A 41,829-nucleotide genomic window follows, 5' to 3' on the forward strand; every position below is an offset into this window, starting at 1 on the left:
CAGCACGCGCGACGCCAGGGCGGTTTCATCGATCAGGCGGTGCCGGTCCTCGGGGGAAAGCTGGTGGATCTCCGTCAGACCGGGTTGGGCGGGAACCAGGATCAGCCAGGGCCACACCCGGTTGTCCATCAACAGGACCCGGCACAGCGGAAGGTGGGCGACGGGGACCGTATCGGCCTCCAAACGGTCGTGCAGGTGGAACATCGTCATGGCCTCCCGTGTCTTCCCTTCGGCTGGTGCGGTTTTCTTTCGGCGTACCGGGAAGAAAGCGCCCATCCGATGCGTTCGTCCAGTGGGGATTGCCACCCGTGCAGGGCTGCGGCCATGCGCATGGTTGCGGGACTGGGAAAAATGTATAAACTGCGCGACGATCTTTATTCGGTCCGGCGATGCTCCGGTCGGGGGCGCTGGTTCTTACGGCGAACGCGGATCGCACGACGGAATAGAGACTGATCCAGAATCCAAGGTGGTTGGTACGGGTGTTCGGTCCGAAGGCGGTGTCGGGGCGGCGGGTTCCCCTGCGTGCCGATCCGGGCCGGAGCGTTCACGGAATTGAAGGATGCCCGGCCGGGGCGGACAGAGCCAGGACGGCCGGCAGACAGTTGGGACAAAGAAAGACGGTCATGCGCAAGTCGGCGATCGCGGCTCTCGTTCTTGTGATCCTGGGCAACATCGGAGTCTGGGCGCTGTGGAACCGCCCGGTCGCCGAGCGCTCCTGGGGCGGCGCCATCAGCGGCGTCGGCTATACGCCCTTCCACCCGGACAAGAGCCCGTCCAAGGGCGACAAGGCCTCGGCGGAAGACATCGAGAAGGACATGAAGGCCCTGGAGGGGTCGGTCAAGGGCGTGCGCATCTACTCCACCACCGACGGGTCGGAGCAGACGGCGCCCATCGCCCGCAAATACGGGATTCCGATCACAGCGGGCGCCTGGATCGCCGGAAAGCCCGAGATCGACGAGCCGGAGATCAACGGCCTGATCAAGCTGGCGCGCGACAACAGCAACGTCCGCCGCGTCCTGGTCGGCAACGAGGCCATCCTGCGCGCCGACATCACCGTCCCGCAGGCCATCGAGTACATCAAGCGCGTGAAGAAGAAGGTCAACGTGCCGGTCTCCACCGCGGAGCCGTGGCACGTCTGGCTGGAGCATCCGGAACTGGCCGACGCGGTGGACTTCCTGGCCGTCCACCTGCTGCCCTACTGGGAAGGCGTGCCCGCCGACCAGTCGGTCGATTACGCCATGTTCCGCTACAACGAGCTGAAGACCAAGTTCCCGAACAAGCACATCCTGATCTCGGAAATCGGCTGGCCGGCGGACGGCCCGTGGCGCCGCGGCGCCGAGGCGAGCCAGGTCAACCAGGCCAAGTTCATCCGCACCTTCCTGAACGTCGCGGCGCAGAACAAGCTCGACTACTTCATCATGGAAGCCTTCGACCAGCCCTGGAAGCGGGAGATCGAGGGCACCGCCGGCACGAGCTGGGGTCTGTGGGATGCCTGGCGCAAGCCGAAGTTCCCGATGATCGGCGAGGTGACGGAGCTGCGGAACTGGCCGCTGCTGTGCGGCATCTCCATCGCCGTGGGCTTCCTGCCGCTCGTCTTCTTCCTGTGGCGCCGCGGCGGCGACCTGAAGTTCGGCGGGCAGATCTTCTACGGCGCGATGATCCAGGCCGTGGCGTCGGTGCTGGTCTTCACCTTCACCGCGGCCAGCGTCGCCGGCCTCGCCACCACCACCGAAATCGCCTGGGGCATTCTGGTGTTCTGCCAGCTCGTCCTGCTCGCCGTCATGCTGATCGACGGGCTGGAGCTGACGGAGGTCGTGTGGCAGGACCGCTTCAAGCGCAAGTTCCAGCCCTGTTCGGCCGCGCCGCTGCCCAACGCGCCGAAGGTCTCCATCCATGTGCCCTGCTACAACGAGCCGCCGCACATGGTCATGGAGACGCTGGACGCGCTGGCCCGGCTGGACTACCCGAACTACGAGGTCCTGCTTCTCGACAACAACACCAAGGACCCGGCGGTCTGGCGCCCGGTCGAGGAGTATTGCCGCAAGCTGGGGCCGAAGTTCCGCTTCTTCCACCTGGACAACTGGCCGGGCTTCAAGGCCGGCGCCCTGAATTTCGGCCTCGCCCAGACGGCGCCGGACGCCCAGCACATCGCCGTCATCGACAGCGACTATCAGGTCCATCCCGACTGGCTGAAGGCGACCATCCCGCACTTCGACCGGCCCGAGGTCGGCTTCGTCCAGTCCCCGCAGGACTACCGGGACTGGAGCCACGACCTGTTCCAGCGGATGATCAACTGGGAATATGCCGGCTTCTTCCACATCGGCATGATCCAGCGCAACGAGCGCAACGCGATCATCCAGCACGGCACGATGACCATCATCCGCAAGTCCGCCCTGGAAGAGGTCGGGCGCTGGGGCGAGTGGTGCATCACCGAGGACGCGGACCTCGGCCTGCGCCTGTTCGAGCACAAGTACGAGGCCGTCTACATGCCGGAAAGCTACGGCAAGGGCCTCGTCCCCGACAGCTTCTCCGCCTACAAGACGCAGCGTTTCCGCTGGGCCTACGGCGCCGTGCAGATCCTCAAGCACCACTGGCGCGACCTGCTGCCGGGCGGCCCGCGCCTGACCGCCGGGCAGAAGTACCACTTCATCACCGGTTGGCTGCCCTGGTTCGCCGACGCCGCCCACATGATCTTCGGCATCGCCGGCATCATCTGGTCGCTGGGGCTGCTGGCCTTCCCGAAATACTTCGAGTTCCCGCCCAGTGTCTTCATGATCCCGACGCTCAGCGTCTTCGCCTTCAAGGTCGGCGCCTCGCTCTGGCTGTACGAGGCGCGGGTGAAGTGCGGCTTCTGGGACAAGGTGGGTGCGGCCATCGCCGGCATGGCCCTGACCCACACGGTAGGCCGCGCCATGTGGCTGGGCATGTTCACCTCCGGGCGGCCCTTCGTCCGCACGCCGAAGTGCGAGAACCAGCCGGCGCTGATGCAGGCCTTCCTGATGGCGCGGGAGGAGATCGCCCTGCTGCTCGGCCTGTGGGGGGCCGCTCTGGCCATCGTGCTGGTGTTCGGCCACGAGAACCGGGACGCCTTCATGTGGTCGGGCCTTCTGGTGGTGCAGTCGCTGCCCTACCTGTCGGCCTTCATCACGGCGTTGATCAACGCCTTCCCGAACATCGGGCTGGGCAAGCAGCGCCCGGAGCCCACGGAAGCCGCCGGGGCCGGGGCGGATTGATTGCCTGTCCGTACCGAAGGATGAACACAAGAAGCCCCGCCGCGATGGCGGGGCTTTTTTCGTTTCATACCGTCGGCACCCGTTTGGCTCGGTCAGTCCTGAGAGTTGCGCTCCGCCCTGTGCCCGGCACCCATATTCTCGGTCGGCGGATGGACGGCGTTCACCTGGATCATCAACCGCTCGACGATCTGCATCGCCAGCCGGTGCAGGTTCGGGTCCTGTCCCTTGCCGTCGCGATTCTGGTGGGCGGCGGCGGCATCCTCCAGCGCGGCCTGCGCTTCCTCGATCCGCAACACACCACGCTCCACCAAGGCAAGCATAAGGGATTCACAAATCGAGAGGGCAGCCAGACCCGCTGCATCCCGCTCCGCCGCCATACCGCCCCCCGCACTCTCCGGTTCCCATCGCGGCCCAACGCCCGCCGCGGACCGTTCAGAACCACCTACGGCCAATGCGACCAACAGTTTTGTATATGATCCCTCACCTGCCCGGTCGAGAAAATCCTACCCCCATTAACCTATGTTATAGATGGTTTTATCGTTTGGCTTAATCGTTCGAGGCCGCCCGGAATCGGGCTGGCCGAGGCACGCGCTTCGAGGCGATAACTACCGGACGATCAAAGGCTGGAACAGAAATGAACCGCGCCCAGGCCAACATGCCGTCATCTCCATTGGGGCGCAAGATCAACAGTTACATGAGCCTCACAAGCGAGGAGAGGACGTTCCTTGCCGATTTGGAGCGTAATGTTACCCGCCACGGCTCGCGGTCCGATCTTCTCCAGCAGGGCGAGCGCTACGGTTGCGTCCGTGTGATGCGCAAGGGCTGGGCGATCCGTCACAAGGCGCTTCCCGACGGTCGGCGGCAGGTGGTCAACTTCGTTCTGCCCGGCGACATCATCGGCTTCTACTGCAACCTGTTCGAGACGGCGGACCATGGCGTCACCACGCTGACCCCCGCGGAGGTCGCGAATTTCCAGCCCGAGCGCATCATCGAGCTGTTCAAGCTCTTCCCCCGTCTGGCCGCGGCCCTCGCCTGGTCCGGCGCCAAGGAGGAGGCGATCATCGCCGAGCGCCTGCTCAGCGTCGGGCGGCGCACCGCGCTGGAGCGCACGGCCCACCTGATCGTCGAGTTGCTGCGGCGTCTCAGCATCGTCGGGCTGGTCGAGGAGGGGCGCTTCACGCTGCCCGTCACCCAGGAGATCCTGGCCGATGCGCTGGGGCTCAGCATCGTGCACATCAACCGGACGCTCCGCCGGCTGCGCGACATCGGCCTGATCGATCTGGCGGGCCAGCAGATCACCGTGCACGACGTGAAGCAGCTCGCCTCCGTCGGCCAGTTCGACGAGTTGTATCTGCACCTGATCCAGGCGCCCAAGCAGTTGGAGCACGCTCTGGATGCCAAGCCCGACCGCAAGCGCGCGGGCGACTGATCCGGCACTGGGAATCCGGAACGGCGAGGTCTTCCCGATATCCCCATCCGATTAACCTATGACAGTGCGGTGACCGCAGGTTCGAGATAGAATTCAAATTGCCTACACAGATAATCGAGTGGGTGGAGTTTCGAACGGACGGCGGCCCCCCTCGGGAAACGGCTGCTTTCCAGACCTTGGCAGGCCGATGGGACATGTGCGGTCGGCATCGCCGCTCCGCTGCTCATCGGCACATTTCTGCGGCCCCCGCTGTACTTTGGATATGCCAGACGCATGACCGATGCCCCCCTCGCCGGCCGAACCGCAAACTCCGGCACACTGACCGTCGCCCTCCTGGAGGACGACATGGTGCTGTGCCTGTGCATGGAAACCCTGTTCGAGGATTGGGGCATGCTGCTGGTCAGCGGATCGACCCCGGCGGCCCTTCTGGACGCACTGAACAGCGGGACGCTGCGCCCCGACATCCTGGTCGCCGACTATCACCTCGGCCGGCATGGCAAGGCGCCGGACTTGGTGCGGAAGGTGCTGGAGGAACTTGGCGCCTCCGTTCCGGTCATCATCACCACCGGGGACGAGTCCGTCCCAACCCAGACCGACATCCGCGCCGCGGGCTGGCATTCCCTGCCCAAGCCCTACGACCCCGACTCGCTCCGCGCGATGATCCTGACCGTTCTGGGTCGGACCGCCTGATTCGCCCCCTCGGGCGTTGCACCCTCACGCGCCGGTCCGTACATCCTCCACCAGCGCTTCCAGCCGTTGCAGATCGTGGACGACCAGCGCGTCGGGCCGCCGCTCCACCAACCCATCGCGGGCGAGATCGTTCAGGACGCGGGCGACCGTCTCGCGGGCGGTGCTGACCCGGCTGGCGATGTCGGCGTGGACGGGGATCGGCGCGATCACCGCCGCGCCGCCCTCCATCCGCCCCCGCTTGGCGAGCCGCAGCAATTCGGCGTGGACCCGGTTGTTGGCGCCCAGAGTGGACAGCTCCATCACGCGGTCGGTGGCGATCCGCACGACCCGGCAAAGCCGTTTCATCACCGTCATGGCGAGCGCCGGGTGCCCCGACACCAAGTCCTGGAAAGGCTGAGGCGCCAGGAAGGCGATCAGCGTTCCGTCCTCCAGCGCAACCGCGGAGGCCGAGCGGGGCAACCCGTCGATGGCCGCCATTTCGCCCAGGAAGCCCCCCGCCTCGATGTCGTCGAAACTGATTTCGCGGCCCGCCGGGGAATGGCTCAGCACCCGCACGCGCCCTTCCACCACCAGCACGACGTCCCGCGAATCCCCCTGATGGCCGATGATCTGCTCATTCGCGTGGAAGCGGCGCCAGCGGCACCGGCGCGCCACGGCGGCGCGCTCCTCCGCGGTCAGCGGACTCAGCAGCGTGATCCCATCCAGCCGGGACGCTCCGAAGTCGGCGGGCACGGCGTCTCCTTCCCTCCTGTCGGTGGCCTGCGCCCCCAAGGCCGGCAGCATAGCGGGACCTGCGCAAAGGTGGAACCACCTCCCTCCGACGGGTATCGCTAACGTCCCGTTAACCCTGAAAGCGGCAGAACGGACGGAACGCGCACACCGGAATTGAGAGAGCCATGTCGTTCCAACTGCCCTCCGGCCCCGTTCCCCGCAGCCTGATCCCCTACGCCGGCCGCGTGGACACCCAGCGCCTGCTGTCGGTCGTCGCCATTCCCTTCGCGGCGGCCATCGCCATGGCGACCGCCGTGGCGGCGATGGGCGGCGTGACCGACCCCATCGCGGAAGCCGGCGGGCCGATGTACTTCGTCCTGAACTTCGTCAAGTTCTGCTATCTGGCGGTGTCCATGGCCCATTTGTCCGGCGCCCTGGCGGAGCGCGCCAACGGTGGCCTGCCCGCCGGCCTGTGGCTGGACGAGATGGACCGTTCGGAGCCGGAGACCCGCGAGTCCTTCTGGCACGCCTTCCCCAATCATCTGGACGGTGCCGCCATCGCCGGCTGCGTCACGATGCTGTGCTTCCTGCTGACCTGAGCGCCCGCCGTCCGGACAGCGCGCCGTCCTCAACGCGGATGCGGTGCAGGGTCAGCGGCACGTTCAGCAGCGTGGCCAGCACCGCGATCCACCATTCCCCGAAGACCAACGGCAATACGGCCAACTCGCCCGCCACCACGAGGTAATTGGGGTGTCGGACCCAGCGGAACGGCCCCCGCCGCACCAGCGGGGCGCCGGGCAGCGTGACGATTCGGGTGGTCCAGAACCGCCCCAGCGTGGCGATGACCCAGACCCGCCCGGCCTGCAACAGAACGAACAGCGCCAGCAGCCAGCCGTTGACCGGCGCGTCCGCCGGCACGACCGCGAAGAGCAGGGCCAGCCAGCCGGCGTGCAGCCCGACGAACAGCGGGTAATGGGCGGCTCCGACCTCCTGCGCACCCTCCGCCAGCAGGCGGCTCGTGTTGCGCCGGGCCAGAAGCAGTTCGCCCAGACGCTGGCCCACGACCAGCAGCAGGATGAGGTGGGGCCAGCCCAGCGGCAGCGCCTCCATTCCGCAGGCTCCTCTTCTTAAAGGTCGATCTGGGCCATCGCGGCGGTGAAGCCGGGGCCGAGCGCGCTCATCAGATGCGGGCCGCGGACCCCCGAGGCGATCCGCCGCTCCAGCACGAACATCACGCTGGCCGCCGACATGTTGCCGCAGCGGCGCAGCACCGCCCAGGCGTCGTCCAACCCCGCGGAGACCGGCGCGCAGACCTCCTCCAGCGCGTGCAGGACCTTGGCGCCGCCGGGGTGGCAGATCAGCCCGGCCAGATCGCCGCGCGCCATCCGACGCCGTTCCAGGAACGCGTTCAGCACCGGTTCCAGGCGGCTGCGGATCAGCGCCGGGATGCTCTGGCTGAAGATCACGCCGAGGCCGTCGTCCTCCACACGCCAGCCCATCACGTCCTGCGTCCCCGGCCAGGTGTGCTCCGCCCCGTCCACGAGGCGCGGCCCCTCCCCCTCTTCGTCGGCGCGCAGAACCGCCGCGGCGGCGCCGTCCGCGAACAGGGCGCTGGCGACGACGTTGGTCGGTGTCGCCTCCGCCGAGCGGAAGGCCAGCGTGCAGAGTTCCACCACCAGGAACAGCACCGTCCGCCCCGCCATGGCCTGGGCGATCTGCCCGGCGCGGGTCAGCCCCAGCACGCCGCCGGCGCAGCCCAGCCCGAACAGCGGCAACCGCACCGTGTCGGGCCGGAAGCCCATGCGCTCCAGCAGCAGCGCCTCCAGGCTGGGTGTGGCGATGCCGGTGGTGGAGGCGCAGACGATGGCGTCCACATCCCGCGGCGCCAGACCGGCGCGGGCCAGCGCCTGGGACGCCGCCTCCTCCAGCAGGGTCAGTGCGCCTTCGCGGAAGGCGGCGGTGCGCTCCGGCCAGCCGCGGGGTTCCATGTACCAGCCGATGGGCATCACGGCGTGGCGCGTCTCGATGCCGGTGTTGGCGAAGACCGGCACCAGCCGGTCGAAGTCGCGCATCCGCGGCGCGAAGACGGCCCGCGCGACGGACAGGACCTCGTCCTGGTCCAGGCGATGGGGCGGTAGGGCCGTGGCGAGCGAGAGGATGCGGGGGGTCTGGGTCATCCTCAGCGAAGTGATGCGCCCATGGGCGGTGGACCAGTCCTCCGGAGGGAGTTCCTTCGGTTGCGCCGGACCGGCGCTTTCCCGCCATCCGAAACAGGATGTGGATTGAGCCGGGGCGGTTTCCTGTATCACTATGTCTGGCGTCGGACATTCGGGGGTGGCACGGTGGATCGGAACGAACAAGGCGGCCAGAGCGCGGTGGACGAGACCGCGTCCCACCGGCCCGCCGGCATCGGCCTGATGGGACGGTTGCGCGCCTATTTCCTGGCGGGCGTGCTGGTGACCGCTCCGATCGCGGTGACGGTCTATCTGGGATGGTGGCTGCTGGCCTTCATCGACGGGCATGTGCGCCCGCTGATCCCCTCCGCCTACAACCCGGAGAACTACCTGCCCTTCTCCATCCCGGGCATCGGGGTGCTGACGCTGATCATCGTGCTGACCCTGATCGGGGCCTTCGCCGCCGGCTATGTCGGGCGGCTGGTGGTGCGCATCGGCGAAGGCGTGGTGGAGCGCATGCCGGTCGTCCGCTCCGTCTACGGGGCGGTGAAGCAGATCGTGGAGACGGTGCTCGCCAAGAAGTCCAAGGCCTTCCGCGAGGTGGTGCTTGTCGAGTTCCCCCGCCACGGCATGTGGTCGCTGGGCTTCATCACCGGCGCCGCCCACCCGGAGGTGCAGAAGATATCCGAAGACGAGATGGTGCACGTCTTCATCCCCTGCGCCCCGCCGACCGCCGGCTATCTGGCGATCCTGCCCCGGCGGGAGGTGACCGTTCTGGACATGACGGTTGAGGACGGGCTGAAGCTGGTGATGTCCGGCGGAATCGTCACCTCGCCCGACCGCAAGCCCCGCGAGGTGAAGAGCGCGGTGGTGGAGGAGCGGAAGCGGGCCTGAAGGTTCTATGACCAGCCTGCGGCGAATTGCGAATTTGACTTTCGCGGCTCTGGAGCGATATTTTGATCAGGAAGCGAGGAATATCCCCATGACCACAGATGCGATTGAAACCGGCATCGTCACGCAAAGCCGTGTTGGGCAGGGTTTGTTCGCCCGCATCCGTTTCTGGCTGATGTCCCACATAGGACCGCAGTATCGCATAACGGACAAAGGGCTGGAGATGAATTTCGCCGCTTCCATCGCGTTCACGGAAAGGCATGGCGCTCGGAACGCCAAGGCCATAGGATCGGCTGCCAGAAGCGCTCCTCTTGCCATGAAACGATAAGCGTCCTACTGGCGTCCATTCACCCTTGCTGATCGAGATATAAAAACGATGCTCTGGTTAACAGAGCCGCAGCCCACCGTGTCTTTTTCGGACATGGCCGCGCGCGTCTTTCAAGAGAGCAACCAGAATATTTACGGCGCTCTGAAAGACGTTGGGATCTACCTTCATTCGCATCCGCGCCTCGATCACGGCAATCTCCTGGACGCAGAAGACGAGTTCAGGCGCCTGGGTTCAACGCTCACGCGCGAAATGGCATTGCGGTTCGGAGCCGAAGTTTGCGTGATGTGGGCCGTGGCGGCCGCCATCATGGCCTCTTGTCCCATCGAAGCCCCCGACGTTACCAACGACGACATTGCTCCTGAGACGATACGCATCTGGGTCAATGGCTTCTTCGCCTTCGCGGTGGCAGCGGCCAACGTCTCCCTCGTTATCAAGAAGCCGATGGACGGGCCGATTCTCGATCTGTCGGAATTCTACGCCTTCACCATCGCTTCCGTGCGGCAGGAATCGGGGCTTATTGCCATGAAATTCTTCTGGCATGCCCACGTCCGTCGCCGCTTTCCGCTTCGCGGTTTCCGGCTGTCGCGCTGAGCAGCGAGGCAACCCTCAAGCCCGACCGCCATCACCCCGACCGCAACGTCTTCGCCGCGGCATCGCGCTCGAACAGATACAGCAGAGTCCGCAACGCCTGACCGCGCTCGCCGGCCAGGTCAGGATCGCGGTCCACGATCAGCTTCGCGTCGTCGCGGGCGGCGGCGAGCAGGTCGCCGTGCACCGCCAGATCGGCCATGCGGAACTCCGGCAGGCCCGATTGGCGGGTGCCCAGCACCTCGCCCGCGCCGCGCAGCCGCAAATCCTCCTCCGCGATGACGAAGCCGTCCTCGGTGTCGCGCATCGTCTTCAGACGGGCGCGCGCCGTCTCGGTCAATTGCGGATCGAACATCAGCAGGCAGGAGGACGGCTTCTCGCCGCGCCCCACCCGGCCGCGAAGCTGATGAAGCTGGGCGAGGCCGAAGCGCTCGGCGTGCTCGATCACCATGACGGTGGCCTCGGGCACGTTCACGCCGACCTCGATGACCGTGGTGGCGACCAGGACATCCAGGTTCCCGGCCTGGAAGGCGGCCATCACCGCGTCCTTGTCCGGCCCGCGCATCTTGCCGTGCACCAGCCCCACCCGGTCGCCGAAGGTCGCCCGCAGGAAGGCGTGGCGCTCCGTCGCGGCGGCGAGGTCGGTCTGTTCCGATTCGTCCACCAGCGGGCAGACCCAATAGACCCGCGCGCCCTCCTGCACCTTGCGGTGGATGCCGTGGACCACCTCCTCCAGCCGGTCGAGCGCGATGGTCACGGTCTGGATCGGCTTGCGTCCCGCCGGCTTCTCGGTCAGGCGCGACACGTCCATGTCGCCGTAGGCGGTCAGGGTCAGCGTGCGCGGGATCGGCGTCGCCGTCATGACCAGCACGTCCACCGCGCGCCCTTTGGCGGAGAGCTGGAGCCGCTGGTGGACGCCGAAGCGGTGCTGCTCGTCGATCACCGCCAGGGCGAGGTCCTTGAAGGCGACATCCTCCTGGAACAGCGCGTGGGTGCCGACCAGAAGCGGCAGTTCGCCCGAGGCCAGCCGGTCCAGCACCGCCTGCCGTGCCTTGCCCTTGTCGCGCCCGGTCAGCAGGCCGAGGTCCACCCCCGCCGCCTTGCACAGCGGGGCGAGGCTCTCGGCGTGCTGGCGGGCCAGGATCTCGGTGGGCGCCATCAGGGCGGCCTGATGACCGGCCTCCACCGCATTTAGCATCGCCATCAGCGCGACCACCGTCTTGCCGCTGCCGACGTCGCCCTGGAGCAGGCGCAGCATCCGCCGCTCCGCCGCCATGTCCTCGTAGATTTCCTCCAGCGAGGTGGCCTGGGAGCTGGTCAGGGCGAAGGGCAGCGCCGCGGCCACCTTGGCGCGCAGCCGCCCGTCCCCCTGAATGACCCGGCCCGACAGGCGGCGCTGCTGCATGCGGACCAGCGTCAGGGCGAGCTGGTTCGACAGAAGCTCGTCATAGGCCAGCCTTCGGCGGATCGGATTGGTCGGGGCGAGGTCGGCCTCGTCCTCCGGCGTGTGGGCACGGCGGATCGATTCGTGCCACGTCGGCCAGCCGTTGCGGGCGCGCCACGCGGCGTCCTGCCATTCGGGAAGCTCCGGCACGTCGTTCAGCATGGCGCGCACGGCCTTGCGCAGCGTCTTGGCCGGAAGCCCGGCGGTCATAGGATAGACCGGCTCCACCGCCTCGATCTCGTCCTTCGATTCCAGCGGAACCACGGCGTCGGGGTGGGTGATCTGCGGCGTGTCGTGGAACCATTCCACCTTGCCGGACACCACCACCGTTTTGCCGACGGGCATCTGCCGCTCCAGCCAGTCGCCCTTCACATGGAAGTAGATCAGTTCCAGCACGCCCGTCTCGTCGGTGCAGCGGACCTTGTAGGGATGGCGGGAGTTGAGCGGGGCGGCGTGCGAATCGATGCGCACCGTCATGGTGGCGATCCGACCGTTCGGCGCCTCGGCGATCTTCGGCGCGTAGCGGCGGTCGATGACACCGGACGGCAGGTGCCACAGCAAATCCACGACCTGCGGACCGGCCAGCTTTTCGACGAGCTTGCCCAGCCGGGGACCGAGGCCGGGGAGCGCCGTGACCGGACGGAACAGGGGGAAGAGAACGACGGGACGCACGGGAATGGAGTCTCGGCAGAGGGAAGCAGGGCCTGTGGCACCCATTCAAGCCCGCCGAGGGGGCTCCACGTCAAGCGTGGCGGTTCCGGAGGTGGATGCGATGGGGAAAAGAAGACGGCGGTGTGCAAGGGCTTGGGGGGAAGCCTGGGCGGGGGACGCCGAACCAAGGCAAAAACCCTTTGCACACCGCCGCAAGAAACGATCCGGGGGTATGCGGGAACATTCCGGATCGTGTGTGGCCGGCGGCGGGAACCGCCGGTGGATGACTCGCCAGTAATCAAACGTCGTCAATGACCCTATATCTAGCGCCCCCCGCCTGACCCCAGCGTTGCGGGATCATGAAATCGGCGTCATGAAGCGCCGCCCTGCCCTTCACCGCGCCGCGGCCAGCAGGGCGTCGATGTCCACATGCTCCTCCAGCCGGCTGGCGATGCGGTCCAGCGCCTGTTCGACCGTGGCGGCGTAGGATTCGCCGGACGCCTCGGCCCCCAGCCCCTTCAGGAAGGCGGCGCGGAATCCGTCCGCCCCGAACAGGCCGTGAAGATAGCAGCCCATCACCCGCCCGTCGGCGGACAGCGCCCCGTCCGTCCGTCGTCCGTCCGCCAGGGTCAGCATCGGACGGGCGCGGTCCGGCCCCTCGGTGCGGCCCATGTGCATCTCATAGCCGGCGACGGCGGCCCCGGTGACGGCATCCGTCCCGGTCGCCACCTCCAGCACCTTCGGCCCCTTGAGCACGGTTTCCACGTCCAGCAGGCCGAGCCCTTCGGCCTCGCCCGGCGGCCCCTCGATGCCGTCCGGGTCGGCGATGCGGCGGCCCAGCATCTGGTAGCCGCCGCAGATGCCCAGCACCCGTCCGCCGCGCCGCCGATGGGCGGCCAGATCGACGTCCCAGCCCTGGGCGCGCAGCACGGCCAGATCGGCGATGGTCGCCTTGGTGCCCGGCAGGATGACCAGATCGGCGTCGCACGGCAGCGGCTGGCCGCGCGGCACCATGGACAGGGCCACGTCCGGCTCCTGGGCCAGCGGGTCGAAATCGTCGAAGTTGGCGATGCGCGACAGCATCGGCACGGCGACGCGCAGCCGCCCCCCGGAGCGCGCCTTCCAGGTGTCCAGCGCCACCGCGTCCTCCGCCGGCAGCAACGACGCATCGGCCAGCCAGGGCACCACGCCGAATCCGCGCCAGCCCGTCCGCTCCGCAATGACCGAAAGGCCGCCGTCGAACAGCCGCACGTCGCCGCGGAACTTGTTGATGAGGAAACCCGCCACCAGAGCCCGTTCCTCCGGCGGCAGCAGGGCGTGGGTGCCGACGAGGCTGGCGATCACCCCGCCGCGGTCGATGTCGCCCACCAGAACCACCGGCACGCCCGCCGCGGTGGCGAAGCCCATGTTGGCGATGTCGCCGGCCCGCAGATTGACCTCCGCCGGGCTGCCCGCCCCTTCCACCACCACCACATCGGCTTCGGCCTTCAGCCGCTCGAAGCTGTCGAGCACGGTGGGGAGAAGCTGCCCCTTGCGCGACTGGTAGTCGCCGGCCCGCGCCGTTCCCGCCACGACGCCGCGCACCACGACCTGCGAACCGACGTCCGACTGCGGCTTCAGCAGCACCGGGTTCATGTGGACCGACGGCGCCACACCGCAGGCCCGCGCCTGGAGCGCCTGGGCGCGCCCGATCTCCCCGCCGTCGGCGGTGACGGCGGCGTTGTTGGACATGTTCTGCGGCTTGAAGGGCCGCACGGACAGCCCGCGCCGCACCAGCGCCCGGCAGACCCCGGCCACCAGAAGCGACTTGCCCACGTCGGAGCCGGTGCCCTGGAACATGATCGCGCGCGGCGCCTTCGCTCCGGCCATGGCTCAGAACTCGATGCCCGGCTGGGCCTTGATGCCCGCCTGGAAGGGGTGCTTGACGAGCGTCATCTCGGTCACGAGGTCGGCGGCCTCGATCAGCTCCGGCTTCGCGGTGCGGCCGGTGACCAGCACATGCAGCCCCTCCCGCCGCCCGGTCAGCACGGGAAGCACCTCCTCGACCGGCAGGTAGCCCATGCGCAGGACGATGTTCAGCTCGTCCAGCACGACGAGGCCGTATTTCGGATCGGCCATCAATTCCTGCGCCTTGGTCCAGGCGGCCTTGGCGGCGGCGATGTCGCGCTCGCGGTCCTGGGTCTCCCAGGTGAAGCCCTCGCCCATCGTGTGGAAATCCACGAGGTCGTCGAAGCGCTCCAGCGCCACCGTCTCGCCGGTGGACCAGGCACCCTTGACGAACTGGACGACGCCCACCCGCATCCCATGCCCGGCGGCGCGCAGGATCAGGCCGAAGGCGGCGGTGGACTTGCCCTTGCCGTTGCCCGTGTTGACCATCAGCAGGCCCTTCTCCTGCGTCTTGCTGGCCATCACGCGGTCGCGCAGCGCCTTGCGCCGCTTCATCTTCTCGGCGTGGCGGGCATTCTGGTCGGCATCGTTCCGGTCGGCGTCTTCGGTCATGGCTTTTCCCCTTTCAGCAGCAGCGGCAGCCCGGCGGCGACGAAAGCCACCCGGTTCGCGACGGCGGCGATATCCTGATGCAGCCGCCCGGCGTGGTCGCGGAAGCGCCGGGCCAGCGCGTTGTCCGGCACGATGCCCAGGCCGACTTCGTTGGACACCAGCACCACCCGCCCCTCCACCCCGGCCAGGGCGGCCAGCAGGTCGGCGGAGCGGGCGGCCACGTCGGCCTCCGCCATCATCAGATTGGACAGCCACAGCGTCAGGCAATCGACCAGAACGCCCGTCCCTGTCGCGGCGTGGCGGCGCAGCGCGCCGGACAGGTCCAACGGTTCCTCCACCGTGGTCCAGCCGGGGCCGCGGTCCTCCTTGTGACGGGCGACGCGGTCGGCCATCTCGGCGTCCCAGATCCGGGCCGTGGCGATGTAGACCCTTGGGCCGGGCGAAGCGGTCACCAGCCCCTCGGCGTACCGGCTCTTGCCGGAGCGGGCGCCACCCAGGACCAGGGTGATGTCGGTGCTCATGACGGTCGGGACACCCTTGCTTGCGGAACCGGATGGTTAGCGCAGATGGCGCCGTGGCGCAAACCACCTTGCCCAACGCGACCACCACGGTTGTCCTCTCCCATCCCCGTCCCTTACCATCCGCCCGCATCCTCTCTTCCCAACGACCCCGGAGCCGCCGCCCGTGACCGACAGCCCCCGGCCCCGCCCGGCCCTGGACAAGGCCATCGCGTTCCTCCGCCGCATCGCCGGAAAGCTTTTCCGGAAGGCACCGGCCTCCGCGCCGCCCCCAATCCCGGAGAAGCCTGCGCCGACAGTGGAGCCGATGGCCTCCGGAACCTTCGCCAACGGCTCCGGCTCGCTCGCCTACCGGCTGTTCGTGCCGCAACGCGCTGTGGAAGGACCCCACCCCCTCCTGGTCATGCTGCACGGCTGCACCCAGTCGCCGGAGGATTTCGCCGCCGGGACCCGCATGAACCGGCTGGCGGAGGAGGCCGGCTGCCTCGTGCTCTACCCGGAGCAAACGCCCGCGGCGAACGACAAGAAGTGCTGGAACTGGTTCAGCCCAGACCACCAGCGCCGCGACCGGGGGGAACCGTCGCTGATTGCCGGGGCCGCGCGGCGGGTCGTGGCGGAGCAGGAGGCCGACCCGCGGCGCGTCTACGTCGCCGGGATCTCGGCGGGCGGGTCCGCCGCGATGGTGATGGCGACCGCCTATCCGGACCTGTTCGCCGCGGTGGGCGTGCATTCCGGCCTGCCCTACGGCTCGGCCAGCGGCGTGCCGTCCGCCCTGATGGCGATGAAGAGCGGCTCGTCCCCCGGCCAGCGCCCGGCGGCAGGGGCGCCGGTCGTCCCGGCCATCGTCTTCCACGGCGACGCGGACAAGGTCGTGCACCCGCGCAACGGCGACCATGTGACGGCCCAGGTCCTCGCCGCCGCGGGGGAGACGGCGGTGGAAACCGAGGAGGGACAGGCGCCCGGCGGACGCGGCTACACCCGCACCGTCCACAAGGACCATGACGGGAAGACGCTGTGCGAGCAATGGACCGTCCATGGCGGCGGCCACGCCTGGTCCGGCGGAAGCCCGGAGGGCACCTACACCGACCCTCTGGGACCAGATGCCGCGCGGGAAATGCTGCGCTTCTTCCTGTCCCACCGGCACCCGGCACCGGCCGGAATCGCCTGAGGCTGCGGCGGCACTTTTGCACAGCCGATTCCGGGCCGCCGCTGCCATAATCCCCGCCTCACAACCCCGCCCGCAACCACCAACGCACCGATCCGGCCATGCGCTCCACCGCCCTCCCCTCGGCAATCCTCTGCGCCGTCGCCCTGTGCCTGTCGGCATCGCCCCCGGCGCAGGCCGCCAACGTCTCCGCCGGGCAGGCCGAGGCGAAGGAGGCCGCCAAGTCGCTGGGCAACTGCACGCCCGGCAAGGTGGAGGTGATGAGCTACGCGCCGGGCCGGTCCGGCCAGACCGTGTTCAAGGTGGCCTGCACGGAGGAGAAGGAAACCTTCGTGCTGGTGCAATGCCGGTCGAGAATCTGCACGCTGATGCGCTGATTCATCGCTTGTTAACGGGGGGTGCCTGGAATCGGACTCGAACACGGCGTGGGGTGGATTTGATCATGAGGCTCGCTCAGGCAATCACGGCGCTCGCGCTGGCGGCCCTCCCGCTGGGCGCCTGCAGCGGACCGATGATGGTGGCAAGCGTGGGCGCCGACCTGGCCTCCGTCACCAGCACCAAGAAGACGCTCGGCGACCATCTGGTTTCCGCGGCGACGGGGCGCGACTGCTCCACCATCACCTTCTCCGAAACCGGCCACTATTGTCCGGAAAAGGTCTATGTCGACCGGTCCCGCCTCTACTGCTACCGCACGCTGGCGGACGTGGACTGCCACCACATTCCCGACCCCCACAAGAACGGCCACACCGCGCTCGCCAGCCCGCCGCCGGACCTGAAGCCGGAACCACGGCAGCCGGGCTGGATCGAGCGGATGATGACGGCGGCGGAATAATCCCTGCGGAGAATCCGCCCGTCAGCGCATCTTCTTTGCCACGAAGGCCTTGGCGAGGGTCATCATCGCCTTCTCATGGGTGCCGCCGCCCTGACCGCCCGCGCCTGCGGGAACCGTCATGGTGGCGGATTTCATCGCACCGGGCGAAGCGGCGCGGGCGCGCGGCGCCGGGGCGTCCTCTCCGGGATCGCGGCCCAGGCGGCTCAGCACGTCGGCCAGCGCCTCCTTGCTCAGCGCCGAGTCCGCGGCGGCACGGGACCGCCCCGGCCCCGCCGGTGCGGCACGGCCGGAGGCCGACGGGCGGGCGCCCCGCTCCACCGCCGCCGCCGCGATCGCCTTCAGGAAGGGCTGTGCGATGCCCAGGAGAAGCTGGGGGTCCTCGACCGCCCAGGCCATCAGCAGCTTCTGCGCGGTGGCCCGGCTTCCCTTGGCCGCCACCAGCGCGTCGCGCACCTTGCCGTCCACATAGGAATTCGCCATCGCCCGCAAGCCTCCGACCGCCGCGGACCCCGATCCGCGGAACCTCGCGACTCTCGGGCGGCAAGGGTTAACAAAGGGTTGCAAAAGCGGGCCTCCAAACGCGGCAGGACGCCCCACGGGCTGGGCGGTTGCACGGCGGGGCGGGAAGGGCGATAGTGGCCCTATGCTGATCGAAACCTACGCCGACCTGATCTGCCCCTGGTGCTACATCGGAAAGCGGCGTCTCGCCCGTGCTCTGGCCGACCGGCCGAGGGTGCAGGTGGAGCTGCGCTGGCAGCCTTTCCAGCTCAACCCGGACATGGCGCCGGGCGGGATGGAGCGCAGCGCCTATCTGGCGGCCAAGTTCGGCGGAGCGGAGCGGGCGCGCCAGATCCATCTGGTGGTGCAGGAAACGGCGGAGCGCGATGGCCTGCCGCTGCGCCTGGACCGCGTCCGCCGCACGCCGAACAGCTTCGACGGGCACCGGCTGATCCGCATCGCCTCCCGCCATGGGCTGGGCGACCGTATGGCCGACGCGCTGTTCCACGCCTATTTCGTGGATGGGCTGGACATCGGCGACCGCGACACGCTGGCCGCGACCGCCGCCGGGCTGGGCTTCGACTTCGCGGAGATCAAGAGCCTGCTGTCCGGCGACGCGGAAACCACGGCGGTCTTCAACGCCGACGCCACGGCGCGGCAACTCGGCCTGCAGGCGGTGCCCTGCTACGTCTTCAACCGGCGCTACGCGCTTTCCGGCGCTCAGGAACCGGCCAGCTTCCTCCCGCTTCTCGACCTTGCGGTGGAGGAGCAGGAAGGCGTGACGGCGGCGGCCGACTGATGGCCCTGGACCGTCCGGACCTCCGCCCATGATCCGCGTAACCCCCCGCATCAGCCTGGACGAAAGCGAGCTTGAGGAGAGCTTTATCCGCGCCTCCGGCCCCGGCGGCCAGCACGTCAACAAGACGGACAGCGCGGTGCAGTTGCGGTTCGACGTGGCGGCGTCGACGAACATCCCGGATGACGTGAAGGCCCGGCTGGTCCGGCTGGCCGGTTCCCGCATGACGGCGGCGGGCGTGCTGATCCTCGTCGGCGACAGCTACCGGAGCCAGCTCCGCAACCGCGAGGACGTGCGGGAACGGCTGATCGACCTGATCCGGGACGCCTCGGTCCCGCCCAAGCCCCGCCGCAAGACCAAGCCGACCTATGGCTCCCAGCAGCGGCGGCTGGAGGGAAAGGCGAAGCGGTCGGAAATCAAGCAGGGCCGCCGGGGTCCGGTGAGTGATTGACTGAAACCCCCGCCCTTTATGCGCTTCACCCTATACCCACGTTGGAATTGGCAAAGACCGCAACATCGCCTCCGCGTCGGCCAGAGGCGATGCTGACGGCCCTCACATTGACGTTGGCAACTGCGACGTTGGTAACTGCCGATTCCGTTACTGCGACGTCTTCTGACGGTTCAGGGAGATCATGTTGCCGCCATACTGGAATTCCGGCAGGTTGGCGAACTGATCCTTGGTAAGCTGCGTCGCCACGATGGCGTCCTGCTGCTGGTTGTAGCGGACGTTGTCGATGTCCAGCGCCACGTTGTGCCCGCCGATGCCCATGATGCCGCCGGTGGAGACCACGAGCTGGCTCGGGCGGTTGTTGCGGTTGAACAGCACGTCCTCCACCTGCCCCACCTTCTGTCCATCATAGGCGACGACGGACTTGCCCAGCATGGCCTGCGGTTCGATCCGCGAGGCGGTCTGGAGCGATTGTTCCGACATCGGGCGGGACGCCTGCTCGCCTCCCCCGAACCAGCTCGACGTTTCGGCACAGCCCCCAAGGGCCAGGAGCGCGACCGCCAGGACCGGAACCGCAACCTTACGCATAGCCCCCTCCTTCAGACGAGTTATCCACGCGGGTTTAAACAGGCCGTAGACCGCAATCGTCACGGCACCGCAGGCAAATTGCGCTCGGCGCCACCGGAACGCGCCGCGTCCGCCCGTGTTCTGGACTGTCTCCACTGTCCCCCGAGGCTCCGCAGATCATGGCCGAAGACACCGCCCGCCGGTTGCAGGCCCGCCCTATTCCGGTGCCGAAGGCCGCCCCGCCCGCCTCGACCCAGACGACCCTGCTGGTCATCGCGCTGGTGGTGGCGACGCTGTATCTGGGAAGCAGCATCCTGGTCCCCATCGCCCTGGCGGTGTTGCTGACCTTCGTCCTGGCGCCCATCGTCAGCCGGCTGGAGCGTTTGAGGCTGGGCCGGGTGCCGTCGGTGCTGGCGGTGGTGGTGCTGGTCTTCGCGGGCATCGCCGGCTTCGGCACGGTGGTCGGCGGGCAGATCGCCGATCTGGCGGACAACCTGCCCAGTTATCAGCGGAACCTCCACGCCAAGCTGGATTCGCTGCGCTCCAGCGCCGCTTCGGCGGGCGGCGGCGGGGTGGTCCAGCAGGCGACCGAAGCGTTCCGCGACCTGAAGCAGGGGCTGGAGCAGGTCACCGGAGACACCCCGCCCGCCACGACGGCCCCGGCCAACACCCTCCCCGCCCCCGGCGCCGCGCGGGAGCCGGTGCCCGTGCGGATCGAGCAATCCGGCTCCGACGCGCTGACGATCATCCGCGACGTCCTGGGCCCGGCGATGGCCCCCATCGCCACGGCGGGCATGGTGCTGGTCTTCACCATCTTCATGCTGCTGCAACGGGAGGACCTGCGCGACCGGCTGATCCGGCTGGCGGGGTCCGGCGACCTCAGCCGCACGACGGAGGCCATGAACGACGCGGGTGAGCGGGTCAGCCGCTATCTGCTGATGCAGTGCGTGGTGAACGTCACCTACGGGCTACCCATCGGGGTGGGGCTTTGGCTTCTGGGGGTGCCGAACCCGCTGCTGTGGGGCCTGCTGGCGACGGTTCTGCGCTTCATTCCCTTCCTGGGACCGGTGATCGCGGCGGCCTTTCCGATCATGCTGTCCTTTGCGGTGGACACCGGCTGGACGCTGCCGCTTCTCTGCGTCGCCCTGTTCGTCGGGGTGGAGCTGTTTTCCAACAATGTGGTGGAGCCCTGGCTCTACGGCTCCGCCACCGGGCTGTCGTCGCTGGCGATCATCGTCGCGGCGGTGTTCTGGACCACGCTCTGGGGGCCGGTCGGGCTGCTGCTGGCGACCCCGCTGACCGTCTGCCTCGTGGTGCTGGGGCGGCATGTGCCACAGCTTCATTTCCTGGAAGTGATGCTGGGCGACCGGCCGGTGCTGCCGGACGAGGCCAAGCTGTACCAGCGCCTGCTCGCCCGCGATCCCATCGAGGCCATGGAGATCGCCGAGGAGAAGATGAACGGCGGCGGCCTTGTGGAGGTTGGGCACGGCCTTCTGTTGCCCGCCCTGTCGCTGGCCGAGCAGGACCGGCAGCGGAACCGTCTGAATCCCGAAGGGCGGCAGGCGGTGGCCGAGGGCATGACGGCGCTTCTGGACGAGATGGTGGAAGCCTCCCCGCCCCTCGCCGCGGATACGCCGCTGGTCCTGTGCGTCGGCGCCCGCAACGACCTGGATGAGGCCGCCGCGGCGCTTCTCGCCCACCTGCTGCGCCCGCGCGGCCTGCGCGCCGACGTGATCGCCTGCGAGATGGTCTCGGTCCGCTCCCTCGCCGCCCTCGCCCCGACCGGCGTGTCGGCGGTGGTCCTGTCCTACCTGAATCCGTCGGCCCTGTCGCACGCCCGCCGGCTGGTGCGCCGCCTGCGCCTGCATTTCGGCCCGGGCGTGCCGATCCTGCTCTGCCTGTGGAGCGCCCATCCCGAAGCCGACGCGCCGGAGCACGCCGTTGCCCAAACCGCCGCCGACCGCGTCGCGACCAGCCTGACCGGCGCCGTCGCGCAATTGGAGGAGTTGGGCGTGCTGGCCATCGTGGAAACGGAAGAAACCCGGCAGGCGTGAGCCGTCAGGAGGGCGCCACGACCGTGCAGACGCGCTTCAGCGCCTCCGCCGCGCGCTCCAGATCCTCGTCGCGCACCAGCACGTAATCGGTGTCGTAGGTGGACATGGCGAAGATCGGCACCCGTGCCTGGGCCAGAGGCACGGCGATGCGCGCCAGCACGCCGAACAGCGAGAAGTCCAGCGGCCCCTCCACCTTGAAGGCGCGCCATCCGCGTTCCGCCTTCACCCCGTCCGGAACGCGGGACTCGCGGCAGAGGATGGACAGCTCCTCACCCGTGCGGGTGGCGCTGACCAACGGGTCGGTCCAGTCGAGCCACGCCGGCATGCCGTCCCCCGGCGCCAGCCGCGCCACGGCCAGCCGGTCCGGCAGGACCGACAGGGTGAGCGGTTTGGTTTCCGGGAGCAGCGCGGCGTCCAGGGTGGCGCGGTCCACCTCGAACGGCTTCAGAATGCGCTTGGCTCGCGCCGCCAGCGACGGCACGCCGGAGCGCATGGCCCGCCCCAGCATGTCCGCCGCGACGGGGCGAAGCTCCGGATCGTCCGCCGCCAGATCGACCATGGACTGAAGCGCGGCGCTCTGCACGATCCGGCTGGCCCGGTTCTCGAACCACCCTTCCAGAAGCGCCACGGCACGCCCGCGCTGTTCGTCCGTCAGGGTCAGGCGCGGCAGGATCGCGGCCAGACGCCAGCGCACCTCCGCCTGCTCGATGGCCGCGGCATCGGTCAGAAGCCGTTCGGCGAAGGCGTCCAGTGGGCGGGGATCGCCGCGCGACACCCGGTCCAAGGCATCGGCGGCGCGCATCCGCACCCCGGCATCGCCGTCGAACAGGCAGGCGACCAGTTCCGGCAGGCGCGCCGGATCGGCTGCCACCGCCTCCGCCACCGTGGGAATGTTGCCGAAGGCCCGCCGGTCGCCGCCGAGCGCCAGGGCTTTCGCCAGGCCCCTGTCCTTGGGGCCGCTGTCCTTTTTCATCGCCTCAGCGCCGCCCGAAGGGACGCGAGGGGATGTTCCGCCCGAACTTCGACCCGGCCTTCAGCGCGCTGGGGCGCGGCGGCGGAGGGGGCGGCGGGGGCGGAGGCGCCTCGCCCTTCGGAACGGCACCGCCACCGGCCATCTGGGCGAGATCGCTCATCAGCCGGTTGACGCCGCGCACCCGCTGGGCCTCGTCGGTCCATTCGCGGGTGTAGACCAGCTTGTGGTCGGGCCGCAGCTTCATCAGGCTCATCTGCTGGCTGATGTAGGTCAGCAGCTTGGCCGGCTCGGCGTAGCTGTTGTTGCGGAAGGTCAGCACGGCGCCCTTCGGCCCGGCGTCCACGCGCTCCACCCCCGCCTGACGGCAAAGCTGCTTGATGGTCACCACGTCCAGCAGGTTCTCCACCTCGCCCGGCAGCTTGCCGAAGCGGTCGATCAACTCCGCCGCGAAGCCGTCGATTTCCGCCCGGTCCACCAGTTCCGCGATGCGGCGATAGAGTGACAGGCGCACCGTCAGGTCGGGGACATACTCCTCCGGGATCAGCACCGGCGTGCCCAGGTTGATCTGCGGGGTCCAGGGCTGGTCCTCCGCGCCGCTCGGCACCTGCCCGTCCATGTTGGCGCGGGCGTTGGCGACGGCCTCCTCCAGCATGTGCTGGTACAGCTCGACGCCGACCTCCTTGACGTGGCCCGACTGCTCCTCGCCCAGCAGGTTGCCGGCGCCGCGGATGTCCATGTCGTGGCTGGCGAGCTGGAAGCCCGCACCCAGGCTGTCCAGCGTCTCGATGACGTGCAGCCGCTGCTGCGCCGTTCCGGTCAGCGGCTTGTTCGGCGCGTAGGTGAGGTAGGCGTAGCCACGCACCTTCGACCGTCCCACGCGCCCGCGGATCTGGTAGAGCTGGGCCAGGCCGAACATGTCCGCCCGGTGCACGATCAGCGTGTTGGCGTTGGGGATGTCGATGCCGCTCTCGATGATGTTGGTGGCGAGAAGCACCTCGAACCGGCCCTCGTCGAAGGCGGTCATCACCTCTTCCAACTCGCTGGCGGGCATCTGGCCGTGGGCGGTGACGATCTTGACCTCGGGGACCAACTCCCGCACCCGCTCGGCGACCTTGGGCAGGTCCTCCACGCGGGGGCAGACGTAGAAGGTCTGGCCGCCCCGGTAATGCTCGCGCAGGATCGCCTCGCGCACCACCACGGGGTCGTAGGGCAGCACGAAGGTCCGCACCGCCAGACGGTCCACCGGCGGGGTGGCGATCAGCGACAGCTCGCGCACACCGGACAGCGCCATCTGCAGGGTGCGCGGGATCGGCGTGGCGGTCAGCGTCAGGACGTGCACGTCGGCGCGCAGCTCCTTCAGCCGCTCCTTCTGCTTCACGCCGAAATGCTGCTCCTCGTCGACGATGACCATGCCGAGCTGCTTGAACTGCACGCCCTTGCCGAGCAGCGCGTGGGTGCCGATCACGATGTCGGCGGTGCCCTCGGTCAGCTCCTGCTTGACCTTGGTCTGCTCCTTGGCGGTGACCATGCGGGAAAGCTGGACGACGCGCAAAGGCAGCCCCGCGAACCGCGTCGTGAAGGTCTTGAAATGCTGGCGCGCCAGCAGCGTGGTCGGCACCACGACGGCGACCTGCTGGCCGCTCATGGCGACGAGGAAGGCGGCGCGGAGCGCCACCTCCGTCTTGCCGAAACCGACGTCGCCGCAGACCAGCCGGTCCATCGGACGGCCCGAGCCGAGATCGGTGAAGACCTCCTCGATCGCCTTCAACTGGTCGTCCGTCTCCGGGTAGGGGAAGCGGGCGGCGAACTCCTGATAGACCCCCTCCGGCGTGTAGACCGGATCGGCCTTCTTCAGCATGCGCTCGGCGGCGATCTTCAGCAACGCCTCGGCCATGTCCTTCAGGCGCTTCTTGACGCGGGCCTTGCGGCCCTGCCACCCCGCCCCGCCCAGCTTGTCGAGCTGCGCGTGCGCGTCCTCCGACCCGTAGCGGGTCAGCACCTCGATGTTCTCGACCGGGACGTAGAGCTTGTCGCCGCCCTCGTAGATCAGCCGCAGGCAGTCGTGCGGCGCGCCGGACACCTCCAGCGTCTCCAGCCCGTCGTAGCGCCCGATACCATGGTCCATGTGCACCACGAGGTCGCCCGAGGCCAGCGCCGTATACTCGGCGATGAAGTTGGCGGCCTTGCGCTTCTTCTTCGCCACCGGGCGGACGAGGCGGTCGCCGAGGATGTCCTGCTCGGTGATGACGGCCATGTCGGCGGAGGTGAAGCCGTGCTCCATCCCCAGAACGATCATGCCGATGATGTTGCGGTCGAATCGGCGGACGTCCTCGATGCTCTCCGCCGGCTCCAGCCCCGGAATGCCGTGGTCGCCCAGCACCGTCATCAGCCGGTCGCGGGAGCCTGCGGAATAGCCCGCCACCAGCACACGCCGACCGTCGGCCCGCAGCGCGCGGATGTGGTCCTTCACCGCGTCGAAGACGTTCACGTCGGGCCGCGCCCGTTCCTCCGCGAAGTCGTGGCCGCGCCGCCCGCCGGCGTCCAGCGTGCCCTTGATGCCCGGCGGCGTGCCGAAGGGCTGGAGCTGCGCCACCGCGTGGGCGGCGAACAGATCGTCCCACGCCTGCGCGTCGAGGAACATCATGCCGACCGGCACCGGCTTGTAGACCGGCGAGCCCGTCCGCTTCTCGATGACGATCATGCTCTCGCGGGAGCCGTGGAAGTCCACCACCTGCGCGATGCGCGAATCGCGCGCCTCCGTCGCCTGATGGTCCAGCGACAGGATGGCCCTGGGCATGTAGGCCAGCAGCGATTCCATCGTTTCGTGGAACAGCGGCAGCCAATGCTCCATGCCGCCGTACTTGCGCCCGGCGCTGATCGCCTCGTAGAGCGGGTCGTCGTCGGTGACCGCGCCGAACAGCTCCCGGTAGCCGGAGCGGAAGCGGGCGATGCCCGCCTCGTCCAGGAACACCTCGGACATCGGCTTCAGGTCGATGCCGTCGCGCTTGTCGGTGGTGCGCTGCGACATGGGATCGAAGCTGCGCACGGCCTCCAGCTCGTCGCCGAACAGGTCGAGGCGCAGCGGCTCGTCGGTGCCCGGCGGGAACAGGTCCACGATGCCGCCGCGCACGGCGAACTCGCCCGGCTCGCGCACCGTCTGCGCGCGGGTGTAGCCGTTGCCGGCCAAGTAGCGCTGGAGCTTCTCCAGGTCGATCCGGTCCCGCAGCTTCGCCGAGAACACCGCGTCGCGGAAGGCGGCGCGGGGCGGCACCTTCTGCACCATGGCGTTGACGGTGGTCAGCACGACCAGCGGCGCCGAGTCGGCCTTGCGCGCCAGCAGGCGGGTCAGCGTGTCGATTCGCTTCGCCACGATGCCGCCATTGGGCGACACGCGGTCGTAGGGCAGGCAATCCCAGGCCGGGAACACCTGCACCTCCAGCGACGGCGCGAAGAAGGCCAGCGCCTCCGCCAACTGGGCGGCGCGGGTGTCGTCGAGCGCGACATGGAGAAGCCCGGCGCTCCCCGCCCGCTTGGCGAGGTCGGCGAGGACGCGGGCGTCATGACCGGCGGGCGCGCCGCCGACCAGAAGGCGGCCGGAGCGTCCCGGCTGCAACTGTTCGAAGCTGGGCAAGGATCGGGCCTCAGGACCCCTGACGGGGCGTGTAGCGGAACTTGGTCAACAGCCGCATGACGTCGGTGTCATGCTCGGCGGGCAGCGGCTCGCGCCCGGCGTACCAATTGTAAAGGTCGGGGTCGCTGAGTTCGAGCAGCGCCTCGTAGCGGTCGAGCTGCGCGTGGTCGAAGGCCGGGACATGGGCGTCGGCGAAGCTGCCGATCAGCAGGTCCATCTCGCGCATGCCGCGGTGCCACGACCGGAAGCGCAGCCGCTTGCGCCGGTTTTCCAGGGATTCGCCGCTCTCGGACAGGGTGTTCTCGTCGCTCATGCCATCCACGCCAAAAAGCCCCGGCCCCGGAAGATAGGGGGCGGAGCGGTCCACATCCACCCCCGCATCCTGCACGGCGAACCGCGCGGTGGCAAACCGAAACGCGGGGGTGCCCAACGGCGATGGGTGCCGCTACCCGGCCCCGGCCCGTCGCGTCCCACCGTGAGGGCGCATCGGCGCTGCCTTTGGCAAGCCGGCCCCCACCTAACCGTTCCCACCAAGCGGGGGAGAAAGCATGTGTTTCGACGGAAAAGCGGCTGTTTCGCCGAGAAGGTGGCGGCAGTTCCTCCCCCGCCCAGCGGGGGAGGTTAGGTGGGGGCTATGTAAGCACCGATGCGCCTTCGCTCGGGTAATGCGACCAGAAGGCCGGCGCGTGCAGGAAAGGTGTGATGTTGTCCCGAGCAAGCGCCCTGCGGTCGCAAGGAATGGAACGGAAACCCCGCCCCCTTCCTGGAACCCTTCTTTCAATCACCCCACGGTCTTGCCTCGCCGTCTGTCACCATCCGCTGAAACTTTGCCATGTCAGCCAGCATTCGCCGATGCCAACGCGCCGGAAGCGCCTTCGGATTGTTCTTGGCCAGCGGCTCGATAAGATGAATCGCCTCGCCCAAAATGGAAATCGCCTCCTCCGGCGTTCCGGATACGGCGATCAAGCCGGCCATGATGCTCAGGCTGTTTGCCAGCAGGTGCGCGTATCGCTGAGGCTCACTTTGCGCCAAGCCTCGCCGGATGGTCACCGCCTCCCGAATGGCCGCCAGCGCCCCCGCTCCGTCGCCAGTTTCCGAAAGTTCAGTCGACAGGTTGCTGAGGCTCATCGCCAAGTCCGGGAGGAAGCGCCCCGTTGCGAACTCCACCAGCGTTCGGTAGTGGTCCACCGCTTCCCGAATGGCGGCCAATGCCCCCGCTCCGTCGCCGGCTTCCGAAAAACGGCGAGACAGGTTGTTGAGGCTATCAGCCAAATCCGGTAAAAAGCGCCCCGGAGCGAACTTCACCAGTGTTCGGTGATGGTCCATCGCCTCCCGAATGGCCGCCAACGCTCCCGCTCCATCGCCGGCTTCCGACAGAATGTTCGACAGGGTGTTGAGGCTTTTCGCTAAATCCGGGAGGTAGCGCCCCGGTGCGGACTCAGCCAGCGTTCGGAAATGACCCACCGCCTCTTGAATGGCCGCCAGCGCCCCCGCTCCGTCGCCGGTTTCCGAAAGTTCAGTCGACAGGTTGTTGAGGCTGCTCGCCAAATCCGCGAGGTAGCGCTCCGATGCGGACTCAGCCAGCGTTCGCCGGATGCTCACCGCCTCCCGAATGGCCGCCAGCGCCCCCACTCCGTCGCCAGCTTCCGACAAACGGTTTGACAGGGTATGGAGGCTCATCGCCAAGTCCGGGAGGAAGCGCCCCGATGTGGACTGCGCCAACGTTTGGAAGTGACCCACCGCCTCCCGAATGGCCGCCAGCGCCCCGGGTACGTCGCCGCTTTCCGACAAACGGTTCGACAGGTTGTTGAGGCTATTTGCCAAGTCCGGGAGGAAGCGCCCCGGATCGGCATCCGCCAGCTTTCGCCGGATGCTCACTGCCTCCCGAATGGCCGCCAGCGCCTCCGCTCCGTCGCTGGCTTCCAACAAATGGACAGATAGGCTGCTGAGGCTCATCGCCAAGTCCGGGAGGAAGCGCCACGGTGCGGACTGCGCCAGCTTTCGCCGGATGCTCACCGCCTCCCGAATGGCCACCAGCGCCCCCGCTCCGTCGCCGGCTTCCGACAAAATCTTCGACAGGTTATGGAGGCTCATCGCCAAGTCCGGCAGGAAGCGCCCCGATGCGGACTGCGCCAGCGTTTGGAAATGGCCCACTGCCTCCCGAATGGCGGCCAACGCCCCCGCTCTATCGCCGGCTTCTGAAAGATGGAGAGACAGGTTGTTGAGGCTCGTCGCCAAGTCTGGGAAGAAGCGCTCCGGTGCAGACACCGCCAGCGTTCGGAAATGACCTACTGCCTCCCGAATAGCCGCCAGAGCCCCCGTTCTGTCGCCGGCTTCCGACAAACGGCTCGACAGGTTGTTGAGGCTCTTCGCCAAGTCCGGGAGGAAGTGCCCCGGATCGGCATCCGCCAGCTTTCTATAGTGGTTCACCGCTTCCTGAATGGCAAACAACGTGCCTTCTCGGTTGCCTGCCATCCATAGGCATGTGGAACCATTCATAAGGCAGCGAGCCTTTTCCGTATCATTCCCGGCTACGGACGCCAGCGTCATCGCCACTACACCGGCAACGGCGGGCATCGCAAATCCACGATCTCTGTCCGACGCCCAACCGTCCAGCGAAGCGCAGCGGTCCGGGCGCCCATCGAGCATTGTCGTCAACCACGCCGTCAGCCGATGGTCGTGAATACCCAACACCACCTCGGCGTCGTGGACGAGGCGGGCGGCGCGGTCCATGGAGTCGGTTTCCTGTTCCTTCATCGCAGCCCAGAGCCATTCCGGCGCGTCCTGCGGGCTTCGCGCCAACTCCTGGACGAGAAAGGCCGCGGCGACGATGTCGGGTTGCAGTTTGGGAAGCGTTCCTTTCTCCAAACGCCCGGTGCGCGCCAACCGGTCGGTCAAGTCTTCCACCCTCCCCAGCCCAAGGTACAAGGCTGGATCAGCGAGCCGGCGCAGAGTGGAGGCGTCCAGACCGTCCCGAATCGCGGCCAAGGCGTACAGGCGCGGCAAGGCGTTTTCCGAGAGGCCGGCATCGGTGCCTTCCTTGGCGGCGCGGCGGCGCTCGCGCGTCACCAGCGCGTCGACGACTTCTCGCCCCGACAGGGACAGAATCGGCGTTTCCGGGGCGTTCACCGTTTGAACCGCCGCCGCCGTCAGGAACAGCGGCAGGCGATGCAGATCGTTGCGGATGAACCACGCTTCGAAAGCGGACGGTTCGATGGATGCGGCCTCGCCGCCCCGCAGTTGGGCAAGCCGCCGCACCGCTGCGCTGAAGAGGTCGAAGGCATCCCCGGCGGACTGAATATCGCGCAGGGAGGGAACCTCGGTTCGGCTGAACAGACCGGACGCATCGGACTGCACCACGTCGTCGGCCCACCCCCCCTCGCCCCGGCGGCTGAGCAGGAGGACGCGAATCTTCTGGCCGTTGCCAGGGCGAAGGCGCCCCAGGTCTTCCAGCAGACGGCGCACCGCGTTCCGATTCTCCTCCGGATAGTCGATGATGAGCAACAAGCCCGCTTCGGACACCGGCAGCACCACATCCCTGCGCAGGTCGATGAAGCCGGCCTTCCAGCCCTGTTCGCGCAGCCTCTCCGCAACCTCCGCGGCGAAGCGCGACTTGCCGATGCCGCCCGCACCGGTCACAAAGCGGGCCTTGACCGCTCCAGCCCCAGTCGCCCAGGCGAGCGTCTCCTCCATCTCCTCGCCACGGCCAACAATGGGTGTCAGGCGGGCGTGCCAGCGCAGGAGGTCGACGTCGCGGGTGTCCGCGTCGATGTCCGTCAGCCAGGGCAGTTCGGGTTCGCTCGGAGGATGTCCCGCGAACTGCTGGATCGTCAGATCGCCCAGATAGACGTTTCCGACGATGGTTTCGGCATCGACCGACCGCCGCGGCCCAAGCTGAAGGAGCGACATTTACGGCTTTATCGGAAACAGCATGGGGTAGACGCTGATAACGCTCAGAACGAATCCCCCCGCCGACAGCAACCAGCCGGACCATTCAAAAAACCCGCGCTTGGCTGGTGGCGGAGGGGCGTTGTGGGTGATGGTGCTGCCTATGTTCACATCGCCCATATAGACGTTGCCGCCGATGGACTTTGCGCGCACGGAGCGTCCGGAGCGGCCACGGTTGGCGAACAGCATGGCCATCCCGATGGCCATCATGGCGAGACCGACGATCAATCCAGTATCCAAGGCCAGACACCACTTCCGAGTTGCGCCGACGGGACCATCACCCCGAATTAGTGCAATTTATCACGGGATAGAATCGATTTGGATCGAATTCCCGCAGAATCCTCGCGTTTCCTTGTCTTCCCGGATGCCCCGCGCGTCAGCGCGCCAACCACGCCTCCAGCCCCTCGCGCAGGTCGGGGCCGGGGGCCAGCCGGGCGAAGTGGTCCGTCTCCACCGCCAGCCCTTCGCCGATGGTCATGTTCAGCCCGCGGGTCACCGCCCCCAGGATGCCGGACACTGCCGCCGGGGAATGCCGGACGATCCGTCCCGCCAGTTCGAAAGCGGCGGGCAGCAGCGCGTCGTGGGGCACCACCTGATTGACCAGCCCCACCGCCAGCGCCGTCGCGGGCGGGAAGGCGTCGCCGGTCAGCAGCCATTCCAACGCCCGCTTGCGCCCGGCGTTGCGGGGAAGCCGCTGGGTCCCGCCGAAGGTCGGCATCATGCCGAGCTTGATCTCCGCCTTGGAGAAGCTCGCCCGCTCGCTGGCGACGGCGAGGTGCGCGGCCTCCAGGATTTCGCAGCCGCCGCCGTAGCAGATGCCGTTGACCGCGGCGATGACCGGCTTCGGAAAGGCCTCGATCCGCGCGCACAGCGTCTGGCCGGGCCGGAACGCCCGCACCGCCGCCTCCGGCCCCCGCCGGACGGCATGGGTGAACTCCGCGATGTCCGCCCCGGCGGAGAAGGCCCGCTCCCCGGCCCCGGTGACGATGACGGCGCGCACCGCCTCGTCAGCCTCCAGCGCGTCCAGCGTGTCGAGCATCGCGGCGGCCAGCGCGGTGCTGATGGCGTTCAGCTTCGCCGGTCGGTTCAGGGTGACGGTGGCGATCCCGCCGGCGGTGACGCACAGAACGGGGGTGGTGGTGTCGGCGTTCGGCATCGGGCGTTCCTCATTGTTGGGTTTGGAATGCCCCCACTGTCGAGCCTGTGCCGCGCCTCCGACAAACGAGTACGCCGCGTTTTCAGGTGAAGGAACTTCATCTGAAAATGCTGCCATTGCCACGCGTCGAAGCGTCAACTTGACAGAATCGGAACTGTTGGTAGAATAAACGTTCCAAGCCATTGCCGTGGAGGTCGCCATGACCGACGGTTCGATCGGACGTCCGGAACCTCTGGTCCGCGCGCCCGGCTCGGTGGAGCGCAGCGGCAGCGCCACCGACCGCAAGCAGCGGCGGCAAAATCGGCAGGACCTGCAACAGCAGGAGCGGGAGCAGCGGGAGCGCCGCGACCAGGACGAGGCCAACCGCAAGAGGCGGCGCCTCTACGACCTGCTGTTCGACGAGATCGATGATCTGCACACGCTCGACGCGGGGCAACGGGCGCGCATCAAGCAGAACCTGCGCGCGCAACTCGCCGACCGCCGTCAGCCGCCACACCTCGCCCCCAACCTCGCCCAGCCCCCGCCGTCGGAACAGGACATCGAGCGCATGGCGGCGCTTCTCGACGGGGCCGCCGCGTCCCAGCCCGTCGATCACGACCACATCGTCGATCTGGCAGCCCCCGCCAACCCGGCGCTTCCGCCGGGACAAAGGGCGGAGAATGTGGCGCTTGCGAACCAACTCCGCGACTGCCTCGCCCAGCGGACGACGACGTCGCGGCGGGTCGCGGTGTATCTGCGCCTTCTGCTGACTCTGGAAGGCGCTTTCCGTCCGCATGTGGTGGTGGACGCATAGCCCTGCGTCCCACGGGCATTCTGCACGAATTCGGAGAAAGCCTCCCTCCGATGCGCCACCCTGGATGGTCGGGCCATACGGCACAATGGCGCCGTTATTTCTCCGGCGACGGTCCGGGGCGCCTTCCCCGCGCCGTTTCCGCCGCGGAAACCCGCTCCCGCAGGGAGGTTCCACCGTGCCCGACACCCATCTCGCAACGCACGCCCAGCCGTCCGGCGACGCCCTCCGCCAAGCGCTTTCCACCCGCTTCCAGAAGATCCGCGCCCGCACCGCCGAACTCGCCGCCCCGCTCTCGCCGGAGGACCTGATGGTCCAGTCGGTGGCCGACGGCGCACCGGCCAAATGGCACCTCGCCCACACGACGTGGCTGTTCGAAACCACCGTCCTGGTGCCTTGCAACCCCGGCTACCGCCCCTTCGATCCGGCCTTCCTGACGATCTTCGCCGCGCGCGACGACCGGTTCGGCAGCCATCAGCTTCCCTCCCCCACCCTGCGCCTGCTCTCCCGGCCCAACGCGGCGGAGGTGATGCGCTACCGCGACCATGTGAACGCCGCGGTGCTGCATCTGCTGAACCAGGCCGACGACGCGGAGCTTCCGGACATCGCGGACCGGGTGATCGTCGGCATCACGCACGAGCGTCGCCATCAGGAACGGCTGCTGACCCACATCAAGCACGCCTTCTGGAGCAACCCGCTGCGCCCCGCCTACGACCAGCCGCCGCAGCTCTTCCAGACCGCCCAGCAACCGGAACGCTGGGTGGAGCATGAGGGCGGCGTCGTCGAGATCGGGCGGACGGAAGCCTGCGCCGGATTCGACCATGAGGGGCCGCGCCACCGCGTCTATCTGCAGCCCTTCCGGCTCGCCTCCCTGCCGGTGTCCTGCGGGGCCTTCCGGGAATTCATCGAGGACGGCGGCTACACCAAGCGCTCGCTCTGGCTCGCCGACGGCTGGGAGGTGGTGCGGGCCGAGGAATGGCAGGCGCCGCTCTATTGGGAGTGGCGCGACGGGGCGTGGCAGATCTTCACCCTCTACGGCATGCGCCCGCTCGACCCCGCGGAGCCGGTCTGCCATGTGAGCTGGTTCGAGGCCGACGCCTTCGCCCGCTGGGCCGGAAAGCGCCTGCCGGACGAGGCGGAGTGGGAGGCCGTCGCGTCCCGCTGCGACAGCATGGGCAACCTGCTGGGCACCGGCCACCGCCATCCGCGCCCCAGCACCTGCCACGGCGACGGCCCGTGGCAGATGTTCGGCGACGTATGGGAATGGACCCGCAGCCCCTTCGCCCCCTACCCCGGCTACCACCTGCCGGACGGCGTGGACGAGGCCGTCCATGGCCGCTTCATGGTGAACCGCATGGTGCTTCGGGGAGGAAGCTGCGTCACGCCCTTCGACCACGCCAATCCGACGACGCGGCACTACCTGCGCCCGGAATCCCGCCTGTCCTTCACCGGACTGCGCCTGGCGGAGGACGCCTGAACGGGACCCGAGGGTCGGCGCGCTACTTCCGGAACAGGAACTCGCGGCCGACCTTCACGCGCTTCTCCCCGTCATATTCGATGATGTCGGCGGTGGCGTAGGTCTCGGTCCAGCGCTCCGGCAGATAGCTGCCGGTGCCGATGATGTCCACGGGGGCGTTGGCCTCCGCCATCAGACGGCATTTCGCCGGGCCGAAGCCGGAGCTGGCGACGATCTTCACCGCCGGGAACCCGGCCTCGTCCAGCTTCTCGCGCATGAAGTGGATCGCCGCCGCCGACACGCCCGTGCCGATCAGGTAGCGGAGCTGCGTCTCGTCGCGATAGCCGCGGATGGAATGGGGCGCGTGCCGCTCCAGCACCGCGTAGGAGCCCGGCGGGTCCAGCCCTTCCAGGAAGCGCCCGCCCGGCGTGTCCAGCCGCACCGCCAGCTTGCCCTGCGCGGCGAGGCCGGGGAAGCGGCGGCAGACCTCCAGCGCGTCGGTCACCTCGCGCCCGAAGTAATCGACCAGGACGGTCAGCGGCAGTTCGGGGAAGGTCTCGTGGAACATCTCCGCCGCCCGCACGGTCGATCCGGCATAACCGATCAGCGCGTGCGGCATGGTGCCCATGCCCTTCTTCTGCCCGAAGAAATGGGCGGTGGCGTCGGTGGCGTTGCCGATGAAACCCTTGGCGCCGACCTTGCGCTTCGCCCGGTCCGACCCGACGGAGGCGGCGTAGGCCATCATCTCCTCCATCTCCGTGCCGGCGCAGTGGCGCGCCTCCATGGCGAGGAAGGCGGTCTTGGGCAGGTCGGCGCACATGGTGAAGGCGTTGTAGGCGCCGACGCAGGCGGGGCCGAGTTTCTGGAGGATGATCGTCTCGGTGTCCACCAGATGGTAGAAGGAGCCGGTGATGTACAGGATCGGCTCGCCCGCCCCGACCCACTTTCCTTCCGGATAGTTCAGGACGATGTCGATGTCGAACCCGCGTTCCCGCGCCACCGCCTCCAGCCATTCGATGGCGAGTCGCGGCGCGCAGACCACCGGGCGGCGCATGAAGATGGCATAGGTGACCTTCTTGTCACCGAACTTCCCGACCGCCTCCTTGGTCCGCTTGAAATAGGTGTCGGTCCATTCGGTGATGGCAGAGGCGGGCGGATGACTCGCGGGCGTATGGCTGGCCGGCGGCTGTTTCCTGGTCTCGTCCATGGCGATGTCCTCGTCTTCCCGCTCTTGCCCTTCGCGTTGGCCGCTTCCGGAGGCCGCCCCATGGCGGGAACGGCAATCCGATTGAGAAACCAGCATTATACGCCCCGGCGCTCCGGTGGAAGAAACTTCGTCCGCGACCGCCAACCGCCGTGCGCAAGGGTGATTTGCCGAAAATACCCTACGAATTCCGGCGCATTTCAATCGCAAAGAACCGGCAAACAGGACCGCAGTTCCTAAATGTAATCACCTCTCATCAAAAAGTATAAAATACCGATATTTGACGCCTTCCCTTTGCCCCTTCACTATCCATTCAAGAACAGGCGCCATCCCCCTTCGGTGCCGGGAAAGCGACGAGGTCGGCATGAGCCGGACGATCAGCCAGAACGCGCCGAACATTGCGGCAGGTCCCTCGACGCTCGACCGCCTGGGCCGGCGGGTGGTTCTCGGGCTTCTCTGCACCATGATCGGGCTGGCCGCCGCGGGCACCGGCGGGGCGTTCCTGCTGAAGCCCGGCACGGCCCAGGCCGGGCGCCCGGTGGCGGAGACCCTGCGGGCCGCGGCCAATTACGCGCGCCTTCCCGCGATGATCTTCACGCTGGCCGACGGCGACCGGCTGCGGGAGTTGCGGGTCCGCGTGGTTCTGGACATGGACCCGACGGCCCCCGCCAAGACGGTGGAGAGCTACGGGCCGCGCATCGCCAGCGCCATGACCAACGTGATGCTGGAAACCGACCCCGGCGAGCTGAGCGGGCGCAACGGCGCCTTCTACGTCAAGGACGCGGTGATGCGCACGGCGTCCAAGGAACTCGGCACCATGAAGATCCGGCAGGTGCTGGTCCAGGAACTCGTCATGCGCTGAGGGAAGGTCCGCTCCGCCCACGCTCCGCAGCGCCCTCGAACGCTCGACAGGGGCGCCGGAATGGGGAAAACTCCCGTCCCGTTCGGGCACGCGCTCGAACAGCGGGATTGGAAGGGAGACGGCTGTGGCCGAGTTCGATTTCGACCTCTTCACCATCGGTGCCGGCTCCGGCGGCGTCGCGGCCAGCCGGCGGGCCGCGGCCATGGGCGCCAAGGTCGCCATCTGCGAGGGCAGCCGGGTCGGCGGCACCTGCGTCATCCGCGGCTGCGTGCCGAAGAAGCTGCTGGTCTACGCCGCCCAGTTCCGCGACGCCTTCGAGGACTCCTGCGGCTATGGCTGGGCCACCAGCACGCCGGCCTTCGACTGGGCCACGCTGATCGGACGCAAGGACGCGGAGATCGACCGGCTGAACGGCATCTACATCAAGATGCTGGAGAATTCCGGGGTCACCCTGCACACCGGTTTCGGTCGGCTGATCGACCGCCACACGGTGGAGGTCGCCAACCAGCGCTACACCGCCCGGAACATCCTGGTCGCCACCGGCGGCTGGCCGTCCCTGCCGAAGATTCCCGGAATCGAGCACGCCGTCACCTCCAACGAGGCGTTGCAGCTCGGCACCCTGCCCCACTCCGTCATCATCCTGGGCGGCGGCTACATCGCTGTGGAGTTCGCCGGCATCTTCCGGGGCTTGGGCGCCGAGGTGACGATCATGATCCGCGGCGAGGAGCTGCTGAACGGCTTCGACGACGACATCCGCGTGGCGCTGGCGCAGGAGATGCGCAAGCGCGGCATCAACATCCTCGCCCGCACCCAGCCGGTGAAGGTGGAGGAAGGCCCCGGCGGCTTCACCGTCACCGACCAGCTCGGGCGCGAGCATTCCGCCGGTCTCGTCATGGCGGCGACCGGGCGCCGCCCGAACACGCGCGACCTGGGGCTGGAAGCCGCAGGGGTCGCGTTGGACGACGGCGGGGCGATCCGGGTGGACGAGTATTCGCGCACCAGCGTGGACAACATCTTCGCGGTGGGCGACGTGACCGACCGCATGGCCCTGACCCCCGTCGCCATCGCCGAGGGGCGCGCCTTCGTGGAGACGGTGTTCAACGACAACCCGACCAGCATCAGCTACGCCAACATCCCGACCGCCGTCTTCTCCATCCCTCCGCTCGGCACCGTCGGCCTGACCGAGGCGGAGGCGCGGGCCAGATATGGACAGGTGGACATCTACAAGGCCGGCTTCCGCCCGATGAAGCACACCATGTCGGGCCGCGACGAGCGGGTGCTGATGAAGATGATCGTGGACGGCGGGAGCCAACGGGTTCTGGGCTGCCACATGATGGGCATGGACGCGCCGGAGATCGTGCAGGGGCTGGGCATCGCGCTGAATTGCGGGGCCACGAAGAAGGACTTCGACCGCACCATCGCCCTCCATCCCTCTACCGCGGAGGAGTTCGTCCTGATGCGCGAGAAGGTGTCCTGACGGTCGGACGTTAAACCAAAGGTCAGGAGCGGGATTTCCTGGAACGCTTCTAAGAAGCTTTGTGTTGAGGGCTCACCAAGACGGCGGCGCTGCATTCCCCGCCAAGGCCGCCGTCACCCATCCTTCATCAAGGCTTCGGGAGGGCTCCGACGCATGTTCATGCACAACAAGAACCTGATGTACACGGTCCGCGTGGCGGAACCGGACCCCAAGCTGGCCAGCCTGATGCTGGAACAGTTCGGCGGCCCCCAGGGCGAACTGGCGGCGGCGTTGCGGTACTTCACGCAGGGTCTGGCCGACGAGGACCCTGGCCGCAAGGACATGCTGATCGACATCGCGACCGAGGAACTGAGCCACCTGGAAATCATCGGCAGCATCGTCGCCATGCTGACCAAGGGCGTGAAGGGCAAGCTGGCCGAAGGCGCGGAGGAGGTCACCGACCTCTATGCCGACATCGCCAAGGGCAACGGCAGCCACACTCTGGCGCTTCTCTACGGCGGCGGTCCGGCCCTGACCAATTCCGCGGGGCAGCTCTGGACCGGCGGCTACATCGACAGCATCGGCGAGCCGACCGCCGACCTGCGCTCCAACATCGCCGCGGAATCGCGGGCCAAGATCATCTATGAACGCCTCATCAACATCACCCCCGACCCGGGCGTGAAGGACGCGCTGACCTTCCTGATGACCCGCGAGGTGGCGCACCAGAAGATGTTCGAGAAGGCGCTCTATTCCATCGAGAACAACTTCCCGCCGGGCAAGCTGCCGGGCAACCCCGAATACACCGACAAGTACTACAACATGAGCAAGGGCGACGGCGACATGCGCGGCCCGTGGAACCAGGGCGAGCAGTGGGAGTTCGTGGACGTCAAGCCCGACCAGGGCCCGGTCAGCGGCGGCGACGGCAATCCCTCCGTCCGGCTGGCGGCGGAAGAGATGAAGGCCGTCAACGAGGCCGCCAAGCGCACCATGTCCCGCACCGATGTGAACCCGGTGACGGGTGCCGATTTGGGCGCTGGCCCCGGCTCCGGCAAGATGACCCCGGTGAAGTAATCCCCGATTCCCCTCTCCCCCCTGGGGAGAGGCTGGGGTGAGGGGGCGCCCTGTCAGGGCGTCCACGCTCTGCAATGAGTCGACGTGGTCGGCCTCACGGCCGCCCCCTCATCCTGACCTTCTCCCCGGAGGGGAGAAGGGATCAGGCCTTCACCACAACTTCATCCCGCCTCGGCCGCGTCATCAGCCACAGCAGCACCAGCAGCCCCGGCACGGCACCGCCCGTCGACAGCAGGAAGAAGCTGCTCCAGTCCATCCGCTCCGCCAGCCAGCCGGACGAGGCGCCGAACAGGTCCCCGCCCAGCTTGTAGAAGCTGCTGAGCAGCGCGTATTGTGTGGCCGTGTAGGCCGTGTTGCACAGGCTCGACAGATAGGCGACGAAGGCCGCCGTCGCGATGCCGCCGCAGACATTCTCCAGCGCCACCGTCACGGCCAGCGCCGACACGTCGTGCCCCACCTGCGCCAGCATGACGTAGCCCAGGTTGGACAGCATCTGCATCAGCCCGCCGACCAGAAGCCCGCGCAGCACGCCGACGCGCCCGACCAGAACGCCGCCGATCAGCCCGCCGACGATGGTCGCCCACAGGCCGAACAGCTTTGTGACGTTGGCGATCTCCGTCTTCTCGAAGCCGAGATCGACGTAGAAGGGCGCCGACATCACCCCCGCCAGCACGTCCCCCAGCTTGTAGCAGGCGATGAACAGCAGGACCGCCGCCCAGGCCGGGCGCGTCATGAACTCCACGAAGGGCGCCACGACCGCCCCGTAGACCCAGGCCAGAAGATCGGCCTTCCACCCCGTCAGGTGCGGGCGCGCGGCCAGCCAGTCGGCGACATGCCGCTCCCGCGCCTTGGACTCCGCCGAATCCGCGACCTTCGGCTCGCGGTTCAGCAGGATCGTCACCATGCCCACCGCGACCAGTCCCGCCATGACGTAGTAGGCGACATGCCAGCCGAAGAACTCCGCGAGGTACAGGGCCCCCGCCCCCGCCGCCAGCATGCCGAAGCGGTAGCCCAGCACGAGGATGGCCGCACCGGCGGCCTGCTGGTGCTCCTCCAGCACCTCCACGCGGTAGGCGTCGACCACGATGTCCTGGCTGGCCGAGAAGAAGGCGACGACCACGGCCAGCATGGCGGTCCACCACAGGTCGGTCACCGGATTGGTGCTGCCCAGCCCGATCAGCGCCGCCATCAGCCCGGCCTGCGCCACCAGCGCCCAGCCGCGCCGCCGCCCGAACAGCCGAGTCATCACCGGCAGGCGCAGCCGGTCGATCAGCGGCGCCCAGACGAATTTCAGCGCGTAGGGCATGGTGACCAGGGCGAACAGGCCGATGGCCGTCTTGCTGATCCCGCCCTCGCGCAGCCACACCGAGAGGGTGGAGCCGGTCAGCGCCAGCGGCAGCCCTTCGGAAAAGCCCAGGAACAGAATGGCCAGAACGCGCCGGTCGAGATAGACGGAGGCCGCCTGCCCCCAGGAGGATGGTTTCACCCGTTCAACCCTTCCGCACACCTGCGTATCCGTCTGTATAGGCCGTGGCCGGGCGCCCCGGCCAGCGCGCTTTTTCGGGCGCGGCGCCGCATCATCCATTGCGGAAGTTGCGGTCGAAACTATGGAAAAATTTCCCGGCGGCGGCTATACAGAGTACCCCTCTGGCCGTCATCCGGCCGTCAGAAGGAACCCTTAGCACAAGGAAAGAGCGGGCGTCATGGTTGAGCGTTGGTCCCCCGACAGTTGGAGGTCGAAGCCGGCGAAGCAGCTTCCGACCTATCCGGACCCGTCCAAGGTCGAAGCGGTGGAGCAGCGCCTGTCCTCCTATCCCCCGCTCGTCTTCGCGGGCGAGGCGCGCCGGCTGAAGGACAGCCTCGCCGCCGCCGCCGCCGGCAACGCCTTCCTGCTCCAGGGCGGCGACTGCGCGGAGAGCTTCGCTGAGTTCCACCCCAACAACATCCGCGACACCTTCCGCGTGCTGCTGCAGATGGCCGTCGTGCTGACCTTCGGCGCCGCCATCCCGGTGGTCAAGGTGGGCCGCATGGCCGGGCAGTTCGCCAAGCCGCGCTCCGCCGACACCGAGGTGATGGAGGGGATCGAGCTTCCATCCTACCGCGGCGACATCATCAACGGCTTCGACTTCACGCCCGACGCCCGCGTTCCGGACCCGGAGCGCATGATGCAGGCCTACACCCAGGCCGCGGCCACGCTGAACCTGCTGCGCGCCTTCTCCCAGGGCGGCTACGCCGACCTGCACAAGGTGCATCAGTGGACGCTGGGCTTCGTGGAGCGCTCCCCCGCCGGTGAGCATTTCCGCGAGATCGCCAACCGGCTGGACGAGACGCTGGCCTTCATGGCGGCCTGCGGCATCACCGCCCAGACCACCCCGCAGATCCGCGAGACGGAGTTCTTCACCAGCCACGAGGCGCTTCTGCTGCCCTTCGAGCAGGCGATGACCCGCGTGGACAGCACCACGGGCGACTGGTACGACGTCTCGGCCCACATGCTGTGGATCGGCGACCGCACCCGCCAGCCGGACGGCGCGCATGTGGAATTCCTGCGCGGCGTGAAGAATCCGATCGGCCTGAAGTGCGGCCCGTCCACCGACCCGGACGAGCTGATCCGCCTGATCGACATCCTGAACCCGACGAACGAGCCGGGCCGCCTGACCCTGATCGTCCGCATGGGCGCCGACAAGGTCGCGGAGAAGTTCCCGCCCCTGCTCCGCAAGGTGCAGCGCGAGGGCCGCGTCGTCGTCTGGTCCTGCGACCCGATGCACGGCAACACCGTCAAGTCCTCCAGCGGCTACAAGACCCGCCCGGTGGAAAAGGTGCTGTCGGAGGCGCGCGATTTCTTCGCCGTCCATCAGGCCGAAGGCACCCATGCCGGCGGCGTCCATTTCGAGCTGACCGGCCAGGATGTGACGGAGTGCACGGGCGGCGCCCAGGCGATCACCGACCACAAGCTGGCGCTGCGTTACCACACCGCCTGCGATCCGCGCCTGAACGCCAGCCAGTCGCTGGAATTGGCCTTCCTGCTGGCCGAGGAACTGAAGCGCGCGCGCCTTCAGCGCGACAAGGAGCGCCGGGCGGCGGCGGAGTAAGCGGTTCCCCCTCCCCAACCCTCCCCCGCTTCGCGGGAGAGGGGGCGGCAAGTCTTCCCTCTCCCGCGAAGCGGGGGAGGGAGGGACCATAGGCGCTAACATGCTTGTCTCCTTATGAAAGGAGCCGGCATGGTTTCGGTCTGGCGTGTTCGTCGTCTGGGCGGGTCGGCGATGTGTCGGGCGAGCCGCGGCGCGCTGGGATCAAGCGCTGGCCAATGAAACGGACCGAACAGTGCCAGGCGCAGGCTGTGGACCAAGAGCGCGAAGATGCGCCACAGAGAGAAGCCGTGCGGCATCCGTGGGCAGCCGAGGGGGGAATTGCGTCGCCGTGACGGCAACTTTGTCCTCGATGAGCAGCGCCGCGATCAGCATGGCGTAGATCCACGCCGTCGCCGCTGCTGGCGTGTGCACCGGCACCTCGCCCAAGCCGAGCAACGATTTCCAGCGTTTGATCGCCAGTTCCACCTGCCAGCGCAAGCGATACGCTGCCAGCACCGCCGCCGCGTCGAACGGGGCGGTCGGCAGCGAGGTCAGCAGCAGGACCCAGTCCGCCGCCTCCAGCGAGCGCGCGTCGGGCGTCTTGCCTTTGCGCTTGGCGGTCTCGCGCACCCGGCGGCGGGCTTGTTCGCACGCCGCCGGTGGCTTGCGCCCGGCCACCAGCCGCAGGCGCAGCGGCG

At 68.2% G+C, this 41,829-nt stretch carries 39 protein-coding genes (1 of these 39 only partly in view); 19 read left to right on the top strand and 20 right to left on the bottom strand.

Going from position 1 to position 41,829, the window contains the following annotated elements; genetic code table 11:
- On the bottom strand, positions 1-210 hold the 5' portion of the coding sequence (locus DS843_RS10780; protein WP_149468878.1) for an HIT domain-containing protein. The gene continues 204 nt to the left of window position 1, outside the view; the window shows 210 of its 414 coding nt (coding positions 1-210); the start codon lies at positions 208-210; its stop codon lies beyond the left edge, outside the window.
- 413 nt (positions 211-623) lie between these two features.
- Between DS843_RS10780 and DS843_RS10785 the strand changes: the two genes are divergently transcribed.
- Complete coding sequence (locus DS843_RS10785; protein WP_149468879.1) at positions 624-3,233, top strand: glycosyltransferase family 2 protein; 2,610 nt, start codon at positions 624-626, stop codon at positions 3,231-3,233.
- A gap of 92 nt (positions 3,234-3,325) precedes the next feature.
- Here DS843_RS10785 and DS843_RS10790 read toward each other — a convergent pair whose 3' ends face one another.
- A complete protein-coding gene (locus tag DS843_RS10790; RefSeq protein WP_149468880.1) occupies positions 3,326-3,553 on the bottom strand; it encodes a hypothetical protein in 228 nt (75 codons plus the stop codon).
- A gap of 374 nt (positions 3,554-3,927) precedes the next feature.
- Here DS843_RS10790 and DS843_RS10795 point away from each other — a divergent pair, with 374 nt between their 5' ends.
- The gene (locus DS843_RS10795; protein ID WP_286192044.1) at positions 3,928-4,662 is read left to right on the top strand and encodes a Crp/Fnr family transcriptional regulator; all 735 of its coding nucleotides are present in this window, start codon (positions 3,928-3,930) and stop codon (positions 4,660-4,662) included.
- 273 nt (positions 4,663-4,935) lie between these two features.
- Positions 4,936-5,352 (top strand): response regulator, encoded by a 417-nt coding sequence (locus tag DS843_RS10800; protein ID WP_149468882.1) that lies wholly within the window; start codon positions 4,936-4,938, stop codon positions 5,350-5,352.
- A gap of 24 nt (positions 5,353-5,376) precedes the next feature.
- Here DS843_RS10800 and DS843_RS10805 read toward each other — a convergent pair whose 3' ends face one another.
- Positions 5,377-6,084 (bottom strand): Crp/Fnr family transcriptional regulator, encoded by a 708-nt coding sequence (locus tag DS843_RS10805; protein WP_149468883.1) that lies wholly within the window; start codon positions 6,082-6,084, stop codon positions 5,377-5,379.
- Between the two features lie 164 nt (positions 6,085-6,248).
- Between DS843_RS10805 and DS843_RS10810 the strand changes: the two genes are divergently transcribed.
- Complete coding sequence (locus tag DS843_RS10810; RefSeq protein ID WP_149468884.1) at positions 6,249-6,662, top strand: hypothetical protein; 414 nt, start codon at positions 6,249-6,251, stop codon at positions 6,660-6,662.
- On the opposite strand, the gene DS843_RS10815 is transcribed toward DS843_RS10810, so the two are convergent.
- Together DS843_RS10815 and DS843_RS10820 are read right to left on the bottom strand one after the other, a co-directional pair.
- Positions 6,634-7,173 (bottom strand): isoprenylcysteine carboxyl methyltransferase family protein, encoded by a 540-nt coding sequence (locus DS843_RS10815; RefSeq protein ID WP_149468885.1) that lies wholly within the window; start codon positions 7,171-7,173, stop codon positions 6,634-6,636. The two genes, DS843_RS10810 and DS843_RS10815, sit on opposite strands and share 29 nt — an antisense overlap.
- Positions 7,174-7,190: 17 nt before the next feature.
- Positions 7,191-8,240 (bottom strand): type III polyketide synthase, encoded by a 1,050-nt coding sequence (locus DS843_RS10820; RefSeq protein WP_149468886.1) that lies wholly within the window; start codon positions 8,238-8,240, stop codon positions 7,191-7,193.
- Positions 8,241-8,405: 165 nt separating this feature from the next.
- Between DS843_RS10820 and DS843_RS10825 the strand changes: the two genes are divergently transcribed.
- The 3 genes from DS843_RS10825 to DS843_RS10835 are packed head-to-tail and all read left to right on the top strand — an operon-like array spanning position 8,406 to position 10,047.
- A complete protein-coding gene (locus DS843_RS10825; RefSeq protein WP_149468887.1) occupies positions 8,406-9,131 on the top strand; it encodes a DUF502 domain-containing protein in 726 nt (241 codons plus the stop codon).
- Positions 9,132-9,138: 7 nt separating this feature from the next.
- Positions 9,139-9,456: a hypothetical protein gene (locus DS843_RS10830; protein WP_149468888.1), complete on the top strand. Its 318-nt coding sequence runs from the start codon at positions 9,139-9,141 to the stop codon at positions 9,454-9,456.
- Positions 9,457-9,504: 48 nt separating this feature from the next.
- The gene (locus DS843_RS10835) at positions 9,505-10,047 is read left to right on the top strand and encodes a hypothetical protein (RefSeq protein WP_149468889.1); all 543 of its coding nucleotides are present in this window, start codon (positions 9,505-9,507) and stop codon (positions 10,045-10,047) included.
- Positions 10,048-10,078: 31 nt separating this feature from the next.
- Here the strand turns inward: DS843_RS10835 and recG are convergent, their stop codons facing one another.
- The 4 genes from recG to cobU form a co-directional block, all read right to left on the bottom strand.
- Complete coding sequence (gene recG / locus DS843_RS10840) at positions 10,079-12,160, bottom strand: ATP-dependent DNA helicase RecG (protein WP_149468890.1); 2,082 nt, start codon at positions 12,158-12,160, stop codon at positions 10,079-10,081.
- 372 nt (positions 12,161-12,532) lie between these two features.
- A complete protein-coding gene (locus DS843_RS10845) occupies positions 12,533-14,008 on the bottom strand; it encodes a cobyric acid synthase (RefSeq protein WP_149468891.1) in 1,476 nt (491 codons plus the stop codon).
- Between the two features lie 3 nt (positions 14,009-14,011).
- Positions 14,012-14,638, bottom strand: coding sequence for a cob(I)yrinic acid a,c-diamide adenosyltransferase (cobO, locus tag DS843_RS10850; protein ID WP_149468892.1), 627 nt, complete (start codon positions 14,636-14,638; stop codon positions 14,012-14,014).
- Positions 14,635-15,159, bottom strand: coding sequence for a bifunctional adenosylcobinamide kinase/adenosylcobinamide-phosphate guanylyltransferase (gene cobU, locus DS843_RS10855; protein ID WP_149468893.1), 525 nt, complete (start codon positions 15,157-15,159; stop codon positions 14,635-14,637). The genes cobO and cobU overlap by 4 nt, the downstream gene beginning before the upstream one ends.
- Positions 15,160-15,322: 163 nt before the next feature.
- Here cobU and DS843_RS10860 point away from each other — a divergent pair, with 163 nt between their 5' ends.
- From DS843_RS10860 to DS843_RS10870, 3 genes are all read left to right on the top strand, one after another.
- A complete protein-coding gene (locus DS843_RS10860) occupies positions 15,323-16,324 on the top strand; it encodes an extracellular catalytic domain type 1 short-chain-length polyhydroxyalkanoate depolymerase (protein WP_286192045.1) in 1,002 nt (333 codons plus the stop codon).
- Between the two features lie 98 nt (positions 16,325-16,422).
- Positions 16,423-16,698 carry a hypothetical protein gene (locus DS843_RS10865; RefSeq protein WP_149468894.1) on the top strand — a complete coding sequence of 92 codons (276 nt, stop codon included), beginning with the start codon at positions 16,423-16,425 and terminating at the stop codon, positions 16,696-16,698.
- A gap of 65 nt (positions 16,699-16,763) precedes the next feature.
- The gene (locus DS843_RS10870; protein WP_149468895.1) at positions 16,764-17,153 is read left to right on the top strand and encodes a hypothetical protein; all 390 of its coding nucleotides are present in this window, start codon (positions 16,764-16,766) and stop codon (positions 17,151-17,153) included.
- Positions 17,154-17,174: 21 nt separating this feature from the next.
- Here the strand turns inward: DS843_RS10870 and DS843_RS10875 are convergent, their stop codons facing one another.
- Positions 17,175-17,633 (bottom strand): hypothetical protein, encoded by a 459-nt coding sequence (locus tag DS843_RS10875; RefSeq protein WP_149468896.1) that lies wholly within the window; start codon positions 17,631-17,633, stop codon positions 17,175-17,177.
- A gap of 163 nt (positions 17,634-17,796) precedes the next feature.
- Here DS843_RS10875 and DS843_RS10880 point away from each other — a divergent pair, with 163 nt between their 5' ends.
- Entirely contained in the window at positions 17,797-18,450 is a 654-nt protein-coding gene (locus DS843_RS10880) for a DsbA family oxidoreductase (RefSeq protein WP_149468897.1), read from the top strand.
- Positions 18,451-18,478: 28 nt separating this feature from the next.
- Positions 18,479-18,898, top strand: a complete 420-nt coding sequence (arfB, locus tag DS843_RS10885) for an alternative ribosome rescue aminoacyl-tRNA hydrolase ArfB (protein WP_149468898.1) — start codon at positions 18,479-18,481, stop codon at positions 18,896-18,898.
- A 147-nt stretch (positions 18,899-19,045) separates the two neighbouring features.
- Here the strand turns inward: arfB and DS843_RS10890 are convergent, their stop codons facing one another.
- The gene (locus DS843_RS10890; RefSeq protein WP_149468899.1) at positions 19,046-19,483 is read right to left on the bottom strand and encodes a PRC-barrel domain-containing protein; all 438 of its coding nucleotides are present in this window, start codon (positions 19,481-19,483) and stop codon (positions 19,046-19,048) included.
- A gap of 158 nt (positions 19,484-19,641) precedes the next feature.
- Between DS843_RS10890 and DS843_RS10895 the strand changes: the two genes are divergently transcribed.
- Positions 19,642-21,516, top strand: coding sequence for an AI-2E family transporter (locus tag DS843_RS10895; protein ID WP_149468900.1), 1,875 nt, complete (start codon positions 19,642-19,644; stop codon positions 21,514-21,516).
- A gap of 4 nt (positions 21,517-21,520) precedes the next feature.
- Here DS843_RS10895 and DS843_RS31545 read toward each other — a convergent pair whose 3' ends face one another.
- From DS843_RS31545 to DS843_RS10925, 6 genes are all read right to left on the bottom strand, one after another.
- Entirely contained in the window at positions 21,521-22,489 is a 969-nt protein-coding gene (locus DS843_RS31545) for an ACT domain-containing protein (protein WP_149468901.1), read from the bottom strand.
- Positions 22,490-22,493: 4 nt separating this feature from the next.
- Positions 22,494-26,120, bottom strand: coding sequence for a transcription-repair coupling factor (gene mfd / locus DS843_RS10905; RefSeq protein WP_149468902.1), 3,627 nt, complete (start codon positions 26,118-26,120; stop codon positions 22,494-22,496).
- 10 nt (positions 26,121-26,130) lie between these two features.
- On the bottom strand, positions 26,131-26,433 hold the full coding sequence (locus tag DS843_RS10910) for an FAD assembly factor SdhE (protein ID WP_149468903.1): 303 nt from the start codon (positions 26,431-26,433) through the stop codon (positions 26,131-26,133).
- A 464-nt stretch (positions 26,434-26,897) separates the two neighbouring features.
- Positions 26,898-30,029: a tetratricopeptide repeat protein gene (locus tag DS843_RS10915; protein WP_149468904.1), complete on the bottom strand. Its 3,132-nt coding sequence runs from the start codon at positions 30,027-30,029 to the stop codon at positions 26,898-26,900.
- Positions 30,030-30,296, bottom strand: a complete 267-nt coding sequence (locus DS843_RS10920; protein WP_149468905.1) for a hypothetical protein — start codon at positions 30,294-30,296, stop codon at positions 30,030-30,032.
- A gap of 148 nt (positions 30,297-30,444) precedes the next feature.
- Positions 30,445-31,224, bottom strand: a complete 780-nt coding sequence (locus DS843_RS10925) for a crotonase/enoyl-CoA hydratase family protein (RefSeq protein WP_149468906.1) — start codon at positions 31,222-31,224, stop codon at positions 30,445-30,447.
- A 199-nt stretch (positions 31,225-31,423) separates the two neighbouring features.
- Between DS843_RS10925 and DS843_RS10930 the strand changes: the two genes are divergently transcribed.
- Together DS843_RS10930 and egtB are read left to right on the top strand one after the other, a co-directional pair.
- Entirely contained in the window at positions 31,424-32,017 is a 594-nt protein-coding gene (locus DS843_RS10930; protein WP_286192046.1) for a hypothetical protein, read from the top strand.
- Between the two features lie 175 nt (positions 32,018-32,192).
- On the top strand, positions 32,193-33,491 hold the full coding sequence (gene egtB / locus DS843_RS10935; protein WP_149468908.1) for an ergothioneine biosynthesis protein EgtB: 1,299 nt from the start codon (positions 32,193-32,195) through the stop codon (positions 33,489-33,491).
- A 22-nt stretch (positions 33,492-33,513) separates the two neighbouring features.
- Here egtB and DS843_RS10940 read toward each other — a convergent pair whose 3' ends face one another.
- The gene (locus tag DS843_RS10940; protein ID WP_149468909.1) at positions 33,514-34,677 is read right to left on the bottom strand and encodes a nicotinate phosphoribosyltransferase; all 1,164 of its coding nucleotides are present in this window, start codon (positions 34,675-34,677) and stop codon (positions 33,514-33,516) included.
- A gap of 361 nt (positions 34,678-35,038) precedes the next feature.
- Between DS843_RS10940 and DS843_RS10945 the strand changes: the two genes are divergently transcribed.
- The 3 genes from DS843_RS10945 (at position 35,039) to DS843_RS10955 (ending at position 38,063) form a co-directional block, all read left to right on the top strand.
- Complete coding sequence (locus DS843_RS10945) at positions 35,039-35,536, top strand: flagellar basal body-associated FliL family protein (protein WP_149468910.1); 498 nt, start codon at positions 35,039-35,041, stop codon at positions 35,534-35,536.
- Positions 35,537-35,660: 124 nt separating this feature from the next.
- The gene (gor, locus tag DS843_RS10950; protein WP_149468911.1) at positions 35,661-37,013 is read left to right on the top strand and encodes a glutathione-disulfide reductase; all 1,353 of its coding nucleotides are present in this window, start codon (positions 35,661-35,663) and stop codon (positions 37,011-37,013) included.
- Between the two features lie 153 nt (positions 37,014-37,166).
- On the top strand, positions 37,167-38,063 hold the full coding sequence (locus DS843_RS10955; protein WP_149468912.1) for a manganese catalase family protein: 897 nt from the start codon (positions 37,167-37,169) through the stop codon (positions 38,061-38,063).
- A 142-nt stretch (positions 38,064-38,205) separates the two neighbouring features.
- On the opposite strand, the gene DS843_RS10960 is transcribed toward DS843_RS10955, so the two are convergent.
- Positions 38,206-39,549, bottom strand: coding sequence for an AmpG family muropeptide MFS transporter (locus DS843_RS10960; RefSeq protein WP_149468913.1), 1,344 nt, complete (start codon positions 39,547-39,549; stop codon positions 38,206-38,208).
- Positions 39,550-39,766: 217 nt separating this feature from the next.
- Between DS843_RS10960 and DS843_RS10965 the strand changes: the two genes are divergently transcribed.
- Positions 39,767-41,152 (top strand): class II 3-deoxy-7-phosphoheptulonate synthase, encoded by a 1,386-nt coding sequence (locus DS843_RS10965; protein WP_149468914.1) that lies wholly within the window; start codon positions 39,767-39,769, stop codon positions 41,150-41,152.
- Between the two features lie 201 nt (positions 41,153-41,353).
- On the opposite strand, the gene DS843_RS10970 is transcribed toward DS843_RS10965, so the two are convergent.
- Positions 41,354-41,829 (bottom strand): transposase (locus tag DS843_RS10970; protein WP_149468915.1); only part of this gene is annotated, 476 nt, incomplete at its 5' end.

The sequence above is a fragment of the Roseomonas genomospecies 6 genome (assembly GCF_008365375.1).
Taxonomy (GTDB): Bacteria; Pseudomonadota; Alphaproteobacteria; order Azospirillales; family Azospirillaceae; genus Azospirillum.

What these genes read in the sequence shown, in the direction of transcription:
- DS843_RS10865 (WP_149468894.1), top strand. Translation starts at nt 16,423, where the DNA reads ATGCGCTCCACCGCCCTCCCCTCGGCAATCCTCTGCGCCGTCGCCCTG.
- arfB (WP_149468898.1), top strand. Translation starts at nt 18,479, where the DNA reads ATGATCCGCGTAACCCCCCGCATCAGCCTGGACGAAAGCGAGCTTGAG.
- DS843_RS10830 (WP_149468888.1), top strand. Translation starts at nt 9,139, where the DNA reads ATGACCAGCCTGCGGCGAATTGCGAATTTGACTTTCGCGGCTCTGGAG.
- DS843_RS10910 (WP_149468903.1), bottom strand. Translation starts at nt 26,433, where the DNA reads ATGAGCGACGAGAACACCCTGTCCGAGAGCGGCGAATCCCTGGAAAAC.
- cobU (WP_149468893.1), bottom strand. Translation starts at nt 15,159, where the DNA reads ATGAGCACCGACATCACCCTGGTCCTGGGTGGCGCCCGCTCCGGCAAG.
- DS843_RS10930 (WP_286192046.1), top strand. Translation starts at nt 31,424, where the DNA reads ATGACCGACGGTTCGATCGGACGTCCGGAACCTCTGGTCCGCGCGCCC.
- DS843_RS10800 (WP_149468882.1), top strand. Translation starts at nt 4,936, where the DNA reads ATGACCGATGCCCCCCTCGCCGGCCGAACCGCAAACTCCGGCACACTG.
- DS843_RS10880 (WP_149468897.1), top strand. Translation starts at nt 17,797, where the DNA reads ATGCTGATCGAAACCTACGCCGACCTGATCTGCCCCTGGTGCTACATC.
- DS843_RS10925 (WP_149468906.1), bottom strand. Translation starts at nt 31,224, where the DNA reads ATGCCGAACGCCGACACCACCACCCCCGTTCTGTGCGTCACCGCCGGC.
- DS843_RS10835 (WP_149468889.1), top strand. Translation starts at nt 9,505, where the DNA reads ATGCTCTGGTTAACAGAGCCGCAGCCCACCGTGTCTTTTTCGGACATG.
- DS843_RS10955 (WP_149468912.1), top strand. Translation starts at nt 37,167, where the DNA reads ATGTTCATGCACAACAAGAACCTGATGTACACGGTCCGCGTGGCGGAA.
- DS843_RS10915 (WP_149468904.1), bottom strand. Translation starts at nt 30,029, where the DNA reads ATGTCGCTCCTTCAGCTTGGGCCGCGGCGGTCGGTCGATGCCGAAACC.
- DS843_RS10965 (WP_149468914.1), top strand. Translation starts at nt 39,767, where the DNA reads ATGGTTGAGCGTTGGTCCCCCGACAGTTGGAGGTCGAAGCCGGCGAAG.
- DS843_RS10875 (WP_149468896.1), bottom strand. Translation starts at nt 17,633, where the DNA reads ATGGCGAATTCCTATGTGGACGGCAAGGTGCGCGACGCGCTGGTGGCG.
- DS843_RS10790 (WP_149468880.1), bottom strand. Translation starts at nt 3,553, where the DNA reads ATGCTTGCCTTGGTGGAGCGTGGTGTGTTGCGGATCGAGGAAGCGCAG.
- DS843_RS31545 (WP_149468901.1), bottom strand. Translation starts at nt 22,489, where the DNA reads ATGAAAAAGGACAGCGGCCCCAAGGACAGGGGCCTGGCGAAAGCCCTG.
- DS843_RS10895 (WP_149468900.1), top strand. Translation starts at nt 19,642, where the DNA reads ATGGCCGAAGACACCGCCCGCCGGTTGCAGGCCCGCCCTATTCCGGTG.
- DS843_RS10870 (WP_149468895.1), top strand. Translation starts at nt 16,764, where the DNA reads ATGAGGCTCGCTCAGGCAATCACGGCGCTCGCGCTGGCGGCCCTCCCG.
- cobO (WP_149468892.1), bottom strand. Translation starts at nt 14,638, where the DNA reads ATGACCGAAGACGCCGACCGGAACGATGCCGACCAGAATGCCCGCCAC.
- DS843_RS10815 (WP_149468885.1), bottom strand. Translation starts at nt 7,173, where the DNA reads ATGGAGGCGCTGCCGCTGGGCTGGCCCCACCTCATCCTGCTGCTGGTC.
- DS843_RS10845 (WP_149468891.1), bottom strand. Translation starts at nt 14,008, where the DNA reads ATGGCCGGAGCGAAGGCGCCGCGCGCGATCATGTTCCAGGGCACCGGC.
- DS843_RS10785 (WP_149468879.1), top strand. Translation starts at nt 624, where the DNA reads ATGCGCAAGTCGGCGATCGCGGCTCTCGTTCTTGTGATCCTGGGCAAC.
- DS843_RS10890 (WP_149468899.1), bottom strand. Translation starts at nt 19,483, where the DNA reads ATGCGTAAGGTTGCGGTTCCGGTCCTGGCGGTCGCGCTCCTGGCCCTT.
- DS843_RS10945 (WP_149468910.1), top strand. Translation starts at nt 35,039, where the DNA reads ATGAGCCGGACGATCAGCCAGAACGCGCCGAACATTGCGGCAGGTCCC.
- DS843_RS10820 (WP_149468886.1), bottom strand. Translation starts at nt 8,240, where the DNA reads ATGACCCAGACCCCCCGCATCCTCTCGCTCGCCACGGCCCTACCGCCC.
- DS843_RS10810 (WP_149468884.1), top strand. Translation starts at nt 6,249, where the DNA reads ATGTCGTTCCAACTGCCCTCCGGCCCCGTTCCCCGCAGCCTGATCCCC.
- DS843_RS10940 (WP_149468909.1), bottom strand. Translation starts at nt 34,677, where the DNA reads ATGGACGAGACCAGGAAACAGCCGCCGGCCAGCCATACGCCCGCGAGT.
- DS843_RS10795 (WP_286192044.1), top strand. Translation starts at nt 3,928, where the DNA reads ATGAGCCTCACAAGCGAGGAGAGGACGTTCCTTGCCGATTTGGAGCGT.